This window comes from Cupriavidus sp. FW305-26 (assembly GCF_058787975.1).
On record NZ_JBYTAH010000047.1, the window covers coordinates 1 to 56,766 of the forward strand.

Below are 56,766 nucleotides of genomic sequence, written 5' to 3' on the forward strand. Positions count from 1 at the left end.
TGGCACGACCGTTCGATACCCCGTCATGCCGATGCGGCCACGATTATCGCCGATGTCAAGCGCTGGCAGCGTGGGGATACAGCGCCCTGTTTAGAATGCGCTTCGCTGTGTCAGCCTCGGACGCAGACGCTTCCCCTTCGTCGGTGCCGAGAGCGGAGATGAGCGAGCCCCCACAACGTTAAACCGCGTCTACTTCGCCCGGCGCACGACAGAGGTGCCATATCAAGCACATAGACGTGGCCGTGTAAGAGCACCCCTGCTGATGGAATTCAAGCGAATGTGCCGGAACGTGATCAAGGAAGCACGAATCGCCCGGCGTCGCTTTCGCGGAACGGCGCCGGCCGGTCCCCTTGAAATTTGGCTGCCCAATTACTATTTTATTTTCGCTCAGGCAGTCGCGACCATTGCGCGCTGCGTGTTTCTGTTTGTTTGCCAGCAGCTTGGCAGGTGGATGGGAGCGCGTATGCCCCTTCGCCTCCTTGCTGCATCGAAGGAGGATACGACCATGAGCGATCTTTTCTTTGGAACCGACCTCTTCAGCGAACTCGACCGCATGCAAAGGCAGATGGCGAGTTTGTTCGGCGGCTTCCCATCCAGCATCCGCTCCGGCCGCTTCGGGGCATTTCCGCCCGTCAATATCGGCGCCACGGACGATTCCATCGAGATTGTCGCGTTCGCACCCGGGCTCAAGCCAGACCAGTTCGAGGTGTCGATCGACAAGGGCTTGCTGACCATCAGCGGCCAGCGTGAAGCGGCGCAAGCTGCGGACGATCCCGAGGTCCGGCTGTATGCGCAAGAGCGATTCACCGGCACGTTCCGACGTGTGGTCGAATTGCCGCAGAGCGCTGACCCCGACAAAGTCCAGGCGCGTTATGCCAACGGCTGCTTGTCTATCAGTGTTGGCAAGCGCGCAGCCTCAAAGCCCCGGGCGATCACGGTCCAGTAACGCCAGGAGAAAGCCATGAACGACACTACCGAAATGGTGGAACGCAACCAGAACGCGGTGGCAAAGAGCCAGGAGGACAGGTCGTCGCCGACGATGACGCTGCTCCCCGCGGTTGACATTGTGGAGGACGCCAATGGCGTCACCCTCTGGGCCGACCTTCCGGGCGTGACCAAGGACAAGCTCGAGGTGAATGTCCACGACGGCAACCTCCATATCGAGGCGGAAGCGGTCGTGCCAACCCCCTCCGGATTGCGGGTCCAGCACGCGGAAATTCGCCAGCCGCACTTCGCACGCGCCTTCTCGTTGAGTGCCGATCTTGACGCGTCGAAGATCGAGGCGAACCTGCAGGACGGCGTGCTCAAGCTGACCATCCCGCGTCGCGACGAAGCGCGTCCGCGCCGCATTGCAGTCAACGTGGCGTGAGTTGCCGCCGCCGGGTACCGGTGTTGTCTGCAAGGGCGCCACCGCAGTACCCGCGGAAATGGGCTGGACATACGTCGGTGAGGACAAGATGAAAACAGACCTGGGCAAATGGAACCCATTCAAGTTCCTACGCAAATCGACAGAGGATAGGCAGCCGACGGGCGAGTCGTCGAACGTTCCCGCGCCAAGGCACTGGACACCGGACTGGCCCGACGTTTCACGGCTGTTTTCAAGCGATCCCCTGCGTGCGATGGGCGAGTTTCTGCATGAACCCTTCGCGGGCTTCGGCGGCCTGGATCGATGGTTCGGTGACTTCAGTTCGTCGCGCTTCCAACCTCGCATCGATGTAGTCGATGATGGCACGGCGCTGAGGATCACGGCGGAGCTGCCCGGCATGGATCGCGAGGACCTGCAGACCACCATCGAAGATGGCGCCCTGGTATTGCGAGGTGAGAAGAAGCAGGACATTCGGAGCGAGGAAAACGGCTGCTACCGCCTGGAGCGGGCATACGGCGCCTTCATGCGAAGTATCCCGCTGCCCGATGGCGTCGACCTCGATCACATCGATGCGAAGTTCGACAGAGGCGTATTGACGCTGCGTCTACCCAAGACCGGCTCGTCGCAATCTGCGGTGAAGAAGATCGAGGTGAAGTGAGCGGAAGATGGCGAGCTGCGTCAAGGGCATAGACTCGCGTGAGTCTGCTGCGCTCAGCTGGGAGATTCCAGCTGGCCATGCAAGGTAGCGCGTCCGAGGCCCTTTCTGGCATAGGCGGCGCTCGGAGCGCGCGGTGCTGGCTTGCAACTGCAGCGAATCCACGTGCGACGCTGAGGTCTTGAAATCGCCGGACTGGCCTCTATTTGCGCGGTGAACACTTCCAGAGATGGAGACTTCGATGGAATTCGATTCTGAGTGGGTGACGCTAGGCAGGCATCGGGTGCGGCTCAAGTGCACGCGCGGCTTTCCTACCGAGCGGACGCGGCGCGTAGCGGAGTTGGTCACAGTCGCGATCGATAACAACCTCAGCGCGCGGGCCCGTTTGGTCGACGTCACGGCGCAAGGCGATGCTTACGTGATCAGCATCGGCACGACGTTCGAAAAGGACAGAGTGGCGGCCCCCCACCTGGAAGTGGCACTGGCCACCATGTTCGGCTTGGCGCCCGAGCAGATCACGATTGACGTTGTCGTCGTCAGTCAGGCAGAGGTGGATGTGCATTTTGGCGTATATGAGCGGATGCTGGCAGAGAAGCTCGGCACCGTGCCGGCCATTCAGTGAAGCGCCAGGATCGGTTCCTGGCCAATAATGCTTGTGGTTTGAATCCAGACGCCGGCGTTGACACGTGAATGTCCTGAACGGCGGCCCGGACACGACCCGATCGGCCGGACAAACTCATGATCACAGTGATCGGACGAGGAGCAAGGCTATGAACATCCGTCCACTACACGATCGCGTCATCGTCAAACGCTTGGACGCAGAACACAAGACGGCCAGCGGTATTGTCATTCCCGATACCGCCGCCGAAAAGCCGGACCAGGGCGAAGTCCTGGCTGTCGGCCCCGGCAAGCGCCTGAGCGATGGCCATGTCAGCGCGCCGAGCGTGAAGATTGGCGAGCGCGTGCTATTTGGCAAGTATGCGGGCACCACCGTCAAGCTTGAAGGCGAGGAGGTGCTGGTTATGCGTGACGAGGATATTCTGTGCGTCGTCGAATAGAGGAAGGAACAGAAGGTTAGCGTCTCGCGAGGAGTCTCATCATGGCAGCCAAGGAGATCCAATTTCAGGAGTCCGCGCGCCGCCGCATCGTGGCGGGAGTCAACCTGCTGGCCAACGCGGTCAAGGTCACGCTCGGCCCCAAGGGGCGCAATGTGGTCCTCGAGCGATCGTTCGGGCCGCCGCTGATCACCAAGGATGGGATATCGGTCGCCAAGGAAATCGAGTTGCGCGACAAGTTCGAGAACATGGGGGCCCAGTTGGTCAAGCAGGTTGCGGCCAAGACATCCGACGTGGCCGGTGACGGCACCACGACCGCCACCGTGCTGGCCCAGGCGATGGTTCAGGAGGGCATGAAGGACGTGGTGGCGGGCCTGAATCCGATCGATCTGAAGCGCGGCATGGACCTGGCCGTGAGCGCGGTCGTCGAGGCGCTGCGTAAGCTGAGCCGGCCCTGCACTACGAGCAAGGAGATCGGCCAGATCGGCGCGATCTCCGCCAACGCTGATGAGACGATCGGCAAGATCATCGCTGACGCGATGGCCAAGGTCGGCAAGGACGGGGCCATCACGATTGAAGACGGCAAGTCGCTGGAGAGCGAGCTGGAGGTGGTCGAAGGCATGCAGTTCGATCGCGGTTATCTGGCCTCTTACTTCATCAACCAGCCCGAGAAGCAATCCGTCATGCTCGAAGAGCCGTATATCCTGCTGCATGACAAGAAGATATCGGCGATTCACGATCTGCTGCCGGTGCTCGAGGCCGTGGCCAAGACCGGCAAGCCGTTGCTCGTCGTGGCCGAAGACGTGGAAGGCGAGGCACTTGCGACCCTGGTCGTCAACTCGCTGCGCGGCACCTTCAAGGCCGCCGCGGTGAAGGCTCCGGGCTTCGGCGACCGGCGCAAGGCCATGCTGGAAGACATTGCCATCCTGACCGGTGGCACGCTGATCGAGGAACAGACGGGCAAGCAACTCAAGAATGTCGTGCTGGAGGATCTGGGGCATGCCAAACGCGTCGAAATTGAGAAGGAGAACACGACCCTCGTCGGCGGCGCGGGCGAACCCGCAGCAATCGAGGCCCGCATCAAGGCCATACGGCGGCAGATCGACGAGGCCACCAGCGACTACGACAAGGAGAAGTTGCAGGAGCGGGTCGCCAAGCTGGCCGGTGGCGTAGCGGTGATCCGGGTTGGCGCCGCCACTGAGGTGGAAATGAAGGAGAAGAAGGCGCGCGTCGAAGACGCTCTGCACGCCACGCGGGCCGCGATCGAGGAAGGCATCGTTGCGGGCGGCGGCGTCGCGCTGCTGCGCGCCCGCGCCCAGCTTGCGCCGCTCCAGGGCGCCAACGCCGATCAGGAAGCCGGCATCCGAATCGTGCTGCGTGCCCTGGACGAGCCGCTGCGGCAGATCGCCGCCAATGCCGGCGAGGAAGCATCGGTGGTGCTTAGCCGGGTACTCGGACATGACGGCAACTTCGGCTGGAATGCGGCCACCGGTGAATACGGCGACCTGTTCGAGATGGGCGTGATTGACCCAACCAAGGTGACCCGTACCGCACTACAGAACGCGGCATCAGTCGCCGGACTGATTCTGACCACGGACGCGACCGTGGCAGAGATGCCGAAAGACCACGGCAAAGCCGCCGCGGTGTCATCGGAGCTGGAGTATTGACGAGACACGCAAGGCGTGCGGCGAGTCCCATACGGCTGTGGATTTACAGGGAGTTTCCTACCAGGAAGCGCCAGGCGCTTGGACATCATGAGCAAGATCATCGGGATTGACCTCGGCACCACGAATTCGTGTGTGGCGCTGATGGAAGGCAACCAGGTCAAAGTGATTGAGAACGCCGAAGGCTCGCGCACGACCCCTTCGATCGTCGCCTATATGAATGACGGCGAAATCCTCGTCGGCGCACCCGCCAAGCGGCAGGCCGTCACGAATCCAAAGAACACGCTGTTTGCCGTCAAGCGGTTGATCGGCCGCCGCTACGAGGAAAAGGAAGTGCAGAAGGACATTGGCCTGATGCCCTTCACGATCTTGAAGGCCGACAACGGCGACGCATGGGTCGAAGCGCAAGGCCAGAAGCTCGCCCCGCCGCAGGTCTCGGCTGAGGTGCTGCGCAAGATGAAGAAGACCGCCGAAGACTATCTCGGCGAGCCCGTCACCGAAGCCGTCATCACGGTGCCCGCCTACTTCAACGACAGCCAGCGCCAGGCGACGAAGGATGCTGGCCGCATCGCCGGCCTCGACGTCAAGCGGATCATCAACGAGCCGACCGCGGCGGCGCTCGCGTTCGGCCTGGACAAGAGGGAAAGCCGCGACCGCAAGATCGCCGTGTTTGACCTGGGCGGCGGCACCTTCGACATTTCCATCATCGAGATCGCTGACGTGCAAGGCGAGAAGCAGTTCGAAGTGCTGTCGACGAACGGTGATACCTTCCTGGGCGGCGAAGACTTCGACCAGCGCATCATCGACTACATCATCGGCGAGTTCAAGAAAGACCAAGGGGTCGACTGCTGGCGCTGCAACGCCTGAAGGAAGCCGCGGAGAAGGCCAAGATCGAGCTCTCGTCGAGCCAGCAGACGGAAATCAGCCTGCCGTACATCACGGCCGACGCCAGCGGGCCGCGGCATTTGAACCTGAAGCTCACACGTGCCAAGCTCGAAGCTCTGGTCGAAGACCTGATCGAGCGCACGATGGAGCCGTGCCGCATCGCGATCAAGGATGCCGGTATCGCGGTCGAAAAGATCGACGACGTGATTCTGGTGGGCGGCATGACCCGCATGCCCAGGGTGCAGGAGAAGGTCAAAGCGTTCTTCGGCCGCGAGCCGCGCAAGGACGTCAACCCCGACGAGGCGGTGGCAGTGGGTGCGGCGATCCAGGGCGCGGTGCTCGCCGGTGATCGCAAGGACGTGCTGCTGCTTGACGTCACCCCGCTTTCGCTGGGGATCGAGACCCTAGGTGGCGTGATGAGCAAGATGATCACCAAAAACACCACCATCCCGACCAAGTTTTCTCAGATCTTTTCTACCGCCGACGACAACCAGGCGGCAGTGACCATCAAGGTCTACCAAGGCGAACGTGAGATTGTTACGGGCAATAAGATGCTGGGCGAGTTCAACTTGGAGGGCATTGCACCGGCGCCGCGCGGCATGCCGCAGATCGAGGTGACGTTCGACATCGACGCCAACGGCATCCTGCACGTGTCGGGGAAGGACAAGGCTACTGGCAAGGAGAACCGGATCACCATCAAAGCCAACTCCGGCCTGTCTGAAGGCGAGATCCAGCACATGGTGAAGGACGCCGAGGCTCATGCTGACGAAGACCGTCGACAGCGGGAGTTGGTCGATGCGCGCAACCACGGCGACGCGCTGGCACACAGTTCGCGCAAGGCTCTGACCGAATACGGCGAGAAGCTGGACGCGGACGAGAAGGAAAAGATCGAATCCGCAATCAAGGACCTTGAGGCGGCACTGAAGACCTCCGACAAGGCCGAAATCGAGGCCAGGGCGCAGACCCTGGCCACGGCCTCGCTGAAACTCGGTGAAAAGGTCTATGCGGACGTTCAGGCTCAGCCGGACACTGGCTCCGATCGCGCGGCGGACGCGAAAGAGGCGAGCGCTGAGAAGCCAGGGGCTTGTCAAACCGGTTAGCAACGACTGACGCCTTCGCATAGAACCGAAGACCAATCCCTACGGCTGTCATAACGTACCGAAAATATACCGGTCCTGCTTTCTGCAACTGCCATCTGTGAGATGTCTTCAGGGAGTTTTCCCCGTGCGCAATTTATGTACCGTCAGGAAACCGCACATCAGTGGTTTTCTACGGCCAACAGATCATCGACGATGCGGCTGACACCGACTTGTAATCCGGTTCTCCTGCCAGACCTCTTAGAGGAGGATATGATGAACACCGACCCGAAAAAGTGGAATCTCTTCAAGTTCCTTCGCGGGGCGGCCCGCAAGTCCGATGGGGACAGCCCGGAAAGCCCGCCGGCGAGCGAACAATGGCGTGCCTCTCGGCCTGACATTCCGCGACTGTTCTCACGCGAACCGTGGCGCGCAGTGGAGGAGTTCTTTCATGACCCGTTTGCGGGCCGTGGTGCACTCGAGCGATGGTTTGGCGACTTCAGTTCATCGCGCTTCCAGCCGCGCATCGACGTGGTCGACGAAGGCCAGGTGCTGCGCGTGACCGCCGAATTGCCAGGGATGGAGCGCGAGGACCTGAATGTGAGCGTCGAGGACGGGGCGATCGTGCTGCGCGGCGAGAAAAAGCAGGACGTGCGCAGCGAGGAGGATGGCTGCTACCGGCTAGAGCGCGCCTATGGAAGCTTCGTGCGCACGATTCCCATGCCGGAAAACGCCGACCCCGATCACACCCTGGCAAAGTTTGACAATGGTGTGCTCACGTTGACCGTGCCGAAATCGGAGCCGGCGCGATCCGCGCGTCGCACGATCGATATTGGCTAGGGCAAGCAGGCAAGAAATGTGTCTTGGTGGCGGGCGGATATCGTGCGGGCCGGCCATTAGCTCAACTGGTAGAGCAGTGGACTGTTGATCCGTTGGTCGCTGGTTCGACTCACGACCTACCGGATCAGGCCACTAGCGCCGCGGCCGGTCCAGTGGCGCCGGTCGGCGTGGTCGAGATTCCTGAGCCGCTGCTCACAACGATAGTGGCCGGCCACGAAGATTGTCGCAATCGCCCGCGCAAACAACCGCACCACCATTGCCCCCATCACGCAAGCTCCTTCGCCTCGGCCCCGGCGCAGCGCGTGACCCGACGAGACGCGAGGATTGCCTGATACCATGGTCAACGCCGTCAGAGCTGGAGCAGTCGAAGGACACGACGACCGGTCAGCATCGCGTAGAACAGTAACGCTCTCGTGCCCGCAAGTGACCTAATGCCTTTCATCAATCTCGCCGACAGGTGATCACCGGGCCGCATTCAGCCCCCGCCTGTCTCCGGCTCCCTGAGCCTCACCGGGAAATGGATTTCGAAGCTTGTGCCGCGCCCTTTATGCGATTCGAAAAGGATGACGCCCTCAAGCGTCCGGCAGAGTTCCTTCACGATTGCCAGTCCCAGTCCGGTGCCCGGGATGTCTCCCTCTGCCGCCCGCTCAAATTCGTTGAACACGCGTGCCTGGTCAGATGGCGCGATGCCCACGCCCGTATCCGACACCCGCAGATACCAGTGATCCGCGTCCACCCAGCCCACCGTCAGGCGAACCTCGCCCGCGGGCGTATACTTCAGGGCGTTCGACAGCAGATTCGTCGCCACCTGCTTAAGCCGGAGCCGGTGCGAGCGAACGGAACTCAACCCGGGATCACGCTCGGCTTCGAGCCGCAAGCCTTTGGCTTCAACCAGCGGACGTGAAGTCGCCAACAGTTCGTCGAATAGCTCGCCCAGGTCAACCGTCTCGGGGAGGACAGGTGAGACGTCGCCGAGGACGACTGAATACTCCACCATCTGGTCGACCAGTTGCTTCATGTCGGCAGCCTGCCGGCTCGCCAATGCAACGCCGGTTTCCGTTTTTGCCGGCGCTCGGGAGATCAGTTGCAGCACAATTGAGAACGCGTTCAGGAAATTGCGCAGGTCGTGGACGACGCTGCGCGTGATCTGCATGCGCGATTCGTGCAGCTCGCTTACCAGCCGCTGCCTGAGTTCGAGATCATGATTGGCGCGCTCGAGACGGGCGGTATATTGGTCGATCTTGCGCTCTCGCTCGGACACGACCTCCCGGATCGAAGTCAGCGTCACGAAACTGCGCGCCTCATCGATCAGGCGACGCGCGCGGGCTTCGTATTGCCGGCTGAAGCTCGGGACCGACTGCGCATATTCGTCGAGCGCGTCATCCAGCACCTGACCGAACAGGTCCAGCTCACGCACCAGTTCCACGATTTGGTATCCCTGGCGCCAGCGAACATTGCCGTGCTGACGCGCATCCCGTCCGATTGCCGGCTCGGCCTGGTCGAGATCTTCCGCCTCGAGCGCCACGCAGATGCCGTCGAAAATCTGGGGCAGATGGTCAGCGAGCTGTTCGTACGTCAGCCGGTCAGCCTCCGTCAGGATGTCGTCCGCAGATACCGCGCGCATCCACCGCTCAGTCAGGGCGGTTCGGCGCTGCTGGAGAAAGGCGGCAAAGCCGCGAAGCGGCGCCGGTTGCAGGTCGGGCATGATCAGATTGGGTCGGCAAATGGGAAACGAGGGTTGGCCCGGACGGATTGCCGCGAGACCAGAGAGGAGGCGGCATGACTTGATTATCCGTCAGACCGGCCCTCTGGAACGGGACTCACGTGATGCACGGCCAATCTACACAGTATCAAGCTCAGACTCGCCGTGGAACCTAGTGACCCCGAGCAATAGCGCCCCGGCCAGCATCAGACCCGGCGTACCCACGTCCAATCCCGACATGTGCTCAGGTGTCAGCAGTTGGTCCTCCGTTCGGTACCGCCACTTGCTCGCCTGTGTCGTTTCTGGCCAGTCCCACTCATGGGTTACAGCCCGACCTCTTCGAGCCTGGCTTTGAGAAAGGCATCGGCATGATCCAGCCAGCTTCGCACTTCGCCTTCCGGTGTGTTCAGCAAGCGCGCAATGTTGTTCACTGGAACGTCATCTACGCGTGCTAGCAGCACAGTTCGACGCCACTGGTTAGGCAGCTGCGATAGCAACTTGCCGACGATCTCGTGCAATTCGTTCCGGGCGGCTAGCGCGTCAGGGCTAATGGCAGCGTCAGGCACCACGTCTTCCATGCGCAGCAACTCATCCGGTTGCCAGTACTCGAACACCGCGTCATCAATCTCATCTTGAGGGCGTGCCGGCAGATCCGTGGCCTTGGCCTCGAGCGAGACCCAGCGGCCTTCTTCGCTGCGCCGCCGCGCAACCTCAGCTTCCAGCACGGCCAGCGCGAGCCCATGCAGTTCATGCTCGCTCAGTACCACCTGCGGGGCCTGGTTCAGTCGCTCGAGGGCGCGAGTGAGTGTCTCATCGACCACATCGTCCAAGGCCGGGTCTGCTTCTGCCAAGTCGCCGCGCGCCCGCAGATAGGACAGCTCGCGCTGCGCGAAGCGTCGGAGTGGCGACAGCAGTGCCCGAACCTGTTCGTCGAAACGTGCCGATTCCGCCGGGGTCGCCGCCGCGGTGGCGGCCTTCAGTCGTCGCAGCCCCTCACGGCGCTGCTTGCGCCGCCAAGTATCCTCCCGGCGCAGGCGTGCGAGGTGGCGCTCGATCTGGCGCTCAAGGTCGACAAACGACGCCCTCAGCGCGCTTCGGATCGACTTCCCGTCTTCTGTGCTAACTAACGTGCCACGCGGCAGCGCCAGCCGCAGCCTGACATGATAGGAGGGGTGGGCGGCGTCCATCGCTAGATCGGCGCGCAGCAGCACCCGTTCCGCCAAGAACCGTTTGAGATGACGCTTGAGATAGTGCGCAGCAGACTCAGTGAGCATCTGCTCGCACCGCGCGTGCGAGGCCTCGGCGATGTTTTGGTATCTCACCAGCAGTTTCACGACATCCCCGCAATGTGTTTGATCCACGTGGTCGTATGTCGGGTGCCCTGGCTGGCTAACGCGCCCTGAATTGAACGCAGTCGGCTGCAATAGCCAATCGCGCCGCGGGACGATTGCTGCCAACATCCAACTCCTCTTCACGAAGGGCCTCGCCAGCACGCTTGCGGCCGCATTCCCCGGGGGCCCAGTTGGTGTTGTGCTGAAGTTGCCCGCTTCGGCTGGCCTGAGCCAAAACACCAAGGACAAACTCTTGCATGCTCCACCTGGCACCACGCCGTTTAACCAAAACTCGCAAGTGGGTGTGCCGGTTCAGGCGCACGCAACCAATCCGATCCCCAATGCACGGCCGTTACAGGGCGAAACGGAAATGCCCACTGTGCAGCACGATATTGCGTGATCCAGTCAAGTCGAATAGGGTGCGTGCGACGCATTCAATATCATCGCGATGTCCCTGTAGGGCCTGTACCAGATCCTCTGGCCGATGCGAACGCGCCCCAACGTGATTCTCAAGCGCCTCCGCGGTAATGGCATAGCACGCGGGCGTTCCATCCACGCGAGCGGCGCATTCGAGGCTCAAGTCGGCAGCACGAAAACGCGGTTCGGTGCGAGGAAAGTCAATGTATTGCATCGCGATAACCAGGAGCGAAACCGAGGTTGCAAGCGAACACGGTCGCCGCGCCGATTTGTTGCCAGTGTAGGCAGATTCCGACGGACTACAAAGTCGCGAAGCACACGATTCGCGGCGCGGCTTTCTGGTTCATCAGCATTGCCGGCTATGCGGCCGGCGTCAGGCACCACGCACGGCCTATCGTTTGCGTTGATGGCCCCATGAGCTTGTCGGGCGCGCAATGCCCCCGACCGGCGGCTACCCTGAGCGGCCCGACGAATCGAAATCCGGCAGCTCGTCGTCCAGAATTTCGAACACCTCTTCCGCCTTGCGTCCCAAGCTGGACTCAGAGTTGCGCAACCTAGGTTCGTCGGCTCGCAACCATTGGTAGGCCCGCCGCACATCCTCAACGGTCGGCTCGATCTCCAGGATTCGTGCGATGACTTCGCCGTCAACGGGCCCCACAATCTCGCGGATCTCACTCGCGCTCGCCAATTGCGAATCGCTCTTGGTTGTAGGCATGGCAATATCTCCATGATGTGGCTGCGCGCCTTACCGAATCCACCCGTCCGCGGGTGTTGGTCACAGGAACGCTTGCGGCAAGCAATCGGAGGCCAAGCCTGGCTTCGCCTCCAACTCTTCCAGCTTAGCGCACCTGGCAAGCGGCGCCCGCCCACGCACGCTCCGTCGCAACGCCACTGGCCCGGCATGGGTATACGGTCAGGATTGCGCGATCCTGGCAGCGACTCCCTGGCGACCGTCTCCATACGAGGCCCGCGCTCACCCCGGCCATCACGGCCGGTAGCGTGGCGCGCGGCCACGCGCTTGCAGCGCGCCTGCGCTCTTGTAATATTAAGATAGGCGGTGCGCGCGAAGGCGGCCCGCCTCGCTTGCGCTTGGAGCCGGCATGATCCCCGTGCCGGCGGGCGTCGGTAGCATCGGATCGCCAAGAAGTGTCGCGTCGTGGCTGGATTTTCGCAGGCGTGGCAGTCGCCCTGTGCGGGGGTGGCTATGTCGCCTACGGCCTTGTTGCAAACGAAGTGCGCAATTCGCAATGGCAGGCGCACTATCTTGGTCGCTTCACCGGGCAGTTGAGCTTCGAGGTGCAGCCGGGCGCCAGCGACAGCATCCGCTTTCCCCATTCCGGCCCCTATGACGCGCGCCTGGGCTACGGCCGGATGCCGGGCTTCACCGAGCGGCTGACGCAACACGGCTACGTGCCAGCGGAGCAGGCGCGCATGTCGCCTGCGATGGTTCGGCTGATGGACTACGGCATCTTCCCCCCGTATCGAGAGAAGAGCCAGGCCGGCCTGGCGCTGCGCGACTGCAACGGCCTGACGATGGCGTTTGAACGCTATCCGCAGCGGCAGTATGACAACTTCGCGGCGGTGCCGCCGGTACTGGTCGGCGCGCTGCTGTTCGTGGAGAACCAGGGGCTGCTGAATCCGGAGTACCCGAACCTGAACCCGGCGCTCGACTGGAAACGCCTGTCACGGGCGGTGATGGACCAAGTGATCCGCCTGGCCGACAAGTCGCACGAATCGCCTGGCGGCAGCACGCTGGCCACGCAGACCGAGAAGTATCGGCATTCGCCGGAAGGTCGCACGCAGTCGATCGCGGAGAAGTTCCGGCAGATGGCCTCGGCCTCGCTCCGTGCCTACCTGGACGGGCCGGACACGCGTCGCGCGCGCGAACGCATCGTGGTCGACTATCTCAACACGGTGCCGCTGTCGGCACGAGTGGGCTTTGGCGAGGTCAACGGCATTGGCGATGCGCTGTGGGTCTGGTATGGCGAGGATTTCGCCGAGGCCAACCGGCTGATGACGCAGATGGACCCGAACGCGCCCACCGGCCGCGAGGCGCAGGCGTTCAAGCGCGCGCTGTCGCTGATCATCGCGCAGCGCCGGCCTTCCTACCACCTTGCGCCGCGACGACACCAACCTCGAGGCGCTGACTGGCAGCTACCTGCGCCTGCTGGCGACCAACCGCATCATCACGCCCACGTTGCGCGACGCCGCGCTGCGGCAGCCGCTGGCCAAGGCGGCGCCGCCACCCAAGCCTGAGCCGGAGCCCTTCGTCACGCGCAAGGCTGTCAACCGCGTGCGCGCGGACATCGGCTTGGTGACCGGCGTCGATAGCCGCTATGACATGGACCGGCTGGACCTGACCGCAGACAGCACCATCAATCGCGAGGCGCAGCGCATCGTCACCGATATCCTGCCGCGCATGCGCGACAAGGACGAGGCCCGCAAAATGGGCCTGTACGGCCAAAACCTGCTGCGCGATCAGGATGACCCGTCCAAGCTGACGGCCAGCTTCACGCTGTTCGAGCGCGTGGGCAATGCCAGTGTGGTGCGGGTGCAGGCCGACAATGTGGACCAGCCGTTCGACGTCAACAGCGGGGCGCGGTTCAACCTGGGGTCCACCGCCAAGCTGCGCACGCTGGTCACCTACCTGGAAATCATCACCGAGTTGCACGGCCGCTATGGCGGCATGAGCCGCGCCGAGCTGGCCGCCGTAAAGCTGGCGAAGCAGGATGCGCTCAGCCGCTGGGCGGTCGATTATCTGAGCCTGGCGCGTTCGCCGGCAGACCGCGAACTGACGCCGATGCTGGAAGCGGCCCTCGAGCGTAAGTATTCCGGCAACCCGGGCGAAGCCTTCTTTACCGGCGGGGGACGGCAGAGCTTCAGCAATTTCGAGCGCTGGGAAGGCGAGCGCATCATGACCGTGCGCGAAGGTTTCCAGCATTCGGTTAACCTGGTCTTCATCCGCCTGATGCGCGACATCGTCCGCCATGAGATGTTCCACGCCAAGCCCGACATGAGCGACATCTTCGAAGACCGGAACTCGCCCGAGCGCCGCGCTTACCTGGAGCGCTTTGCCGACCAGGAGGGCAGCGCTTACATGACCGGCTTCTACCAGCACTACCGCGGCAAGAATTCGGACCAGCGCCTGGCAACCCTGCTTGGCCGCGTGCGCATGAGCACGCCGCACTATTCCGCGGTGCGCCTGTCGGTGACGCTGCTGAGCGCGCGACCGGACCTGGATGAAGTGAGCTTTATCGGCATCATGCGCTCGCGGTTGACGGACAAGCAGCTCGCTGGCGAAGACCTGGCGGCGCTCTACCGCAAGTATGGCCACGACAAGTTCAACCTCAATGACCGCGGCTACCTGTCGCGCATCCATCCGCTGGAGTTGTGGATGGTGGAATACCTGGGCAACCATCCGGATGCGACGCTGGCGCAGATCCTGCGCGACAGCACCGCCGAGCGCCAGGAGGTGTACCGCTGGCTGTTCCGTTCGCACAGCAAGTCAGGCCAGGACAACCGCATCCGCACCCTACTGGAACAGGACGCCTTCCAGCGCATTGCGAAACGCTGGCAGCGCCTGGGCTACCCCTTCGATTCGCTGACCCCGTCGTATGCCACCGCCATCGGCGCCTCGGGCGACCGGCCCGCCGCGCTGGCGGAGTTGGCCGGCGTCCTCCTCAACGGCGGGGTGGCCACTCGGACGGCCACGGTGCGCAGCCCGGATTTTGCCGCCAACACGCCCTACGCCACGCGCTTTGTCCTGCAGCCGGCGCCGGGCAAGCGACTGCTGCCGACCGAAGTGGCATCCCTGGTGCGGCGCTCCATGCTGGAAGTGGTGGAGCGGGGCACGGCCAGGTCGATCCGGGGCGCGTTCGTGGTGCCCGGCAAGGGCGGCGCGCCGCTGCCGGTGGCCGGCAAGACCGGCACGGGCGACCAGCGCTTCCAAGTGTATGCCCCGGGCGGGCGGCTGATCGCGTCACGCTCCGTGACCCGCTCAGCCACCTTTGTTTTCGTCTTGGGTGAGCGCTTCTTCGGCACCGTCACCATCAGCGCGAGGGAGCCGTATGCGGCGAAGTACAGCTACACCAGCGCCCTGGCGGTGCGGCTGCTGCGCTACATGGCGCCGCAGGTGGCGGCCATGGTCGTGCCGGGCAGCGACCAGCCGCTGCTGCGTTGCCGCGACCGACTTCTAGAAGATCCGCTTGTCGGCGTTATGGCGCATTGACCGAAACGCGTACGAAATGTCACCGCTGCCTGGCCTTTCTGCCGGCTTGACGCGCCCGACAAGCCAAGAACCAGGATCCATCAACCCGGGCCGCTACGTGGCGCGCCCCATAATTCAAGGTACTCCGGACGGTAAGGCTTGGGGCAGAAATGATCGAAGCCCGCCTCACGGACTTCGCTTGGCATTTTGTCGCCGCGCCCGCCACTGAATGCGACGATCACGGCTCGCTGTGCCCAGGGTTGTGCACGCAGGCGCCGTGCAACCTCCAAACCAGTGATTCGTGGCATGTCCAAATCGAGCACAAGCAACTGCGGCTGAAAGAGCGCTGCAAGCCGCAGCATGGTCTCGCCGTCGTTGGACCACTGGGCGTCCCAGCCGGCTTGCCGCAACAGTTCACAGAGTGCGGAAGCACCGTTGGGATCGTCATCGAGAATCAGCGCACGTCGCAACACGAGTTCCAATTTCCAATTGGGCTTCTCATCTATTCATAGCGAACGGTTGCCGTGGATGCAACGGTGTCGTTGGGGCTTCCTGCGATGGACCCGATCTCGACCTAGATTTTCGATATGGCGTTCTGGCATGACTCTCAGCGCTCCGGCAGCCGTAACGGCCGGAACTTCCCTGACCCGTAGCCTGTTGCTTTGGCGCCACATATAATCGCCGGTCAGGTTAATGTGTTCCCATCCCAGCGGGGACAGGTGAGAAAACAAGGCTGGATCGATTGGCATGCCACGGCCCATCAGTGCCTGCACCGCACGTTCAAGATAGATGTATTCCAAGCCATGACTGAATTCGATAGCAAGGTCAAGGCCGATGACACGGCTGCCAGCGACGCGTCATGGCGCGCCAACTCGATCGGTATCTTGCCGGAATGGATCGCCCGCTGGAGAATGTGCACCGCTTCTCCGCGGTTCAGCACGTGCTGCATCTCATGGCGAAATGCGGTATTCGTAAAATAGTCGATCAGGAAGATCGTACGAAACAACCGTCCGAGATACATGCCAGCCTCATAGACTGGCTGTCCGCGCGCCGCCACCCCAAAGCGCGAAAGCGCCTGGACTGCAGTGCATTGCCCGCTTTGCACGGACGCCGCAATCCGCACCAACTCGTCCCAGGCATGCTCGATCAGAGCAAGCCGCACATCGGCATCCGTCACAGCGGAAAGTTCGGCCGGTACGTCATGATGCCGGGGCACGTGCAAACGACGGTCGCGAAGATGCGCAAGCCGTGGGCAAAGATCGAAGCCCAACATCCGTGACAGCCTCATCGCGAAATTGTAAAGCCGTGCGTGTCCACTGCAAGTTGCGCCACGTCTTCCGATCCGCTCTGGCGGATGACGCCCTCGATGGCCGCGCCGGCCTGCCGCTCATTGAGCAGGATCGGCTGGTCGTAGAAGATGCCCCAGCGGTCGCGGACATGCGTGTACATGCCTATCGATTTCGTGCGCCGGCGCGGATCGGCCCGTGCCCGCCAGACTGTGCGCGTGGTCTCCAGTGACATCATGTCCGACGACGCCAGATCGGCGCGCCCCCAGTGTTGGGCAATCGGATGCTGGTGCATGAAGGGGTGATCGTGCTTTCGGTGCAGATTGATACGCTGAGATGCGAATCTCCAATGCCACCAACGACCTACGGCCTAGGAAAAATGGCACTGCGGGACTTTCGCAAGTTATTGATATAGCGAAGCATTGTCCCGACAACCGTATCCATTTTCACGGAAAGGACTATTACCCCAGGATGCACTCAGCATTTGCGGTACCTCTTACTGGTTCTTCATCGCCTCGGCCAGCCGCGCAATGATCTCGCCCTCACTCTTGAAGGCCTTTTGCGCATAGGCAGCGTATTGCTCGGCATTCATGTAGTTGGTGACCATGCCGTACTGGCGCGTCACGTTCAGGAACTTTGGATCCTTGAGCGCTTTGTGGAAGGCCTCGTCAAGCCGCTTTACTACCGCGGGCTTCATGTTCGCCGGGCCGATGATGCCGAACGGCGAATTCGACCACACCGGATAGCCGATCTCCTTCAGCGTCGGCGCGTTAGGGAAATCCGCGGCGCGCTTTTCCGACAGCGTCGCCAGTACGCGCATCTGCCCGTTCTGCACATAGGGCAGCAACGTGTTCGACAACACGGCCACATCGGACGAGCCGCTCAGCAGCGCGGTAATGGCCTCGGCGTCGCCCTTGTATGGGACGTGGGTCCAGTTCGATTGCGATACCCGCGCCAGCTCTGAAATAGTCAGGTGCTGGCTGCCGTAGATGCCGGTGGTACCGTAGCTGATGCCTTTCTTGCTTGCCTTCGCATCGGCGATCAGCTCCTGCATGGTCTGCCACTTGGCGTCCTTTTTCACCGCCACGGCGAAGTTGTAGTCCGCGATCATCGAGATATACGTCAGATCCTTGAGCGGGTCATAGCGCATTTTCTGCACGTGCGGCAGGCGGAAGATCACCACGGGCGCCATGCTGAGCGTGTAGCCGTCCGGCTCGGCGGTCCCCATCTGCGTGGCGCCAAGCGTGCCACTGACACCGGGCTTGTTCTCCACAACGATCGCTTGGCCCAGTTCACGGCTGGCCGCGTCAGCCAATGCGCGCGTCACCTGGTCGGTAACGCCGCCCGCGCCATAAGGGACGATGAGCCGGATCGGGCGGGTCGGGAAGTCGTCGGCAGCCAGCGCTTGCGTACCAAGGGATGCAGTCAGCGACAGGCCGGTGGCGGCCAGCGCGACGCGGAAGAAGCGACGTCGTTGCATGAGGGTTGTCTCCTAATATGTCCGCCGGATCCGTCAGGTCCGGTCTGCGAGGTTGTCCGCGCAGTATGACAATGCCGTCAGGGGGCCGCTATCAGGGATCGGTGGATAACGCTGGCTTATCCACCGATTTCATCGCCCGCATGCGCAGGCTGCATGCTGAGGGCTGATGTGCCCTTCCGCCCTTCAGTTACATCTGAAGTTTCATGATAAACAGCACTCTTTTGGTGCTTGGATATCTAAACACATTGGGTGGGTAGCCACGCAAGCGCGAAGCTGGATTGGTCACCGCCGGGCCTAACATTGTCAGGCGATCCAGGAAGCGGTTCTGGCTCCAGGTCTGAAGGATGTGCGCGTGGCGATGGCGCGGTATTCGCGCGCGGCTTGTCCATGCGGGCACACAGCCGCCGGTAGAACGCGCCGAGCGCGGAGTAGCTTGTCGGGTAGCAAACCGGTCTCCCGGGCAAGGTGAGTAGCCCCGAGGAGTTGCACCCCGAGCCTCTCGTAGAACCGTACGTGACACTCGCGCCTCATACGGCTCCCGTTATCCAGCCGTACCTGCGGCCAATCCCCAGTGGATGAACCTCCATGGCTCGACCTCCTTCATCGTGCGTAGCCACTGCACGCTGCGTTGCTTTCGCCGCACGAGCGTCTTGTACTTGCGCCGGGCCCATCGCTGCAACCTACGGTCGATGTAACGGAACAAGCCGCGCATCGCCCGCCGATAGAAAGCGCCATAGTAGCTCCACCAACCTCGGATGACCGGATTGGCTTGCTCCGCAAACTCAGCCAACGTTGCTGGACTTCGGCACGACCACTGCCAGCCCCGCACCACTGCACGCATCCGCTTGAGCGCCTCGCTGCTTACCGCCGGCAGGAAACTTCTTCGGCACCGTCACCATCAGCGCGAGGGAGCCGTACGCGGCCAGGTACAGCGCTACCAGCGCGCTGGCGGTGCGGTTGCTGCGCTATATGGCACCATAGGTGGCGGCGATGGCCGCGCCCGGTAGCGAGCAGTCGCAACTGCGTTGTCGCCACTGACCGGAGGAAATCCGCGTGCCGCGTGCCACGCTGTCGGCACCGCCACCAGAAGCCGGTGGTGTCACGCACGTCGCCGGATAGCCATCGCCCAGCCCATCGGGTGGCCGTCGCCTCAAGCAACGATGAGGCCGACAAGCTTTGGTGGTCATTCCGGTGAATAAGCGCCTGCCAGCGCGGATAGCGTTGCGAAGGCCGCCCCGCGGGCGTCACTGGTGCGGTTTCTCAGCCACCCGGCTCAACCACCTTCCGCGGAGCGCAGGTCCGCTGCGCCGATCTCGACCAGCTCGGTGTGTCCGAATCCTCGCGTGTAATCGAGCAGGCTGGCGACAACTGGTACGATCATGACGAAGGCAGTTTGCATCGGCTCACCGGGTGGCGACATCCCATCCCGACGGGAGTTTCGAGCGCAGGCATTGCATCGCATGCGTGCTCTCGGGCGAATCGTCAGGCAGAACCCGTGCAACCCCGCCCATAGACAGCGCCCTGATTTCGCTCCAATCGTTGTAGGGCGCGCTAATGGTCAACGAGACCTTACCGCAATGCTGGATGTTTCTAACCTTCCTGCTTGCGCGCGCCGCGCCGACGTAAAGCGTCAGCCCATCGGACTATGGAGGGGAACGCTGACCGGCGAAGCGTGGCGCGTAGATGCCCATACCTCAACATAGCCGGTGCGCAAAGTGCTCACGAAGCAAAAGCGGCGCCGATTTGTCGCGCCCGTTTGACCTCGACGGTCGGCGTGGTTGGAGACGACCGGGGCATCGGCGCCGGAACCGTCCGCAAGGCCTTCGGCATGGCGGACGTCCTTGAGGATCAGGCTGCCGCCGCGCCGATTACTCGCACTGGCCTTACCTTGATGCAGATCAACCACGCGGCTCTACAAGAGAGGATGTTGAATATGAAGCGCGCTGGTCGATAGCGACTCCTATGTTCTCGCCCGACCAGGATTCACACGCGGCGGTCATAAGCGCCATTGCCGTTAAGGAGTCGCCGCCGCGGTGCCAGGAGTAGCACCATGGGAAAGCTTGACCCACCCACAGCACTCGTCCCTTGCGAGGTCTGCATGAAGGAAGTACCGAAGTCCGAGGCGATCGTCCCCGAGGCATGCGACTACGTCGCCTACTTCTGCGGGCTGGAGTGCTATGCGCAGTGGCGCCGCCAGCTCCCAGAGAAAGTCGCTCAGCAAGAGACTGCATCACCGCCCGTCGAGCCACCGGCATGAGAAAGTCCAGGGTGACTTCTGGACACTGTCCGCCCCCCTAGTCTAGCCGCAGGTAGGACTGCGTGCATGCCTCGGTTTCACCAAGACCCTCGAGGCTGACTATATGGCCTTCCGGTCGCTGGATTCAGACGGGTGCGCAAGCTGCACGCATCCACAAGATGTTGTGGAACGGATATAAGCACAGTGCGCTGGTTCTGGCGGAACCGCACCGTTGCTATTTCGACCGATCGCAGCCGTGCGGCCGGGAGCCATTGCAACACTGTTGTAGCGATTCACTCATAAGATCGTTCGCATAGCTGACGATGTTCGCCTGCGGGTAGCCGTCGTCGCGCAGAGTGGCCAAGGAGATATCTCGTCCACTCTCGGAGATCCAGTGCGGCTTTCGCGTTCGCCGGGGGAAATTCCCGAGGACATCGCCATTCGCACTGCGATCGCCGCCAGACGTCCTTCTTCTTAGGTAGTCATACCGAACTCCTTCGCGTCGCCGGGGTCAACGCCCCCACGGGCCAACGGCCCATTCACAGTACGGGCCTTTGCGCGCGCGGAATCGCTGATTGCAGCTGATTTGGGTAAGGTAAGCGTAAGTGACACCGCGTCAAGAATTTGCCGAAAAGTCGGTGTGGCGCCTGGACGGTCCCAAAATGGCGGATTGCCGAATTGCCCCCAAAGAAATCGAGGAGCGTGCCGAAGCCTAGTAAGAGTTGCCATTTGTGCTCTGGTCCCAAGCCTTTCTCCTTACGCCGCAGTGGTGGCACAAAGCACCCCGGGTCTCGCCGCACCACGAGAATGTCGCGGAGGTACCGACGTACGCCTCGGCATTGTCCTTGGCGCGCGAAGCGCGGGATGTCTCGAAAGGAAGTGGTACGGCTGCTCGTCTGGGCAACGCGCACGTTGGGCAAGCTGCTCTCCAGCCTCACGCGCGAGGATTTCCTGCTTTATGAGCAGTTTCTGGCCGCGCCGACGGCCGACTGGGCCGACCCGGCGCTGCCGCGCCGCGGGGGCGCGCGGCGGCTGTTCGAGGGGCCGCTGTCCGAGAGCAGCCGCCGTCAGGCGCTCGGTATCCTCTCAGGTCTGTTGGACTACCTTGTCGCGGCCGGCTACCTTGCGGCAATCCGCTTGCCCTGCGCCGCAGCCGCTCAAAGCGTGGCTCGCGCGCGCGACGCGTCGAGCGTTATCTCGATCATGCGCTGTGGCAGGTGGTGCTCGCGTCGATCGAGGGCTGGCCTCGAGGCACGCCGCGCGAGTGCCAGCATTACGAGCGCAGCCGCTGGGCGATGCGCTTTCTCTACCATACGGCGCTGCGCGCGAGCGAAGCCGCCCACGCGAAGGCAGCCGACTTCGTCCAGCGGCGGGGGCGCTGGTGGCTACACGTTGTCGGCAAGGGCGGCGCGGAGGGCGAGGTGCCCGTGAGCGACGCGTTGATGGCCGAGTTTGCTCGCTATCGCGCGTTCCACGGCCTGCTGCCGATGCCAGCGCCCGGTGAACTGAGCCCGGCCATCCTGAGCGTCGCCGGCGACGCTCAGCGGCACCTTACGCCGACGGCAGTCTATCTGATCGCGAAGGAAGTGTTCCGGCGGACGGCCGCCGTGTTGGAGGCGAGCGATCCGGTCGGCGCGGCGACGCTGGCGCGCGTGCCTCGACGCACTGGCTGCGCCATTCCGCGGCTTCGCACCAGGCCGACGCGGGTACCGATATCCGCTTTATTCAGAAGAACCCGCGGCATGCTTCGATTGAGACGACCGGCATCTACCTGCACGCCGAGGACGACCGGCGGCATGCGCACACCGTGGGCGAGCAACAAGCTCAACCACCCACCGCTCCCGCCCCGCCACAGTAGGCGCTTATTGGCCCTGGCCTTCGTGAAGCGCTCGGGCCATCGGCCTCGAATGGATCGACCCCCCCGGTTTCGGCGCGTAGACGCCGGCATACGCACCTACTAAAGCGCCTCGTTTGTGCGACTACCTACAGGCGTAGGCACCGGCGTTGCCCTAACGCGGCCTCATCGATCGCTCGCACCAAAGCTTGTGACGGAACCCATTGCCCCCCTTGCGCAATGAATCGCGCAGACGCGTCGACGACAGGTTGCTTGCTCTCATCCGCGGACGGGGCGAAGACGGGGGCAACGACCGACTCCGCGAGGGCAAATTGCTGCCTTTCGAATGCCCCTGGATCGAGGCGACCTTCGGCATCGAACGTGAGAATAGAAAACGTTGTTCGAACTACGCGCACTGGTTCTCTGGCCACGAGTTCGACGACCACATCGGCCATGCGTGCGCGTTGCCCGGCAAAAATGGATAAGCAGTGGTTGGCCGGCTCCCGCAGCATCCGCTGGAATTTGATGGTTGGCAGCTGCCAGAGAGTATCGTCACGGGCGATGAGAAAAACTTTCGGCCCCCCATGCGCGAATTTTGAGGTTCCACAATGTCCCGTCCCACTGGGAACGGCTCTCCCCGCACATCGTACACCGCGAGCATGACCGAGGACTTGTGTCGTCTCAGATCGATGGCGAGGGTCGGCCGGATTCGTGAAATTTTCGCCAATTATGGCTTAAGACATTGATCTGGAAGGGAAATTTTGTATCCGGTGTGCGCTCATCGAACGCTGCATCGCACTATCGAGCGCCACGGGCACTTCATGCTGATCGTCTCAACCGACCCTTCACTGTCTTTCGCTAACCAGAGGGCCAGATTCCGAATTACAGGCTACAGCGGTCATCCGAGTGTTCCTGCCGGCAGGTAACTGATCGGCCGCTCCATCATCGAAACGCTCCGGTCGACTAAGTAAAGCGGCGCCGCTGACCTCGTGGCTCATGCGCGCACTCTTTGGGCGCCGGGCTCTGCGAAAGATGCCGGTAACGCCCTCCACAGGGCCTTGACGGTGCGCTCGCGTACGTTCACCGAGGCGTTGCGGAGCACGCGTCGAAACGACTTCCCATCCTTGATAACTCTGCAGCGCCCCGCCGCGCGACCGCTGTGCGCTACCGGACACATCCGCAGTGACCCACTTTAGTCCCCCAAAAATCTTCTTGTCAGTATCTGATATGTCAGCTATTGTTAGGGCCAGCAAATAGCGGAGAGCCCCGATGGAACATTACAGGAAGGGAGACTTCCAGCTCACACACAGCGTTGGCTTCTACTTGAACCGCGCTCGCAACACGCTGCTGATGGAACTGGATGCGGCGTTGCAGGATCTGGAAATCAGCGGTCAGCAAATGGGAATCGTGCTATCCCTGGATCGTGGCGTAGCCGCCACCCCGTACGAACTGAGCAAGCTACTGGGCATCGATACCGGCCTGATGACCCGCATGCTCGACAAGCTCGAGGCCAAGGGTCTCTTGGCCCGCAGCCGCAGCACCAGCGACCGCCGCGTGGTTAATCTCACGCTGACCGAAAAAGGCCAGGCCGTGGCGGCGCAAATCCCGGAGATCGTGCCGCCGGTGCTGAATGTGCGGCTGAAGGATTTCACCCACGAGGAGTTCATCGAGTTCCGCCGACTCCTTATCAAATTCGCTGGCGCTTGACCGCGTCTTTTTTTCCTCATTTAACTGACAGGTCAGACAATGCAAAGTCAAAAGACCCTTCCGACGTTCCGCATATTCCGCCGCTTTGCTGGCCCGACCCTTTCGGTGCTGATGGCCGCCGTCCTGAGCGCCTGCGCGAACTACGCCGGCATCAAGAGCAACAAGCAGCTCAGCGAGCCCGCCAACTACGCCACGACACAGAGCATTCCCGCGGAGCAGGGCCACTGGCCGTCGGCGGACTGGGTCGACCAGTTCGGCGACGGCCAGCTCAAGGTACTGATTGCCGAAGCGCTGCAAGGCAGCCCGTCGCTAGAAAAGGCTCGTGCCCGTGTGGCCTCCGCGGTGGCGTTCAGCGAAGGCGCCAATGCCAACACGCTGCCACAGGTCGGCGCCGGCTATTCGTTCAACCGCCAGCGCTACACCGAAAACGCGATGGTACCGCCGCAGTTCGCCGGGTCGTGGCAGTCGGAGAACAAGGCGTTCATCAACGCCTCATATGACCTCGACCTGTGGGGCAAGAATCGTGAAGCACTGAAGTCCGCAGTATCTGGCGTGCACGCAAGCGAAGCCGAGGCCGAGCAGGTCAAGCTGACGCTGAGCAGCGCCATCGCGCGCTCCTACAACGGGTTGGCCCGCCTCTACACGCTGCTCGACATCGCGCAGGACGAAGTGAAACAGCGCCGCGAAGTGCTGCGCGTGACCAACGGCCGCATGACCATGGGCCTGGAGACCGAAGTCGAGAAGCGCACGGCCGAAGCCAATCTCGCCGCCAGTGAGGTCGCCGTCTCCGCGCTGGAAGGCGCCATCCAGCGCACCCGTTACCAGCTTGGCGCGCTGCTGGGCCGGGGCCCGGACCGCGGCCTGGCGATCGCCCGCCCGAGCCTTGGCGCCGGCGACGAGGTCCGCCTGCCCGACAACCTGCCGGCCGACCTGGTCGGGCGCCGCCCCGACATCGTTGCCGCGCGCTGGCGCGTGGATGCCACCCTGCACGACATCAAGGTGGCCAAGGCCGAGTTCTATCCGGACATCAACCTGACCGCGATGATCGGCCTGGATGCCTTAGGGTGGGGCCGCTTCCTGCGCGCCGCCAGCCGCACCGCCTCTGCCGGCGCCGCTATCCACCTGCCGATCTTTGACGGCGGCGCGTTGCGCGCCCAGCTTAAGGGCCGCTATGCGGATTTCGAGTTCGCGGTCGCGAACTACAACGAAACCCTGGTGAACGCTCTGACCGATGTGGCCACCGAGCTCTCTGACATCCGTGCCGTCGATGCACAACTCGACAACGCTGTGCGTACCGACACCGCCGCGCAACGCGCCCTGACCCTGGCGCTGGCGCAATACAAGGCTGGCCTGACTACGCAACTGACGGTGCTGAACGCGCAGACCAACGCCCTGCGCAGCAGCCAGGTGGTGGCCAACCTGCGCATGGATCGCCGCGACCGGCAGATTGCGCTGGCCGCCGCGCTGGGTGGCGGCTTCATCGATACCTCCGATTCGATCACGAAAGCGGCCCAGGTCCGCTGAATCTCTTCGCAACGCAATCAGACCCAGACACCGGTGACATCATGAACGACACGACCAAGACCACTCCAGCCGACGAGCAAACCGCAACGACAGCCGCCGCGCCCGCCAGGAAAAACACCCGCAAGCGCCTGCTGGCCCTGCTTGGCCTGACCACGGCGCTCGCCGCCGCCGGCTACGGCACCTACTACTACACGGTGGCCCGCTTCCACGAGGACACCGACGATGCCTACGTCAACGGCAACCTTGTCCAGCTCACGCCGCAGGTCGCCGGCACGGTGATCGCGGTGAACGCCGACGACACGCAGATCGTGAAGGCAGGCGAGCCCGTGGTGACGCTCGATGCGGCCGATGCAAAGGTGGCGCTGGCCAATGCCGAAGCCTCGCTCGGCCAGACCGTGCGCCAGATCAGCGCGCTCTACATTAACAACGACGTGCTCGGCGCTACCGTGCAGCAACGCCAGGCCGACCTGGCCCGCGCCCGCGATGACCTGCGCCGCCGTACCGGGGTGGCCGAGTCCGGCGCCGTTGCCGCGGAAGATGTGGCGCATGCCCGCGATGCCGTCAAGACTGCCGAAGCCGCGCTTGAGACCGCCCGCCAGCAACTCGCGTCGAACCACGCACTGACGGACAAGACGAACGTGGCCGAGCATCCCAGCGTGCAGGCCGCATCCGCCAAGGTGCGCGACGCCTACCTGGCCAACGCCCGCAACACGCTGCCGGCACCTGTCACCGGCTACGTGGCGCGGCGCTCGGTGCAGGTGGGCCAGCGTGTGGCCCCCGGCAACCCGCTGATGGCCATTGTGCCGCTCGACGGCGTGTGGGTGGATGCCAACTTCAAGGAAGTCCAGATCAAGCGCATCCGCATCGGCCAGCCGGTCGAGCTGCATGCCGACCTGTATGGCAGCAGCGTGACCTATCACGGCAAGACCGTCGGCTTCTCGGCCGGCACCGGCAGCGCGTTCTCGGCCCTGCCGGCGCAGAACGCCACCGGCAACTGGATCAAGGTGGTGCAGCGCCTGCCGGTGCGCATCCAGCTCGATCCGGCGGAACTGCGCGAGCACCCCCTCCAGATCGGCCTGTCGATGCAGGTCGACGTGCAAACGCGCCAGGCTTCCGGTTCGCACCTGAGCCCGGGCGCGGAAGCACCAGAACACACCACCTATCGCACGGCCTATCGCACCGAGGTGTTCCAGCGCTACGGCGACGAGGCCGACCGTGAGATCACGCGGATCATCGCGCAAAACACCAATGGCAAGTCCACCGTCGGGGAGACATCGCAAGCTTCGCAAGTTGCACACCATGCTCCGGCGACAAAGAGCGCAGCGCAAGCTGCCGGCGCCTCCGGGGCCTGAGCGGCTTGGCGCCGATCGTCAGCCCGCGTCCATTTAACTGACCCGTCAGCAAAGCATCATGCAACCCCAAGCCCAGACCTCACTCGTGCCAACCCCGCTCACCGGCGCCAAACTCGTGATGGGAAGCTTCGCCGTGGCCCTGGCCACCTTCATGAACGTGCTGGATTCATCGATCGCCAACGTGGCGATTCCGACGATCTCCGGCAACCTCGGTGTGTCGGTCGACGAAGGCACCTGGGTGATCACGCTGTTCGCCGCGGCCAACGCCGTGGCGATCCCGCTCACCGGCTGGCTCACGCAGCGCATCGGGCAGGTCCGCCTGTTCGTCGGCGCCATCCTGCTGTTCGTGCTGTCGTCGTGGCTGTGCGGTGTCGCGCCCAACCTGACCACGCTGCTTGCCGCGCGCATCCTGCAGGGCGCCGTGGCGGGTCCGCTGATTCCGCTGTCGCAGTCGATCCTGCTGTCGTCGTACCCCAGGGAAAAGAGCGCCACCGCGCTGGCACTGTGGGCCATGACCGCCACCGTCGGCCCCATCGCCGGCCCGGCGCTGGGCGGCTGGATGACCGACAGCTACTCGTGGTCGTGGATTTTCTACATCAACGTGCCGGTGGGCCTGTTCGCCGCCGCCGTCACCTGGGCGATTTACCGCGACCGGGAAACGCCGACGCGCAAGCTGTCGATCGACGTGGTGGGGCTGGCATCGCTGATCACCTGGGTCGCCTCGCTGCAGATCATGCTCGACAAGGGCAAGGACCTCGACTGGTTCAGCTCGCCGGTCATTATCGGGCTGGCAATTGTCGCGCTGCTGAGCTTCATCTTCTTCGTGATCTGGGAGCTGACCGAATCGAACCCGATCATTGACCTGCGCCTGTTCAAGGGCCGTAACTTCCTGGCCGGCACCGTCGCCATCTCGGTCGCCTATGCGGTGTTCTTCGCCAACCTGGTCGTGCTGCCGCAGTGGATGCAGCAGTACCTGGCTTATCCCGCCGTCAACGCCGGGCTGGTAACCGCGCCGCTGGGCATCTTCGCTGTGCTGCTGGCCCCGGTGTTAGGAAAGATCCTGCCCAAGTCCGAGTTGCGCGTGCTTGCCACCCTATCTTTCGTGGGTTTCGCGGTGGTGTTCTTCATGCGCTCGCACTACACCACGGGTGTGGATACCTGGACGCTGGTGCTGCCGACCCTGCTGCAAGGCATTCCGACTGCGCTCTTCTTCGTGCCGCTGACAGCCATCATCCTGTCCGGTCAGCCAGCCGAGAAGGTACCCGCTGCCGCAGGCCTGTCGAACTTCGTCCGTGTGTTCTGTGGTGCGGTGGGTACGTCGCTTGCCACCACCGGCTGGAACAACCGCGCCATCCTGCATCACGCGCAACTGGCGGAACAGGCCAGCGTGCACAACCCGCTGTATGCCAGGGCGCTTGAAACGCTGCAGTCGACGATGGGCTTCACGCCGGGCCAGGCCGCGGCGTACTTCGAGCGCAGCCTGAACACGCAAGCGATCATGCTGGGCCTGAACGACATCTTCTGGATCTCGGGCGTGATCTTCGTCGCGATCGTGCCGCTGATCTGGTTCACGAAGCCGGCGAAGGGCGGCTCCGCCGACGCCGCGGCGGCTGCGCACTGAGCGACACATGGAGGACTGAGTCTGGTGGCAGCAGCGGACGGCGTCAAACCGTCACCGGCCGTTAGAATTGACGCGTTCCGGATGGCCATTGGGAGACGGCCAGCCCGGCTCGGCATACCTGCCTGCGGAGATGGCCTGTCATGGATATCCACCTTGCACTTCATGGCCGCCACGACCTGGCGGGACAGATCTACCGGCAACTGCGCGCCGGCGTGATGGAGGGGCGCCTGGTGGCGGGCCAGCGGTTGCCGTCTACGCGCGAGCTGGCGATCAGTCTGGGCGTATCGCGCAAGACTACACTGGATGCGTTCGAGCGGTTGATCACGGAAGGCTACCTGCGCACGCGCGCGGGGGACGGCACCTTCGTGGCCGATGCGATGACGCGCCTCGCGCAGGCACCCGCACATCCGCTGGCGCAGCCCGTCTCGCCCGATACTGCGCGCCTTCCAGTCCGGCCGCTCACCGTCTGGGAGATGCTGTCCGGTGCCATGCCGATGACCCGGCCGGGCTCGCCACCACAGTTCGATTTTGTCGGCGGCGTCACGGACAAGGCCCGCTTTCCGTTCGAGGCATGGCGGCGTTGCGTGAACCATGCCTTGCGCGAACAGGCGCGCGGCCGTGGCGAATATCACGATCCTGTCGGTGAGCGGGCCTTGCGCGAGGCGGTATCGCGCTACCTCGCGTTCAATCGGGCCGTGCTCACGCCCTGGCAGCAGGTATTTGTCACGCAGGGCGCCCAGCAGGCATTGGACCTGCTCGCACGCGTGACCGTGCGCCCCGGCGATGTCATTGCAGCGGAAGACCCGGGCTATCCGCCGGCGCGCTTACTCTTTGCCGCTACCGGCGCGCAGGTGGTACCGGTGCCAGTCGACGCCAAGGGCATTGTCGTGGACGCGTTGCCCCCATACGCGCGCATGGTCTACGTGACGCCGTCGCACCAGTTCCCGCTGGGCATGCCGATGGAAATGGAGCGCCGCCTGGCCCTGCTTGCCTGGGCGAAACGGCACGGCGCACTGATCGTGGAAGACGACTACGACGGCGAATTCCGATTCGAAGGGCGGCCGATGGAATCCCTGAAGAGCCTGGACAAGGGCGATGTCGTCGCTTACGTCGGCACCTTCTCGAAGACCATTTTTCCGGAGCTGCGCATCGGCTACGTGGTGCCGCCGGCCGAGCTGACCGCCGCACTGCGCCACGCCAAGCAGGCGATCGACTGGCACAGCAGCACCATGACCCAGGTGGCGCTTGCCCGGTTCATGCACGACGGCGAATTTGCCCGGCACCTGCGCCGCATGCACAAGGTATATGCGGCGCGGCGGCAGGCGCTGCTGGCACATCTGCATGGCGGCTTATCTGCCTGGCTGAGGCCGCTGCCCAGTGCCGCCGGCATCCACCTGGTGGCGCTGCTCCGTCCCGGCCTTGCCGAAGACTCGCTGATTGCACGCGCCAATGCGGCCTCGGTAGGGCTCTATGGCATTTCCGGCATGTACACCGGCCAGGCGCCGCAAGCCGGCCTGCTGTTTGGCTACGGCGGCATCGGGGTGACCGAGATCAATGCCGGTCTGCAGCGGCTAGTGTCCTGTTCCGTTGTTAACTGATCTATGTTTGCGTAGGATGTTGGTATCAACGGAACGGGAGATACCAGCATGCCAATGGGCCGACCGAAGGTAGAACTGGTGTTGAGCCAAGACGAACAGTCCCAACTTACTTCGATGGCGCGTTCGCGCGCGATCCCGGCTGCGTTGGTGATGCGAGCGCGCATCGTTCTGGCGGCGGCTACAGGCGAGCCCAACAGCGAGATTGCCAAACGGCTGCAACTCACGCGTGCCACAGTGGGCAAATGGCGCGCTCGGTTCCTTGAACGGCGCATCAATGGCCTGTACGACGAACTGCGCCCGGGCAAGCCACGCACAATCGACGACGAGCGCGTGGCGGAACTCATCAAGACGACACTGCATACGAAGCCCGCCGACGGCTCGACACACTGGAGTGTGCGGGCGGTGGCTGCCGAGACATCCATTTCGCCTACCAGCGTGCATCGCTATTTCAAGCTGTTGGGGCTGCAACCCCATCGTAGCGAGACCTTCAAGTTGTCCACTGACGCGTTCTTCATCGAGAAGCTGCGCGACGTCGTGGGTCTGTATCTGAACCCGCCCGAGAATGCATTGGTGCTGTGCGTGGATGAGAAGAGCCAGTGCCAGGCACTGGAGCGCACTCAGCCGATGCTGCCCATGGGCCTGGGCTATGTCGAGGGTGTCACCCACGACTATGTCCGTCACGGCACGACGACTCTGTTTGCCGCGTTGAACGTGTTCAACGGTGCGGTGCTGGCCGAGTGTAAGCCGCGTCATCGGCACCAAGAGTTCCTCGCATTCTTGCGTTCGATCGACAAGGCCGTTCCCGCCGAACTCGATGTGCATTGCATCGTGGACAACTACAGCAGCCATAAGCACCCCAAGGTCAAGGCGTGGCTGGCAGCCCGTCCGCGCTGGCACATGCATTTCATCCCCACCTACAGTTCCTGGTTGAATCAGGTCGAACGCTTTTTCTCGATCATCACCGACAAGGCCATCCGTCGTGGCTCCTTCACCTCGGTCAAGGAACTCGTGCAAAAAATCGATCACTTCGTCGCCCACTACAACCAGAACTGCAAGCCATTCAACTGGACGGCCACCGCGGATTCGATTCTCGCCAAGCTAAATAGACTTTGCGAACGAATCAGCGGAACAGGACACTAGCTGAAGTGCTCGATGGTTTGCACATGTAGCGCTGGTACGTCACTGGTTACCTGGAAATATCATCAAAGTGGTAATTTTGAAATACCAGTCGCCCGCCTAATCTTGTCTCCAAGGCAGCGGCATCTCCGCCATGCCCACCGAAAAAAGGAGCAAGTCATGCAACAACGTCTCGATTTTTACAAGGCCAGCCCCGCCACCATCAAGGCTGTCCTCGGCCTGGAGGAGCGCATCGCCAAGAGCGAACTGGAAAAGCCGCTGGTGGAACTGATCCGCCTGCGCGCTTCGCAGATCAATGGCTGCGCCTACTGTATCGACCTGCACACCGCCGATGCACGCAAGGGCGGCGAGGACGACCGCCGGCTGGCCACCCTGCAGGTCTGGCGCGAGACCCCGTTCTTCACCGCGCGCGAGCAGGCCGCGCTGCTGGCCTGGACCGAAGCCGTGACGCTGATATCGCAGGACCATGTGCCCGACGCCGTGTGGGACGCCGTGCGGCCGCATTTCAGCGACGCCGAGCTGGTCGACCTGACGCTGCTGGTCGCCACCATCAACACGTGGAACCGGTTCGCGATTTCGTTCCGCAAGACGCCGGCATGAATGGGATGAACACAGTCATGATCCGACAGGGAATCCAGCACGCCTGCCTGGCAGCCGTGATGCTCGCCGCCGCAATCGTCCCGGCCACTCGCGCCAGCGCGCACGATGGTCACGCCGGCAAGGAAACCATCGTGCCGGTGATGAAGCAGGCCATCCCGGAGGCCCCGGGGCACACCGCGCAGATCATCACCGTGAACTACGGACCCGGCCAGGCTTCCGACGCGCACATGCACCCAGGCTCCATCTTCGCCTACGTGCTGGAAGGCGAGGTGGTCTCGCAACTCGACGGCCAGCCGCCACGCATTTACCGCTCTGGCGAGAGCTGGTATGAGCCGCCAGGCACTCGCCATCTCGTTTCACGCAACGCGAGCTCGGCAGCCTCGGCGAAACTGCTGGTCGTTGCCATCGTCAACGGCCAGGCGCCGGTCAAGCGGCCGCTATCCCAATAGCGCGCCCACCATGCAACCGAAGGAATTCAGCATGACAAACCTTGCAGGAAAAGTCGCTTTCGTCTCCGGGGGCGCGCGCGGCATCGGCGCAGCTATCGTCCGCCGCCTCGCGCGCGAGGGCGCAACCGTCGCCTTCACCTACCAGCAATCGGTGGCGCCTGCCGCTGCCCTGGTAGCAGAAGTGGAAGCCGCGGGTGGCCGTGCGCTGGCGCTACAGGCCGACGCCGCGGATCCCGCCGTGCTCACCGACGCCATCAACGGCGTCGCGCATCAGTTCGGCAAGATCGACATCCTCGTGAACAACGCGGGCGTGCTGCTGCTGGGCCCGGTCGAGAGCTTTTCGTTGGAAGACTTCGACAAGACGCATGCCGTCAACGTCCGCGCCGTCTTCGTCGCAGCGAAAGCTGCGCTCGCGCACATGGGGCAGGGCGGTCGCATCATCAATATCGGCAGCGCCAATGCCGAACGCATGCCGTTCCCCGGCGGCAGCGCGTATGCGATGAGCAAGTCCGCGCTGCAGGGCCTGGTGCAAGGCATGGCACGCGACCTGGGCCCGCGCGGCATTACGGTGAACAATGTGCAGCCGGGTCCGACCAACACCGACATGAATCCGGAAGCCGGCGAATTCGGCGTCGCGCTGCATGGCCTGATGGCACTGCAACGCCATGCGAAGCCGGAGGAAATTGCGGCTATGGTGGCCTACATCGCGGGTCCGGAAGCAGGCTTCGTGACGGGCGCCAGCCTGACCATCGACGGTGGCTTCAGCGCCTGACGATTTGGCCGCGCGCAACCGCCTCACGCGGCGGCTGCGTCCGATCGTCTCGCGGTAAAGCGCAGCAGGATCCGGCTGCCTTTGGCCAGCACTGGCTGGCTCGAGCTTGTGCAGCGTCGCGCCGCACACGCCGCGCGAACCTGCAGGATGGCCGGCATCCATGTGCCATTGCCAGCTAGCGCCACCGAACCGTCGTAATCGTCCGGGGCGGGTGTGCGGATTCCTTGCGGCAGCCGGACACGCCACGCAGCAGCGAAGTTAGCCCCTCTTACAGAAAACCGAGTTTTGATTCAGGAGCATGAAAGTTGTCCAAACGCATTCTTGTCATTGGCGCCGGCTTCGCCGGCATGTGGAGCGCGCTGAGTGCGGCCCGTCTGCTTGATCACGTGGGGCGCAACGACGTGGAAATCGCCCTTGTCGCACCGGAGCCAGAACTACACGTCCGTCCTCGTCTCTACGAGCAGAATCCGAACGGGATGAAAGCGCCGTTGCAAGAGATCTTCAAGGCTGTCGGCGTCAGGTTCGTCCAAGGCAGGGTAGAGCACATCGATGTGGCGAACCGGGAGGTAAGCATTGCCGGTGTTGGCGCGGATACATCGCGCCAACGCATTGGTTATGACCGTCTGGTTCTCGCTGCAGGAAGCCGGCTATTCCGTCCACAGATTTCCGGGCTGGACCAGCATGCGTTCAATGTCGACCAGGTCGCTGACGCTGCGCAACTCGAAGCGCATATGCATGGCCTGGCCTCTCGCCCGAAGAGTGCTGCGCGCAATACGGTGGTGGTTGCGGGTGCCGGCTTCACCGGTATCGAGACCGCTGCCGAATTGCCGGCACGCTTGCGCGAAGTCCTTGGTGAAGACGCCACTGTGAACGTGATCATGGTTGAACGCAATGCCGCGATTGGCCCGGACCTGGGCGAAGGCCCGCGGCCGGTGATCAAACAGGCGCTGACTGAGCTCGGGGTGACCTGGAAGCTCGGCTCGGGCGTGGCGGCCATTGATGCGAAAGGCGTCACGCTGGAGAGCGGCGAGCGCATCGAGGCAGACACTGTTGTCTGGACAGCGGGCGCCCGCGCCAGTGAACTCACCGCCCAGATTCCGGCTGAGCGAGACAATTTTGGCCGGCTTTATGTTGACCGCAACCTGAAGGTCAAAGGTGTCGAGGGGGTGTTCGCCACCGGCGACTGTGCCTATGCCGCTACCGATGATGACGGGAACTTCGCTATGATGTCTTGCCAGCACGCCATGAATCTCGGCCGCTCGGCAGGCCACAATGTGGCGGCAGACCTTGTCGGTGAGGCGCCGATTCCTTATAGCCAGCCGAAGTATGTAACGTGCCTGGACCTCGGGCCGTGGGGCGCTGTCTACACGGAAGGGTGGGATCGCAAGGTGAAGATGACGGGCGGTGTCGCCAAGGCGCTGAAGACACGGATAAACACCGAGTGGATCTATCCCCCGAGCGCGGATCGTGCCGAAGCATTTGCGTTGGCCGATCCCCAGCGTATCGTCGTGGCCTGATAGCGCGAGCTGGAGTGAAAGAGGGCGATCCGCCGGACCGCTCCTTGCATTCGAGCTTCATGCGCTCGCCGGCGCCGGGCTGAAGAAACGCACTGACACCGCACTGCCGGGTGTCGGCGCGAACTGCGCGTCGCTGAATACGTTCGCCATGCCGCTCGCGCCTGCCAGATGCACGAGCGCCGGGCGCCAGTGCCGGGTGCCAACCTGGGCTCGGACCGCGCCGGCATACTGCCCCACAGGCGGCAGGCAGATGCCCTCCGGAAGACGAATCTCCGCCGCGCTGCTGGCGCGGGAGGGCCTCCTGGCCACAACCATGGCGCGGATCTCGTGCGGACGCGCCAGCAATGCGGCAGCAGCGTGCACGTCGCCACTCTGGATCAGGCGGCGGGCCTCCGTGGATGAACAGCGCACGCCAGCCCCGGCGACATCGGTGGCCCGCAGCCGCACCGGCTCGACGGTATAGCCGTGCGCCTTACCGAGCAGGCCGAGGTAATCGACATCACCCTGCCGACCCCGTCCGCAGCGAAAATTCGCGCCAACCACGAGGCGCCGCATGCCCAGACGCGCCAGCAGCAATCCACGCACAAAATCATCCGCGCTCGCTTCGCTTAGGGCGCGGTCGAACGGCAGCACCAGGCAGTGGTCGACGGCGCCGCTTTCCGCCAGCAGCGCGATACGATCATCTACGGTGGAAATCATGCGGGGCGCACTCTGCGGCTGCAGGAACGCACGCGGATGCGGATCGAAAGTCAGCAACACGGTCGGCAGCCCGAGCGAACGCCCGGTGGCGCGCAGCTCAGCCAGGACGGCGCGGTGCCCGCGGTGCACGCCGTCGAACGTGCCGATCGAAACAACGGATGCCGCCAGACGGAGCGCGTCGGCTCGCCTTGTCACCTGCATGATGGTCTCCTCCTCTGGTGTCATGAACCGCATGCTAGGAGGCGACGGCGCAGGACGCCAATCCCTTACCGTCATGACGACTATAACCAGCGCTCATCCCTCCACGTCCGGCCCGGCAGCCGCGCCCACCACGGCATCGTGGCGGGCAAACAGCCTGTGCACCAGCGCTCGAATCCACTGGTTGCCCGGTTCCCGGTGCACGCGATCGTGCCAGTGCTGGGCGATATCCATGCCGGGTAGCGTCAGCGGTGGCGTCACCACCGCCAGATCCAGATCCTCGCATAGCGCGCGCGCCAGCGTCAGCGGCAGAATCGCCACGGCGTCCGAATGCCGCGCGATCAGGGCCGCAGTGGCGAAGCTCGGCACGCGGCAGACGATGTTGGTATGCGGGACGGCGGCTTCAATGGCGCGCTCGACGCTGAGGTGTTCGTGGCCGGTACCGACCGCGGAGACCAGCACATGCTTCTCGGCTACGAAGGCAGTCGGCACGCCAAGCTGTGCCAGCCGCGGATGATCCTTGCGTACGACGGCGCCGTAGGTCTCGTGCCATAGCAATTGGCGGCGGATGCTCTGTGTCAGGCTGGGGAACGAGCCGATCGCCAGGTCGACAAGACCGTTCTCGAGCCAGATATCGAGATGCGTGGCATCTGCGTTGACCGCCTGCACCAGGATGCCCGGCGCTTCCTCCGCCAGCCGGCTCAGCAGCAGCGGCAGCATCTGCGAGGCGCCGGCATCGAGCAGGAAGAAGCTGAAGCTGCGCTGGGTGGTGCGTGGATCAAAGCTGACATGGTCCGAGCGCAGCGCACGCACGCTTTGGAGAATGGCCCGCACCGGCTCGCCAAGCTCCAGTGCCTTGGGTGTCGGCTCCATGCGCAAGCCCACCCGGACGAACAGCGGATCACCGAAAAAGAGGCGTAGCCGCGCCAGCGTCTTGCTCAGCGCTGGCTGGGTCAGATTGAGCACGCGCGCCGCCTTGGTGAGGCTGCGCTCGCTTAGCAGCACTTCAAGCACCAGCAGGTGATTCAGGCTGAGTTCGTCTTCATGACGCTGGGGAATAGTGTCCATGACGCGAGGTGATTAGCAAACGGGCCGGCTCGGCAGTAGTCTAGTTTCACACAGCTGACACAGATCAGAAAGCAGGTTTCCAGAGACGCAACTTCGTCCACGCCCTGTCGCAGCGCGAGGACAAAGGCCCCCAAGAGGAGGAGATCGCCATGTCGTCCGCAGCATCCATCGAAGCCGTCGCGAGTCGTATTACCGATACCGACGTCGATGCCGCCAGCTTTCGCGACGCCTTGTCGCGTGCCGTCACCGCCGTGACCGTCATCGCTACCGACGGCGCGGGCGGCCGCGCCGGGGTCACGTGCTCGGCGGTCTGTTCGGTCAGCGACTCGCCGCCCACTGTGCTGTTCTGCATCAACCGGCGCAGCGCCGCCAACAGCGTGATCAAGTCCAACGGCGTGGTCAGCATCAACTGGCTGCACGCCAGCCAGACCGCGGTGTCCCAGCTGTTCGCCGGGGCCGGTGCGGTACCGATGGCGCAGCGCTTCGACGGTGACAGCTGGGACGTTTTTCCAACCGGTGCTCCCTACAGCAGATCGGCCATGGTCGCCCTCGACTGCAAGGTAGTCGACCAGATCGAGATCGGTACCCACAGCGTCTTTGTCGCGCGGGTGTTCGGCAGCGCCGGCGTCGAAACCGGCAACGAAACGCCGCTGGTCTACTGCCGCCGCAGTTACGCCACCACGCAACCAGTCGCGGCCTGACGCGCGCCCCGGCAGCACCCGAATTTCGTTCCCGTGTCCGTATGCCCTTCTCCGGGGCAGGGACTGTCACACCCCGAAAACTCAACCGAGGAGAACTCGCGATGATTCGCACTGGCAAGCAGTACCTGGAATCGCTCAACGACGGCCGCAATGTATGGGTCGGCAATGAGAAGATCGACAACGTCGCGACGCACCCCAAGACGCGGGACTACGCGCAGCGTCACGCCGACTTCTACGACCTGCACCATCGGTCCGACCTGCAGGACGTGATGACCTTCGTCGACACCGACGGCGAACGCCGCACCATGCAATGGTTCGGCCACTTCGACAAGGAGCAGTTGCGCCGCAAGCGCAAGTACCACGAGACGATCATGCGCGAGATGGCCGGTGCTTCGTTCCCGCGCACGCCGGACGTCAACAACTACGTACTCCAGACCTACATAGACGATCCGTCGCCGTGGGAAACGCAGACGATCGGCGCCGAGGGCAAGGTCAAGGCGAAGAATATTGTCGACTTCGTCAACTTCGCCAAGAAGCACGACCTGAACTGCGCGCCGCAGTTCGTCGACCCGCAGATGGACCGGTCGAGCCCGGATGCCCAGCAGCGCTCGCCCGGCCTGCGCGTCATCGAAAAGAACGACAAGGGCATCATCGTTTCAGGTGTCAAGGCTATCGGTACCGGCGTTGCCTTTGCCGACTGGATCCACATCGGGGTGTTCTTCCGCCCGGGCATCCCGGGCGACCAGATCATCTTCGCCGCCACACCGGTCAACACCCCGGGCGTGACCATCGTCTGCCGTGAGAGCGTGGTCAAGGACGATCCCATCGAGCACCCGCTGGCCTCGCAGGGCGACGAGCTGGACGGCATGACTGTTTTCGAGAATGTCTTCATCCCATGGTCGCACGTGTTCCACCTGGGCAATCCCGAGCACGCCAAGCTCTATCCGCAGCGTGTGTTCGACTGGCTGCACTATCACGCCCTCATCCGCCAGTCGGTGCGCGCCGAGCTGATGGCCGGCCTGGCGATCCTGATCACCGAGCATATCGGCACCAACAAGATTCCCGCCGTGCAGACTCGCGTGGCCAAGCTGATCGGCTTCCACCAGGCCATGCTGGCGCATATCGTCGCCAGCGAAGAGCTGGGCTTCCATACGCCGGGCGGCGCCTACAAGCCGAACATCCTGATCTACGACTTCGGCCGTGCCCTGTACCTCGAGAACTTCTCGGAAATGATCTATGAGCTGGTCGATCTCTCCGGGCGCAGCGCGCTGATCTTCGCCAGCGAGGACCAGTGGAACGACAAGGCCCTCAATGGCTGGTTCGAGCGCATGAACAATGGCCCGGTCGGCAAGCCGCACGACCGCGTGAAGATCGGCCGGGTGATCCGCGATCTGTTCCTGACTGACTGGGGCAACCGTCTGTTTGTCTTCGAGAACTTCAACGGCACCCCGCTGCAGGCCATCCGCATGCTGACCATGCAACGCGCCGAGTTTTCGGGCGCGGGTCCCTACGGCACGCTGGCTCGCAAGGTTTGTGGCATCGAGCTCGGCGATGGCCATGAGAGCGAATACAAGGCCACCGCGGGCTACGCCCAGGCGCTGGATTCCGCGCGCCACCAGGAAAAGCTGGCCCTGAGCGGCACGATGACCGTGTGACCGCCTGAACTACCGGCCGGAGCGGTCCGGCCGGAACACCTGAACCATGCAAGGAGTGCAAGATGCAAAGCAATGAACTTCTGGACAAGATCTTCCGCGGCGCGCGCAGCCAGAACGGCTGGCTGCCCACGCCGGTGCCCGACAGCAAGCTGCGGGAACTGTATGACCTGATGAAGTTCGGCCCGACCTCGGTCAACTGTTCGCCGGCCCGGCTGGTGTTCGTGCGCACCGAGGAAGGCAGAGCCAAACTGCGTCCGGCACTGGCGCCGGGCAACGTCGAGAAGACCATGGCCGCGCCGGTAGTCGCTATCGTGGGCTACGACACCCGCTTCTATGAGCACCTGCCGGAGCTGTTTCCGCATAACCCGGCGGTCCAGGCATGGTTCGAGGGCGACGAAAAGGTGGAATTTGCCAACACCACCGCGTTTCGCAACGGCACGCTGCAAGGCGGCTATCTCATCGCCGCGGCGCGCGCGCTGGGGCTCGATTGCGGCCCCATGTCCGGCTTCAACAACCAGGCCGTCGACCAGGCCTTCTTCGCCGGCACCAGCATCCGCTCGAACTTCATCTGCGGCCTTGGCCATGGCGACCCCGAAAAAGTGTTCACCCGCAGTCCACGCCTGTCGTTCGACCAGGCCTGCAAACTCGCCTAGCCGGGAGTCTCGTCATGCAAGAGTACGACCAGCATAACCTGACCCAGGCCGTGATTGCACGCCTGGCCGATACGCCTAATGTACGCACCAGGGAGATCATGACCAGCCTGGTGCGGCACCTGCACGACTTCGCGCGCGAAGTCAGGCTCACTGAGGCCGAATGGGAGCAGGGTATCCGGTTCCTGACCGCCACCGGGCACAAGTGCGACGACAAGCGCCAGGAGTTCATCCTGCTCAGCGATGTGCTGGGCCTGTCGATGCTGACGGTGGCGATGAACCACGAAAAACCGGAAGGCTGCACCGAGTCTACCGTGTTCGGCCCCTTCCACGTCGAGGACGCGCCGCACTACGAGCATGGTGCGGATCTGGCGAACGGCGCCAAGGGGGAGCCCTGCGTGGTCCACGGACGGGTCACAGGGGCGGACGGCCGGCCGATTGCCGATGCGGTTGTGGAAACCTGGCAGGCAGATGCGGACGGCCGCTATGACGTGCAGTACGAAGGGCTGGAAGTGGCGCAGGGCCGCGGCGTGCTGACATCTGGCGATGATGGCCGCTTCCACTTCCGCACCGTCGTGGCGCAGGCCTATCCGATTCCTGACGACGGCCCCGTCGGCGAGCTGCTTCGCGCCACCGGCCGCCATCCATGGCGGCCTGCGCACCTGCACTTCATGATCAAGGCGCCGGGCTACGAAACGCTCGTGACGCACGTCTTCAGGCGCGGCGACAGGTATCTCGATTCCGACGCCGTATTCGGCGTGCGCAAGTCCCTGATCGGCGACTGGGTGCGCCAGCCCGATAGCACATACCGGCTCGACTTCGACTTCGTGCTGAATCCGGCCCGCTAGCACCGGAACCCTGCGCGCCGCCCTGGCGGGCGGTGCGGCTGCAACCACGCACCGCGCCAGCCGGCCCGGTGTTTCACGCGGTCTTTCGGAGGTGGCAAATGGGTTCGATAGATGGCACGAAGGTCCGGCGGGCACGCACGCCGATGCCAGTCCAGTTCGGGCGGCTGGCGCTCGTCGCCGCGTGCGCGGCGGGGGGCACCGTACCGGCACGCGCGACCGAGGGCGGCGGTAACTCCTACCCCATCGGGGTCGACAACCTGTATTCCGGCCTGATGCTGCCCGAGGGCGCCAACTGGCTGTTGTTCTACCAGCACTACGATGCGGGCAGTTCCAAGGACAATACCGGCCACGACTACCCCAAGCTGGCTGGCTTTCATCTGCGCCTTGATGCACTGGCGCCGCGGCTGTCGTATGTCTGGCCCGGCGTCAGGGTGTTCGGCGCAAATCTCGAGACGCGCGTAGTAGTGCCCATCGTCTCGGCGAATCTCGACATGTCGGTTGCCAGGGCATCACCGCTGCCGCCGCTCGACAAAGGCGGCAACAAGACCGGCCTGGCCGACATGACGCTGGCGCCGGTGATCCTCGGCTGGCACGGCGGCGCATTTCACCAGATGGCGGGCGTCGAATTCCACCTCAAGACCGGCGCCTACGATGTCCATGACCCGGTCAATATCGGCCGTAACTACTACCAGATCGCGCCGAGCTACGCCTTCACCTGGCTCCCGACGCCCAATGTCGACATCAGCGCCAAGTTCCGGTATGGCTTCAACACCCGCAACGACGCCACCAACTATCAATCGGGCGACGAAGCCACCATCGAATTCAGTGCGGGCTACCGCGTCACACCGAGGCTGACGCTGGGCCTGAACGGCTACTACTACGTCCAGACCACTGATGACACGCAGAACGGCGCGCGCGTCAACGGCAACGGCAACCGTGGCCGCGTCACGGCGCTGGGGCCGGATATCTGCTTCCAGCTCACCGACAAGGTCAGCTTCGCGCTCAAGGGGCAGTTCGAGTTCGGCGCGCGCAATCGCCCTGAGGGCAACCGGATCTGGGCCATGGCCCGCATATCGCTGTGACTGGCCTGAACCATACCGAGCAACATTGGAGACCATACGATGAACGCATTCCAGTACTCCACCCGCGCCCAGCGCATTGTCTTCGGCGCCGGCACGATACGGCAGGCCGGCAAGGAAATCGACACGCTGGGTGCGTCCAGCGTCCTGGTGCTCAGTACACCCGAGCAGCGCCCGCTGGCTGAGCACGTGGTGGAGCTGCTCGGCGCTCGCGCTGTCGGCATCTTCGACCGTGCCGTGATGCACGTGCCGGTCGAGACGGCGCGCGCGGCCTGCACGATGGCATTCGAGCTGGGCGCCGACAGCGTGGTGGCGATCGGGGGCGGCTCGACTACGGGGCTCGCCAAGGCCATCGCGCTCGAGATGGGCCTGCCGGTGCTGGCGATTCCTACCACATATGCCGGTTCGGAGATGACAGCAATCTACGGCCTCACCGATGCGGGCCTGAAGCGCACAGGCACCGACGTGAAAGTGCTGCCGCGCACCGTCATCTATGACCCTGAGCTCACTTACTCGCTGCCGGTTTCGGTCAGCGTCACCAGTGGCATCAACGCGCTCGCGCACGCTGCCGAGGGCTTGTACGCGCATGACCGCAACCCGATATCGGACCTGATGGCAAGGGAGGGGATACGGGCCATCGCTGCGGCGCTGCCGGTGCTCGTCAACGATCGGGATACGGCCGCGTTGCACCAGGCACGCGCGCAAGCGCTGTACGGCGCGTGGTTGTGCGGGGCAGTGCTCGGCAGCGTGGGCGTGGCGTTGCATCACAAGCTCTGCCACACGCTCGGCGGCAGCTTCAACCTGCCGCATGCCGAGACGCACGCCATCATCCTGCCGCACGCGCTTGCCTACAACGCGAAGGCGGCGCCGGGCGCCATGGCTGACATCGCACAGGCGCTGGGCGCAGCCAATGCGGCACAAGGTGCTTTCGATCTGGCACGTACGACTGGCGCTCCGCTCGGCCTGCATCAAATCGGCATGCGGGAGGATGAACTGGACAAGGCGTGCGAAATCGCTTTGCAGAACCAATACCCGAATCCGCGTCCGCTCGAAGCCGGCGCGATCCGGGAGTTACTGCAGAACGCCTGGGAGGGCCGCCGGCCGGTCTGACGCCGGCGTAACGCTTGACCGTCACCTGCGCAATCCGCGGCAGCGCCGCAGGTTTTCGCCCAGCTCACCCAAATATTAAAAGGTACGAGATGTGGAAGCTCCCAAAGGAATACAACCACTTTGCGTTTGGCGCGATACAGGCTGGCGTCACGTGTGCGGTCGCATCAGCGATCGCAAGCATGCAGTTCGTGGCGGAGGGAACCTTTGTTTCGCACTGGCTGCGTGCGTACTTGTATTCGTGGGTGGCGATGCTGCCCGTCGTCGTGGCCGCGGCACCGTTCATTCGCTGGCTTGCGAACCGAATCGCGCGTTGAACGCTGACCGAGGTTCTGGCGGCTGCAATGCGGCTCGTCTCAACGGTACAAATCCATTGGGTGGATAACGATGATCAAACATATTGTGATGTGGAAGGTGAAGGGTTCGACGCCGGAAGAAAAATGCGAGGGTGTGCGTCGCATACAGTCGGCATTCCACAGACTGGTTGGCGTCATCCCGGGTCTGACGGTTCTGGAGGTGGGCGCCGACGTCAGTCGCATCGACTACGCGTGCGATGTGGTCCTCTACACGGAGTTCGAATCCCAGGAGGCATTAGACTCGTATGCCAGCCATCCTGACCACCTGAGGATCAAGCGCGAACTGGGCGATGTCAGGATCTCCCGTCACCAGGTGGACTATCTCATTGGCTAGCCGGCGGGTATGTGCGACGCCTCCGTGCGCGGAAGACGCCCGAGCAGCTACATGGCGCGCAGGTCAGCCATCAAGGCATGCCCGTAGCGTACGCGCGAGACGGCCCGCTTCGTACGCATCGGCGATGTTCGCGAAACCTATCACCAGGCCACGCGGCGTGTCGCGCATACGGCCGTGCGCATACCAGATCGAAAGCGGCAGCACTGCAAGTCCCACCTGGCGGGCACGCGAGGCGACGGCGACATCGTCGATCGGACCATGGGCGACCTCGGCGAATTGCACGGCGAACTGGATGCCGCCGGACGGCAATTCAACGGTTAGCTGTTCGCCGAACGTCTGCTTCAAGGCTTGCGCAATCAACAGGCGCCGCTGTCCATACAACGTGCGCATCCGCTTCACATGCCGCGCAAAATGCCCCTGTTCAATGAAATCTGCCAGCGCCGCCTGAAACAGCGTTGGCGCGCCGGCATTCATGCTGCACGCCACCCGTGCAACGCGCTCGACCGCGCGCTCCGGCACCACCGTGTAGGCGAGCCGCAGACCGGGGAACATCACTTTGCTGAACGTGCCGCAATAAAGCACGCGATCATGCCGGTCGAGGCTCTTCAAGGCCGGCAAGGGTCGGCCGAGGTAGCGGAACTCGCTGTCGTAATCGTCTTCGATAATCCAGCGAGATGCCGCCTCTGCCCAAGCCAGCAACGCCATGCGCCTTGCAAGCGACAGTGTGTTCCCCAAGGGGCTCTGATGCGATGGCGTGACGATCGCGAAGCGCGCCTCCGGGTCCCGTTCGATGCCGCGCTCGACATCGATGCCTTCTTCGTCGACGGGCACCGGGACGAGTTGCACGCCGGTCTCAGCCAGGAAGCTGCGCGCAAGCAGATAACCGGGGTCCTCGAACCACATGCGATCACCGGGGCTCGCAAGGCTGCGCAATACCAGTTCGAGCGTCGCACGGTAGCCACTGGTAATGAAAACCTGATCGGGCAGACAGGTGACACCACGCGACAGGCCAAGATAGGTCGCGATATGTTCGCGCAGCGGCAGATAACCCACCGGATTCGGGTAGGCAAGCAGCATGCGTTCGCCGCCGCGCGCACGCCGCGAAACGAGCCGGCTCCATATCTTGCGCGGAAATGCGTCAAGCGCCGGCAGTCCTGGCTGCAAGGGTCGCGGCTCGCCGCTCAGGGCGACCGCGATCGCGGGCTGGCGGGTCGTCGGCGGGCCGCTGGGTGATGCTGGCGTCTTCGCTGCGCCCGCGCCCTCGGCGCCCGGCGCATCAGCTGCATCCTGGCGGCCTGCAGGTGCCGCTTGCTTCAGGGATTCCGATAGCGAAGGCGATACAAAGGTGCCGGCAGCGCCACGCATCTGCAGGTAGCCCTCGTCGACAAGGATCGTGTAGGCCAGCTCGACGGTGCCTCGCGCCGTATTCAACTGCGTCGCGAGGCCGCGTAACGCCGGGACCCGGTCACCCGGACGAAGATGTCCCGCGGCGATCGCCGTCCTGAAACGCTCGCAAATCTGCAGATAGATCGGCAACCGCTTCTGGCGGTCGATCTCAATGGCCAACGTGGGGTTGCGTAACGTCATGACATTCTCACCGGCAAACAGGGTGCAAAACAAACTTGGACTAGTCGAATGGTCAATTCTTGGCTCTTATCCATAGGGCATGATTGTTCCACAATGACTTCAAGCAATGCGACGGTGACAGGCACTTTTGTGATGCCCCCCACACCAGGTGCGCAGCGCGTTCCTTTACCCTGATATGGAGAATCTGCCATGAAGATCGTTGTAATCGGTGGTTCTGGGCTGATCGGCTCACGTCTTGTCGCGCTGCTCAATGAGGCAAGCCATACGGCTGTCGCCGCATCGCCGCGTACCGGTGTCAACACGGTGACGGGCGAAGGCCTGAGCCATGCGCTGGTGAATGCGGATGTCGTCGTGGATGTGACGAATGCGCCGTCTTGGGAGCCACAAGCGGTGCTCGACTTCTTCCGCAGCTCGGCACGCAATCTCGGCAAGGCCGAGGTGGCCGCGGGCGTGCGCCATCACGTCGCGCTGTCGATCGTCGGCACCGACCGCATGCCGGAGAACGCGTATTTCACTGCCAAAGTCGCGCAGGAAGAGGCGATAGAAGCGGCCGGCGTGCCATACACGATCGTGCGCGCCACGCAGTTCATGGAATTCATTGGCGGCATCGCGGATTACGGCACGGACGGCGGCACTGTGCGCGTTGGTGATGGGATGTTCCAGCCGATCGCTGCGGATGACGTCGCGGCGGCGCTTGCACAGGTCGCGCTCGCGGCGCCGCTAAACGGCACCATCGACATCGCCGGACCGGACCGCGCGTCCTTCGCGGAGATCGTTTCGCGCTATCTGAAGTCAGCGGGCGACGCGCGCACCGTCGTGACCGATCGCGACGCGCGATATTACGGCGGCTATGTCGAGGAACTATCGCTCGTGCCGCTGGGCGACGCGCGGATAGGCCGCATCAGTCTCGATCAGTGGCTCGCGCGCGCTCATGTGGGGTAAGCCATAAATTTGGCAGGTAGCTCGCGACTTGATATCGACTCAGAGCGATATAACTACATCCACCCGAGACACAACATGAAGCTCCTTCTCGCCTCGTTGGTCCTTGCGGCCCTGCCCTTGCCGGCAGCCCTCGCCCAAGACCATTCCGGCCATCAGGCAACTGTGCCAGTGCAAGGATTGGCAACCACCTCCACGGGCGTCAAAGTCACGCTCGTGTACCAGCAGGAAATCCCTAGCATGCCGGGCAAGAGTGTCAAGGGCGTACTGGTGGAGTATGAGCCGGGCGCCGTCAACGCCGCGCATACACACGCCAGGTCAGCAATGATTTACGCAACGGTGCTGGAAGGCGCCGTGCTGAACCAACTCAACGGCGGACCACTTCGCACCTTCACGAAGGGGCAGAATTTCACCGAAATGCCTGGCGACCGGCACGACGTCAGCGCCAACGCGAGCAAGACCGAGCCCGCCAAGCTGCTTGCGATGTTCGTCGTGGACACGAATGAGACCGTGCTGACCACGCCACTGAAGCGTTAACAGTTGTCCATCGGGCACGCCCGACCCCGAAGGATGAAGCGGGCTTTGGGCCGGTGAATTGCGCTTAGACAGGGATAAGATCGTAGCTGGTGTCGGTAACGAGGTCGGCTTGCGCTTGGTGCTCCGAGCCCGTTTGGCCATGGAAGCCACCGGCGTGTACTGGAAGCCGGTGTGGCACATCCTCGAGGGCGACTTTGAGTTGGTGCTGGCCAACGCCCAGCACATTCGCAACGTGCCCGGGCGCAAGACCGACGTCAATGACGCGATGTGGATTGCCGATCTGCTCGCCCATGGCTTGATCCGAGCGAGCTTTGTGCCACCGGCCGCCACCCAGGAGTTGCGCGATCTCACGCGCACCCGCAAGCAACTCGTACGCGAGATCTCCCAACACAGCCTGCGTATCCAGAAAGTCCTCGAAGACGCCAACCTTAAGCTGGGCAGCGTGCTCTCGGATGTACTCGGACGCAGCGGCCGTGCCATGCTCAAGGCCATCGTCGATGGCGAGGCCGACCCCGAGCGACTTGCCGCGCTCGCCCAAGGCAACGCCCGAAAAAAACACGCGGAGTTGCGCGAGGCCCTGAACGGACGCGAACACCATCGCACGATGCTCAAGCTGCACCTGGATATCATCGGCGCACTGGAGCACACGCTCGCCGAGCTCGACGCAGTCGTGGGAAAAGCGCTAGCGCCGATCCAACAGCGCGCCCGCCTGCTGACCACGATCCCCGGGGTTGACACCCTCGCCCTCATAGAAGGTCCTGTTGGCGGAGATCGGCGTCGACATGACGCGCTTTCCCGATGCCGGCCATCTGGTGTCCTGGGCGGGCCTGTGCCCGTGCAATGACGAGAGCGCCGGCAAGCGGCGCAGCACGCGGGTGCGCAAGAGCGGCACCTGGCTCAAAACCGCTTTGGTGACCGCTGCCTGGGCCGCGGTGCGCGTCAAGACCAGCTATCTGCGCTCCCCAGTTCCTGCGCATCAAAGCCCGGCGCGGCGCCAAGAAGGCCATCCTCGCGGTTGCTGCTTCCATGCTCACCGCCGCTTACCACATGCTCCGGGACGGCGTTGAGTACGCCGACCTCGGCCCTGATTACTTCGACCGCCATCACGCCGAGAAGACCATCCGCCGCCTGCTCAAACGCCTCGCCGACCTCGGGTGCCACGTGGATCCCATCGCTCATGCTGTCTAACGCTTCCTAGCCGCTCGGCCGTCTTAGAACTGAAATTAGCTGGACTGCTCCGCAGGCGCCATTTTGCGCACTTCTCGTTGCAAGGCTTCTCACCGGCTGCTCAGTGGCTCTTGCCGCAGGGTGAAGCGGTCGTCTGAATGGCACGGTCAGGGCGACGTCGCACGTCGCTCCCTGGCCGGCTACGGCCTATCCGATTTCCAGTTAGCTGTACGGCATGCAAGCGTGCAGTACCGCAGAACTGCACAAGGCCGCCGCTGGCAGGCTTTCTCACAAATCCCTGGTCCCGGCGCTTTGGCCGGGACCCAGGGACCACGTGTTTCCTATTTACGCCTTGGCGAAAGTGTCAGCGGACATCACCTCAAGTGCGACAAAGGGTTGGTCACCTTCAACCCAGGCTTCGTGTCCCGGTGGGATAGTGTATGAATCGCCGGCCTTTATTGTCTTTTCGGTGCCGTCCTTCATGCGAACAGTGAGACGTCCGGATACCGCATAGCCCACATGGGAGGCTTGGCACTGGTCGGTGTGCACGACAGGTTTGATGCACTCTGACCACCGCCATCCGGGTTCAAAATTGAATCGTCCGACCGTGAAACCTTCGAGTTGGACGACTTCGATCCGAGTTTTCGCAGGGGCGCGAACCTCGTCGGGTGACTCGTGGGATTTCACTTCAAACTTTGTTACGGCAACTGGGGCTCCCATGTCTTTTGCTCCTTTATACGAAATGTTCAGTGGTCACCGACCGGAATAACGCCGCCAAAGAAACCGCAATTCGACTGGCACCGCCAGAATCGATGCTGATCCTCACCGAAGCCTGCGCGAAGGCCGCCGAACTTGGAGAGATGCGGCACCCTAATAGTAGATGCGGATCTGAGTTACCGAGTCGCTATGGCCGAAGACATGGGCGATAGCGCACAGAGGAACGCGGATTTCCGCCATCCAACGTTTGTCTTCTCACCGATGTGTGTTGAGCACCCGGTATTGCCAATGCACTTCTGCCATCCGTTTTAAGAACGGTTGCTGTGCATGCCCGGGGGAAGAAGGTGACGCCAGCGTTGCTGACCGCGGCGATAAGACACGATAACGTTGTGCTTATCGAAGACAATAACGTCCTTCTCATACCGGAACGGAGGTTCCGTTCCCCGGTTAGCATTTGTTTCGGTATTGCGCGTCTCGAATGCTCCGATGTTGCTGCTTCAGATTGTCCAGCCACTGTGGGCTATTCGGTTGCCGCATCGCGGATTCCAAAGATCTCGCCCGGCTCGCCAATGACGAACACAGGGTCGCGTTACTCGTTTGCTGCTGCGCTTCCACGGCCTGTGAATGAGCGATCTGCACCTGATATTGGTTGTTTTCGGTCGCGCGACGCTGGAGGAACTCGCTTTCTTGTTGCACGACCGGCGCACTCTTTCCGACGACCGAAACTGTTCCGCCAGGCGCTGTCGCATCGGCAGTGTAGCCCGCTGGGCAGTAGCGATCCTGCATGTACAGGATGCTCTTTGCGTTCCGGCACTTTATCGCATGCGCCGAGGTCGCCATTAGAATCATGGGGAAAGCAATGAGAAGTCGCAGCATGCTTGACGTCGTGTTGTTTCGGCAAAAAACTACCACCTCGCCTCGAGGAGCGCGCCGCGACCAGGGGATATACCGTGCAGGAGGTCGTGCCAGACGCATCACAACGTAATGAGTATATCGATTTCCATTGTGTAGCCCACTCGTGAGGTTATACTCCGCACTCCACAATACTATGAATAACCAACATGGTCGCAGCAAATAAATCACTAATTCGGGTCAAGCCTGCCGCAAAGAAGCTTGCCGTGCCGACGAAGAAGGCCAGCGTGCTCGCGCGCGAGGCGCAGGCTGCTAAGAAGCGTTTGCTGAAGCTGCGTGCCGACACGAAGAAGGCGATCGAAGCAGCAAAGCGTGAGGTCGCCAAGGCAACGGAGGCCGCAAAGGCTGCAGCTCGCTTTGAAAAGCAGGCTGCAAAGGACAAGGCAGCTGCAAAGAAGGCTAAGGCCTCCGGTGCGAAGACGGCAACGGCTGGTAAGGTGGCCGCCAAGAAGCCGCCTACAAAGAAGGCGGTGGCCGGCAATAAGGTCACAGTGAAGAAAGCGGCTCCGAAAACGGCCGCAGTGAAAGCCGTGACGAAAAAGCGGGCCCCGGCAAAGAAGGCGGTTGCGCCGGCGGCATCGTCTGCAGTGGCCGCCTGATTGATTGCCTCGGCTGGGGGTACGCGATGTTGCCAGCCAGCCGATCGCCCGAAGATGTGGAGTCGTCTTGTGTCGTGTTCGACTCATGGGAGGCCCACCATTCCAGAATCCCAGGTGATCAATCTCCCGGCGGACTGAACTTTACCCTTGATGGGGTGTGCTGATAGGGCAGGCCTGATCAGGCGTAATCAGACCGTAACTGTAAAAGCTGGATGCCTCTTTGCCTCATTCAGCAACCAAGCGTACCCGTTTCTGCGAAGTGTCCAACGTAAGTAGTCGGCCTCGATTTCGACAGATTTTGTATTTTTCAAGCCAGCGCAAAACACGTTTGAAGCGGGGTTGTCGGTCCGTGGTCCGGAATCGCTCGAATGACGCCGCCGATGTTGTCGAGTACGCATAACTTATGCGGGGAGTGGGTGAAATTGACAATGAGGCCCATTAAGCGATCTGCTGGTCTGGTTGTGCTCCGACCTATTGCTGGTCAATGGCACTGCCTGGTCCTACGCGCATATCGGAATTGGGACATGCCCAAAGGCATGCCAGAGCACGACGAAGAGCCATTACCGGCCGCGATGCGTGAAACCAGGGAGGAAACCGGTTTGTCAACGCTTAAGCTTCGTTGGGGGGAGGATTATCGCGAAACGGAACCCTATGCGAACGGCAAGACTGTGCGATTCTATCTTGCGGTGTCACCAAGCGGTGACGTGAGCTTGCCGATTAGCGCTGAGCTAGGACGCCCAGAGCACCACGAGTTTCGCTGGGTTACATTTGCGGAGGCCCAGCAACTGCTGCCATCTCGGTTCGAGCCGATACTTGAATGGGCTCAGAGCATGGCCGGGGCGCCGAGTTAAGGTCAGCGGAAGCCCTTGGTGCCTGCATCTCGAGAGGGTGATGCCTGGAGTCCAACACACTCCGCCCTTGGCTACCCAGCCGCGAAGCGGTGCAGGAATCGCAGTGCTGCGATTCCGCGGCCTATCGCACCACCAACGCTCACCGCATGCGGCGCACCACCTCAAGCATCGAATGCCCCTGACCCGTCAGGCGAGGGCAGGTACCGTACTCCATCGTGACCAGCTTGTTCACCAGCAAGCCCTCCAGCTGCTCGGGTTCAAGGTCATCGATCTCTTGCGTGTCGCCAAGCAACAGTAGCGCGGCAATTTCATGAGGACTAAGCATGTCGGCCTCCTTTGTTGATTCAAAAGGGAACTACGACTGCTATCCGTGGACGGTGTTCCACGGAGGAAAAGAGAAATGGCGGGGATAGGGCGGTGCGAAGACGCGCTGAGAGCGCTCACCAGAATCTAAGCTAAACGGTCTTGTCGTAAAGATCAAGCAACTCACGTGTTGCGACGCGGCGAGCAGTGCTCTGAGCGTGCGGCGGCGCGTGCCAGTGGCGGCTGTTGAGGGCGCCCGGTGCTTCATTAAGCCCTTGATCGTTAGGCTTTTGGATCACGAAGCATACCGGTTCGGTCACCCGCACCGTCCGCGTTCCAGCAGGCTCGGGCGTGACGCCGACGTTTCGATTCGACGTCACTGTCGGGACGCTCAAACCGCGGAGCGATCTGCATGCGGAACTCGTATGGCAACGTTCTTACCTTGACGTCCCACGGGTCTCTCTTTTTCTGATAACCAACGACGTTCTGAGCTTGCCCTCGAAAAACGAATCCCTTGCTGAGCGTTTAAACTCAAGCAAGGAGAGTCAAGAAGATGAGCAAGACGAAGCGGGCGCGCTACACGCTCGAATTCAAGCTGGAAGCGGTTCGGCTGGTCAGGGCCGGCCAGAGCGTTGCGGCGGCGGCCGCGGCGCTGGGCGTGCCAGGGCAGTCGATTTCCAACTGGGTCAAGGCTGAGCAGGAAGGAAAGCTCGGCGGAGCCGGTACAAAGCCGGTGAGTCCGGAGCAGATGGAATTGTCGAGACTTCGTGCCGAAGTGGCGCGCCTGAAGATGGAGCGTGACATCCTAAAAAACCGCTCCACACGGTTGCCCGTGGCCCTTATGAGTAGAAACTCCAGGCGAGTACACTGCATGCACGCAGAGACTGTGGCCGTTTGCTTCTTGGAGGTACGAAACCCCGTCAAAAAACCTGGCCCAGGGGAGGTTGCGGACTCATCTGTGGCGGCGCCTCCGGGCGACCCCGTTTAGGAAATTGATCAAATCCGACTCCCCGTCCTGCGCGTGACTCTTCAGGAGGTGGAGCATGCCCAAAGAGCGTTTGAGGTCCAAGCCCACTGGGCTTCCGATCATTCATCCATTCGCTGCCGGTATTGATATCGGCTCACGATTCCATGTCGTTGCCGTCAGCCCGGATCTTTGCGACGAACCGGTGCAGACATTTCAGGCATTCACCGGCGATCTGGAACGCATGGCCAACTGGCTCGTTGCGATCGGGGTGAAAACGGTCGTGATGGAATCCACCGGCGTGTACTGGGTTGCCGCCTACGAGGTTCTTGAGACACATGGACTTGAGGTCATTCTGGCGAATGCCCGAGAGGCACGCGCCGTCCCGGGTCGCAAGAGCGACGTCAACGACGCGCAGTGGCTACAGCGTTTGCATGCTTGCGGGCTATTGCGTGCCAGTTTCCGTCCTGGCCGCGATATCGCGGAATTACGGGCCTATCTGCGCGCACGCGAGAAGCATGCCGACTACGCGGCTGCGCACATCCAGCACATGCAGAAGGCGCTGACGTTCATGAACATTCAGCTTCATCATGTCATCGCCTCGATCACCGGCGTCACCGGCTTGAGGATCATCCGCGCCATCGTCGGAGGCGAACGCGACCCCGACAAGCTGGCGGCAATGCGCGACGTCCGCTGCAAGGAAAGCCTCGAAACAATTCGCAGCGCACTGGTTGGAAATTACCAGCCCGAGCATGTGTTCGCCCTGAGGCAGGCGCTTGCCCTATATGATTTCTACCAACAGTGCATCGACGAATGCGATCTCGAAATCGAACGCGCTGTGGCGGGCCTGAATATTGACAAGTCGATGCCGGAGGCGCCGCTCCCGAAAGCCAAGCTTCGGGGCAGACAGCCCAGCGATCCGAACTTCGACGTGCGCTCGGCCCTGTACCAGCTCACGGGCACGGATTTGACCCAAATCCACGGCATCGGCCCGTTCCTGGCGCTACGCCTGATTGGTGAGTGCGGCACGGACCTGAGCCGATGGCGCACGGCCAAACACTTTACGTCCTGGCTGACGTTGTCGCCCGGCTGCAAAATCAGCGGCGGCAAGGTTCTGTCAGCGCATACGCGCAAGACAAGCAGCAGACTCACCGTCGCGCTCCGGCTTGCAGCCGTTGCCGTAGGGCGGAGCAACACTGCACTCGGCGCGTTCTACCGCCGCCTTGCCGGCCGTATCGGCAACGCCAAGGCCGTGACAGCGACAGCGCGCAAAATTGCCGTCCTGTTCTACAACGCAATGCGATATGGCATGGACTACCGGGACCCCGGCGCGGACCATTACGAGCAACAATACCGCGACCGAGTCATCAAACAGCTTCACCGGCGTGCGGCCCAGTTCGGATTTGCGCTTCAGCCGCAGGATACGCTGGGTCGCGGGGGAGTTTCTTAGGAAGGCGTGCGCGTACTTCGCGAAGGACTCGACGTGAAGTACGCGTTCATCGAACGCAATCGTCACCACTGGCCGATTTCGGTGTTATGCGAGGTGCTGGAGGTCAGCCCCAGCGGCTTTCATCAGCGGCGACAACGCGCCACTCAGGACAAGCCGCAGCGCAGCCGCGTGAGCGACGACGCGCTGCTGGCGCACATCAAGGCGATTCACGCGGAGGTCAAGGGCGAATACGGCTGGCCGCGCATGTGGAAGGAGCTGGTTGCGCGCGGCGTACGCGTGGGAAAGGAGCGCGTGCGCAAGCTGATGGCGCAACACGGCGTGCGTGCCCGGCACAAGCGCAAGTACATCGCGACGACGAACTCGAAGCATGGCCTGCCCGTCGCACCGAATCTGCTGGAACGCAACTTCACGGCGGCAGCGCCGAATCAGGTCTGGACGAGCGACATCACCTATGTAGCGACGGCCGAGGGCTGGCTGTACCTGGCCGTCATCATCGACCTGTTCAGCCGGCAGGTGGTGGGCTGGTCGATGCAGCCGCATATGAAGGCCGAGTTGGTCACCGATGCGCTGCGCATGGCATGGTTCCGGCGTCGCCCCGATGCCGGCGTGATTGTGCATAGCGACCGTGGCAGCCAGTACTGCGGCGGGCTCTTCCAGGACACGCTCAAGGCGTACGGCATGCGTTCGTCGATGAGCCGGCGCGGCGATTGTTGGGATAATGCGCCAACCGAAAGCCTATGGGGTTCGCTGAAGGTCGCACGACTGCACAGTCGGCACTTCGCGACACGGCGTGCGGCGATGGATGAAATCGTCGATTGGCTCGGCTTCTACAATGCTCGCCGGCTACATTCGACATTGAACTACGTCAGCCCCATGACGTTCGAGAAGAATTGGGCCGCTGCTCAGCAAGGGAAAGCGGCCTGATGGCCTCGGCTATGGGATTCGTGAAACAGGGGCAAGCTCATTCCGCTGGCGACCAGCTGCCCTCGCTTGATCGCGACATAGGTAGTTTTACACGAAAGCTTTTGGAGAGATTACGCACTCATGTGATAAGGTGAGCGCCGTTTGGCATTCCAGTTTGAATGGTTTTAAACTATCTTCTCTCAGACCTCGACTAGAAAGGAAGAATCGTATGGCTACATATAAGGAGTTGATCGCACAGAAGCGAGCGCTCGAAGCCCACCTGGAAGAAGTGCGTGCCAATGAAGTAGCAGGTGTCATCGAGAAGATCCAGACTTGGATGGCAGAGTATGACCTGACAGTCGAGGACGTTACCAAGCGCCGGCGCGGACGCCCGGCGGCCAGCGGTGTAAGCAAGCCGAAGTCCGAGCTACCTCCGAAGTATCGCGACCCCAAGACGGGAAAAACCTGGTCCGGTCGGGGCCGCGCGCCCGCCTGGCTGGGTAAGAACCCGAACCGGTTTCTGATTGCAGAAGAAGCTTAAATTTCGGTCGACGCACGACTCGACAACCCCTGCACAGATGCAGGGGTTCCGTTTTTCGAGAACAGCGCCATGTCGTTGGAAGCGTGCGAGTTCGAGTCTCGCCGTCAGCACCAAATAACTGAGAAGCAGGATGCAGACGGTTGCGGTTCTGGATTTTGAAACGACGGGATTGTCGCCAAGTCTAGGTGACCGAGCCACGGAAATTGCTGTCATCTTGCTGCGTGACGGCGAGATCGTCGACCGTTATCAAAGCTTGATGAACGCTGGAAGGCGTATCCCCTCGCAGGTTGTAAGCCTGACCGGGATCACCAATGACATGATTGCAGATGCGCCTGCTGCATCGAAGGTCATGAGTGAAGCGGCCCGGTTTGTCGGCAGACATCCGGTGGTAGCCCACAATGCTGGTTTTGACCGAAGGTTTTGGCAAGCCGAGCTTGGGCTTCTGGACATCGCAGCCAATCAGCACTTCGCGTGTACGATGCTCACTGCCAGACGTATCTACCCACACGCTCAAAATCACAGGTTATCGACACTCGTCGATATGCTGCAACTGCCCAAGATCGGGCGTGCGCACAGAGCGATGGCCGACGCTGAAATGACCTGTCATCTGTGGCATCGACTCCAACACGATATCGCTCAGACGTACGGAGTGAGCCAAGTCGATTACGCGCTCATCGCCCGCGTTCAGGCCACCAGCCGCGCTAAGGTTCCGACGTTCCTTCGTTCGCTGGGCGAGTAGGGCGGCAATTATCATACACCGCGTGCCGATAATCTTCCCGTGGACTGAACCTTGATCCGATTGATATCGCGGAAAGCGGCTGATCAGGCGTAATCAGACCTGAAGTTCTGCACCGCCTATAAAAACTGGACGCTTTCATGGCCTAATTAAGCAACTAAGCGTACCCATTTCTGCGAGATGTGCGACGTAAGCGATGGAAGGGAATTCGGCAGTTTTGAAGTTTGCAGGCCATTCACTTTGCAGCATAGATTTTCAGACAACCGGGACAATAGAGGCCCAGAACTCACCCGGCAATGGAACCAATTGAAGTTCGCTGTTCTGACGGCTTGCTGACTATCTTTGAAATGCGTATAAATCATGCGTAGCTCACTTTAGGAGTCAAAGATGGCAACGTATGAAGAACTGATGGCGCAGAAGCAAGCACTGGAGGCCCAGATTGAAGAGGCGCGCGCGAATGAGGTACCGGGCGTCATCGAACAAATTAGGGAACTGATGCTTCGATATGAGCTTTCGCCGGAAGACATAGCCCCACGGCGCCATCGGGGCCGGCCGGCCGGAAGTTCGACTGCAGCGGTGGAGAAGGCGCCGCTGCCGCCGAAGTACATGGATCCCAAGACCGGGAAAACCTGGTCGGGACGGGGCCGGACCCCTGCGTGGTTGGGCAAGCGACCGGCGCGTTTCCTGATTCCGCAGGAATGACGGCATCGCCCGATGCGTCAGCTATGAGGCTGGCTGACAGGTTTCATGAAGGAAGTCTGGCGCCGCATAAAATCGACGGGTGCTGGCAACCGATGGGAAGCTAGCCACGTTGCAAATGCGCCGGACCACCGATTTCTTAAGCTGTAGAAAAAGACCCGCGCCGTCGAGACAAGCGGCGCCGGGGAACGTCCATGAAGAAGTTGAGTCACCGACTCGGTTACCCTCGGTCAGTATCGGCCTAGTCGCCTGCCCAGGCAAATGGTTCGCTAGGAGTCCGTCGGACTTGAACCCGAGCGAATCCGATGGATCGGTGCGACGCGGCTTTTGAGACTGTGTCGTGCTGATCGAGCGTTCTCAGCGGTTGGCGAGTCTCCACGAGGGCGTATCGAGCCGCCTGAGGACTCGTTTTCGGCGTGACCGGGGCACACTTTTCCCCTCATGCGGTGCGCAGCACATGCATGCGCTTGATGTTCCAGGCCATGGTCACCAGGCTCCATTCGCCTTGGGCCTGGGCCAGCCCGCGCATGCTCATCTGGCGCCAACCCATCACCCGCTTGATGATGCCGAACACCGGCTCCACCGTCTGCTTGCGCAAGCTGTAGAGGGCACGCCCGGCTTGTGTGCCCAGACGATGCGCCATCTGCACAACCGGATCCGTCGTCTGGGGTTCGGGAGCATCGGGTGCGAAGCGCTCCAGCATGGGGGCATGATGCGACTCCCTCTTGAGCGCCAGCAGCAGCTCGACCCCCGCGTCGAGGCAAGCGATCACGTTGGCCTGACTGAAGAAGCCGTTGTCCGTGATCAGCGTGTGCACTTCGCCCAGCACCGCGGGCAACGCGACGATCTGCTCCA

Annotated in this window: 50 protein-coding genes, 1 tRNA gene and 7 pseudogenes (1 of these 58 only partly in view); 42 read left to right on the forward strand and 16 right to left on the reverse strand. The window is 62.6% G+C overall.

Going from position 1 to position 56,766, the window contains the following annotated elements; translation table 11 throughout:
* Positions 1-505 precede the first annotated feature (505 nt).
* The 8 genes and pseudogenes from AC3WQZ_RS23125 (at position 506) to AC3WQZ_RS23160 (ending at position 7,541) form a co-directional block, all read left to right on the forward strand.
* Positions 506-946 carry an Hsp20/alpha crystallin family protein gene (locus AC3WQZ_RS23125; protein WP_492301352.1) on the forward strand — a complete coding sequence of 147 codons (441 nt, stop codon included), beginning with the start codon at positions 506-508 and terminating at the stop codon, positions 944-946.
* A 15-nt stretch (positions 947-961) separates the two neighbouring features.
* Positions 962-1,369 carry an Hsp20/alpha crystallin family protein gene (locus tag AC3WQZ_RS23130; RefSeq protein WP_454749421.1) on the forward strand — a complete coding sequence of 136 codons (408 nt, stop codon included), beginning with the start codon at positions 962-964 and terminating at the stop codon, positions 1,367-1,369.
* A gap of 88 nt (positions 1,370-1,457) precedes the next feature.
* Positions 1,458-2,024: an Hsp20/alpha crystallin family protein gene (locus AC3WQZ_RS23135; RefSeq protein WP_376992162.1), complete on the forward strand. Its 567-nt coding sequence runs from the start codon at positions 1,458-1,460 to the stop codon at positions 2,022-2,024.
* Positions 2,025-2,262: 238 nt separating this feature from the next.
* A complete protein-coding gene (locus AC3WQZ_RS23140) occupies positions 2,263-2,643 on the forward strand; it encodes a hypothetical protein (protein WP_133092923.1) in 381 nt (126 codons plus the stop codon).
* A 148-nt stretch (positions 2,644-2,791) separates the two neighbouring features.
* Positions 2,792-3,079, forward strand: coding sequence for a co-chaperone GroES (locus tag AC3WQZ_RS23145; RefSeq protein WP_454749422.1), 288 nt, complete (start codon positions 2,792-2,794; stop codon positions 3,077-3,079).
* 41 nt (positions 3,080-3,120) lie between these two features.
* Positions 3,121-4,743 (forward strand): chaperonin GroEL, encoded by a 1,623-nt coding sequence (groL, locus tag AC3WQZ_RS23150; protein WP_454749423.1) that lies wholly within the window; start codon positions 3,121-3,123, stop codon positions 4,741-4,743.
* Positions 4,744-4,830: 87 nt separating this feature from the next.
* Positions 4,831-6,725 (forward strand): annotated as a pseudogene (dnaK, locus tag AC3WQZ_RS23155) (molecular chaperone DnaK).
* Between the two features lie 252 nt (positions 6,726-6,977).
* Positions 6,978-7,541 (forward strand): Hsp20/alpha crystallin family protein, encoded by a 564-nt coding sequence (locus AC3WQZ_RS23160; protein ID WP_454749434.1) that lies wholly within the window; start codon positions 6,978-6,980, stop codon positions 7,539-7,541.
* A gap of 475 nt (positions 7,542-8,016) precedes the next feature.
* On the opposite strand, the gene AC3WQZ_RS23165 is transcribed toward AC3WQZ_RS23160, so the two are convergent.
* Both AC3WQZ_RS23165 and AC3WQZ_RS23170 read right to left on the reverse strand, forming a co-directional pair.
* Entirely contained in the window at positions 8,017-9,246 is a 1,230-nt protein-coding gene (locus AC3WQZ_RS23165) for a sensor histidine kinase (protein ID WP_454749424.1), read from the reverse strand.
* A 320-nt stretch (positions 9,247-9,566) separates the two neighbouring features.
* Complete coding sequence (locus tag AC3WQZ_RS23170) at positions 9,567-10,577, reverse strand: sigma factor-like helix-turn-helix DNA-binding protein (protein ID WP_454749425.1); 1,011 nt, start codon at positions 10,575-10,577, stop codon at positions 9,567-9,569.
* Between the two features lie 70 nt (positions 10,578-10,647).
* On the opposite strand from AC3WQZ_RS23170, the gene AC3WQZ_RS23175 reads away from it, so the two are divergent.
* Complete coding sequence (locus AC3WQZ_RS23175; protein ID WP_454749436.1) at positions 10,648-10,974, forward strand: hypothetical protein; 327 nt, start codon at positions 10,648-10,650, stop codon at positions 10,972-10,974.
* On the opposite strand, the gene AC3WQZ_RS23180 is transcribed toward AC3WQZ_RS23175, so the two are convergent.
* Both AC3WQZ_RS23180 and AC3WQZ_RS23185 read right to left on the reverse strand, forming a co-directional pair.
* The gene (locus tag AC3WQZ_RS23180; protein ID WP_454749426.1) at positions 10,927-11,205 is read right to left on the reverse strand and encodes a DUF1488 family protein; all 279 of its coding nucleotides are present in this window, start codon (positions 11,203-11,205) and stop codon (positions 10,927-10,929) included. The two genes, AC3WQZ_RS23175 and AC3WQZ_RS23180, sit on opposite strands and share 48 nt — an antisense overlap.
* 237 nt (positions 11,206-11,442) lie before the next feature.
* On the reverse strand, positions 11,443-11,706 hold the full coding sequence (locus AC3WQZ_RS23185; protein ID WP_454749427.1) for a hypothetical protein: 264 nt from the start codon (positions 11,704-11,706) through the stop codon (positions 11,443-11,445).
* Positions 11,707-12,137: 431 nt separating this feature from the next.
* On the opposite strand from AC3WQZ_RS23185, the pseudogene AC3WQZ_RS23190 reads away from it, so the two are divergent.
* Positions 12,138-15,219: pseudogene (locus AC3WQZ_RS23190) on the forward strand (transglycosylase domain-containing protein).
* Positions 15,220-15,299: 80 nt separating this feature from the next.
* Here AC3WQZ_RS23190 and AC3WQZ_RS23195 read toward each other — a convergent pair.
* The 5 genes and pseudogenes from AC3WQZ_RS23195 to AC3WQZ_RS23215 all read right to left on the reverse strand — a co-directional run bounded on the left by AC3WQZ_RS23195 (position 15,300) and on the right by AC3WQZ_RS23215 (position 19,363).
* Positions 15,300-15,671, reverse strand: coding sequence for a response regulator (locus tag AC3WQZ_RS23195; protein ID WP_454749435.1), 372 nt, complete (start codon positions 15,669-15,671; stop codon positions 15,300-15,302).
* 147 nt (positions 15,672-15,818) lie between these two features.
* Positions 15,819-16,782, reverse strand: a pseudogene (locus AC3WQZ_RS23200) (Tn3 family transposase); the annotation flags it as partial.
* 198 nt (positions 16,783-16,980) lie between these two features.
* Positions 16,981-17,964 (reverse strand): tripartite tricarboxylate transporter substrate binding protein, encoded by a 984-nt coding sequence (locus AC3WQZ_RS23205; RefSeq protein WP_153956826.1) that lies wholly within the window; start codon positions 17,962-17,964, stop codon positions 16,981-16,983.
* A 541-nt stretch (positions 17,965-18,505) separates the two neighbouring features.
* The gene (locus tag AC3WQZ_RS23210) at positions 18,506-18,805 is read right to left on the reverse strand and encodes a group II intron maturase-specific domain-containing protein (RefSeq protein ID WP_454749428.1); all 300 of its coding nucleotides are present in this window, start codon (positions 18,803-18,805) and stop codon (positions 18,506-18,508) included.
* 432 nt (positions 18,806-19,237) lie between these two features.
* Positions 19,238-19,363 carry a hypothetical protein gene (locus AC3WQZ_RS23215; RefSeq protein WP_454749429.1) on the reverse strand — a complete coding sequence of 42 codons (126 nt, stop codon included), beginning with the start codon at positions 19,361-19,363 and terminating at the stop codon, positions 19,238-19,240.
* 651 nt (positions 19,364-20,014) lie between these two features.
* On the opposite strand from AC3WQZ_RS23215, the gene AC3WQZ_RS23220 reads away from it, so the two are divergent.
* The 12 genes and pseudogenes from AC3WQZ_RS23220 (at position 20,015) to AC3WQZ_RS23275 (ending at position 34,311) form a co-directional block, all read left to right on the forward strand.
* Entirely contained in the window at positions 20,015-20,221 is a 207-nt protein-coding gene (locus tag AC3WQZ_RS23220) for a DUF3330 domain-containing protein (protein ID WP_454749430.1), read from the forward strand.
* Between the two features lie 849 nt (positions 20,222-21,070).
* Positions 21,071-22,058 (forward strand): annotated as a pseudogene (locus tag AC3WQZ_RS23225) (tyrosine-type recombinase/integrase); the annotation flags it as partial.
* Between the two features lie 1,245 nt (positions 22,059-23,303).
* Positions 23,304-23,741: a MarR family winged helix-turn-helix transcriptional regulator gene (locus AC3WQZ_RS23230; RefSeq protein WP_454749431.1), complete on the forward strand. Its 438-nt coding sequence runs from the start codon at positions 23,304-23,306 to the stop codon at positions 23,739-23,741.
* Between the two features lie 39 nt (positions 23,742-23,780).
* Positions 23,781-25,265: an efflux transporter outer membrane subunit gene (locus AC3WQZ_RS23235; RefSeq protein ID WP_454749432.1), complete on the forward strand. Its 1,485-nt coding sequence runs from the start codon at positions 23,781-23,783 to the stop codon at positions 25,263-25,265.
* A gap of 41 nt (positions 25,266-25,306) precedes the next feature.
* Positions 25,307-26,617 (forward strand): HlyD family secretion protein, encoded by a 1,311-nt coding sequence (locus AC3WQZ_RS23240; RefSeq protein ID WP_492301345.1) that lies wholly within the window; start codon positions 25,307-25,309, stop codon positions 26,615-26,617.
* Positions 26,618-26,675: 58 nt separating this feature from the next.
* Positions 26,676-28,238, forward strand: coding sequence for a DHA2 family efflux MFS transporter permease subunit (locus AC3WQZ_RS23245; protein WP_454749187.1), 1,563 nt, complete (start codon positions 26,676-26,678; stop codon positions 28,236-28,238).
* 140 nt (positions 28,239-28,378) lie between these two features.
* Positions 28,379-29,836: a MocR-like pyridoxine biosynthesis transcription factor PdxR gene (gene pdxR / locus AC3WQZ_RS23250; protein ID WP_454749186.1), complete on the forward strand. Its 1,458-nt coding sequence runs from the start codon at positions 28,379-28,381 to the stop codon at positions 29,834-29,836.
* A 48-nt stretch (positions 29,837-29,884) separates the two neighbouring features.
* On the forward strand, positions 29,885-30,976 hold the full coding sequence (locus tag AC3WQZ_RS23255; protein WP_454749185.1) for an IS630 family transposase: 1,092 nt from the start codon (positions 29,885-29,887) through the stop codon (positions 30,974-30,976).
* A gap of 156 nt (positions 30,977-31,132) precedes the next feature.
* Entirely contained in the window at positions 31,133-31,573 is a 441-nt protein-coding gene (locus AC3WQZ_RS23260) for a carboxymuconolactone decarboxylase family protein (protein ID WP_454749184.1), read from the forward strand.
* A gap of 17 nt (positions 31,574-31,590) precedes the next feature.
* Complete coding sequence (locus AC3WQZ_RS23265; protein ID WP_454749183.1) at positions 31,591-32,022, forward strand: cupin domain-containing protein; 432 nt, start codon at positions 31,591-31,593, stop codon at positions 32,020-32,022.
* Between the two features lie 31 nt (positions 32,023-32,053).
* Positions 32,054-32,794, forward strand: coding sequence for an SDR family oxidoreductase (locus AC3WQZ_RS23270; RefSeq protein WP_454749182.1), 741 nt, complete (start codon positions 32,054-32,056; stop codon positions 32,792-32,794).
* Positions 32,795-33,099: 305 nt separating this feature from the next.
* On the forward strand, positions 33,100-34,311 hold the full coding sequence (locus AC3WQZ_RS23275) for an NAD(P)/FAD-dependent oxidoreductase (RefSeq protein ID WP_454749181.1): 1,212 nt from the start codon (positions 33,100-33,102) through the stop codon (positions 34,309-34,311).
* A gap of 57 nt (positions 34,312-34,368) precedes the next feature.
* Here the strand turns inward: AC3WQZ_RS23275 and AC3WQZ_RS23280 are convergent, their stop codons facing one another.
* Together AC3WQZ_RS23280 and AC3WQZ_RS23285 are read right to left on the reverse strand one after the other, a co-directional pair.
* Positions 34,369-35,211 (reverse strand): FAD synthetase family protein, encoded by an 843-nt coding sequence (locus tag AC3WQZ_RS23280; protein WP_454749180.1) that lies wholly within the window; start codon positions 35,209-35,211, stop codon positions 34,369-34,371.
* Between the two features lie 93 nt (positions 35,212-35,304).
* A complete protein-coding gene (locus AC3WQZ_RS23285) occupies positions 35,305-36,276 on the reverse strand; it encodes a LysR family transcriptional regulator (protein ID WP_454749179.1) in 972 nt (323 codons plus the stop codon).
* A gap of 149 nt (positions 36,277-36,425) precedes the next feature.
* On the opposite strand from AC3WQZ_RS23285, the gene AC3WQZ_RS23290 reads away from it, so the two are divergent.
* The 8 genes from AC3WQZ_RS23290 (at position 36,426) to AC3WQZ_RS23325 (ending at position 43,006) form a co-directional block, all read left to right on the forward strand.
* Complete coding sequence (locus AC3WQZ_RS23290; protein WP_454749178.1) at positions 36,426-36,977, forward strand: flavin reductase; 552 nt, start codon at positions 36,426-36,428, stop codon at positions 36,975-36,977.
* 101 nt (positions 36,978-37,078) lie between these two features.
* Positions 37,079-38,632, forward strand: a complete 1,554-nt coding sequence (tcpA, locus tag AC3WQZ_RS23295) for a 3,5,6-trichloro-2-pyridinol monooxygenase TcpA (protein ID WP_454749177.1) — start codon at positions 37,079-37,081, stop codon at positions 38,630-38,632.
* 62 nt (positions 38,633-38,694) lie between these two features.
* Entirely contained in the window at positions 38,695-39,285 is a 591-nt protein-coding gene (locus AC3WQZ_RS23300) for a malonic semialdehyde reductase (protein WP_454749176.1), read from the forward strand.
* Between the two features lie 14 nt (positions 39,286-39,299).
* Positions 39,300-40,130, forward strand: coding sequence for an intradiol ring-cleavage dioxygenase (locus AC3WQZ_RS23305; RefSeq protein ID WP_454749175.1), 831 nt, complete (start codon positions 39,300-39,302; stop codon positions 40,128-40,130).
* Positions 40,131-40,228: 98 nt separating this feature from the next.
* Positions 40,229-41,212, forward strand: coding sequence for a SphA family protein (locus AC3WQZ_RS23310; RefSeq protein ID WP_454749174.1), 984 nt, complete (start codon positions 40,229-40,231; stop codon positions 41,210-41,212).
* 39 nt (positions 41,213-41,251) lie between these two features.
* On the forward strand, positions 41,252-42,319 hold the full coding sequence (locus AC3WQZ_RS23315) for a maleylacetate reductase (protein WP_454749173.1): 1,068 nt from the start codon (positions 41,252-41,254) through the stop codon (positions 42,317-42,319).
* A 14-nt stretch (positions 42,320-42,333) separates the two neighbouring features.
* Positions 42,334-42,633: a DUF2798 domain-containing protein gene (locus tag AC3WQZ_RS23320; protein WP_454749172.1), complete on the forward strand. Its 300-nt coding sequence runs from the start codon at positions 42,334-42,336 to the stop codon at positions 42,631-42,633.
* 70 nt (positions 42,634-42,703) lie between these two features.
* Positions 42,704-43,006: a Dabb family protein gene (locus AC3WQZ_RS23325; RefSeq protein ID WP_454749171.1), complete on the forward strand. Its 303-nt coding sequence runs from the start codon at positions 42,704-42,706 to the stop codon at positions 43,004-43,006.
* Between the two features lie 63 nt (positions 43,007-43,069).
* Here the strand turns inward: AC3WQZ_RS23325 and pdxR (AC3WQZ_RS23330) are convergent, their stop codons facing one another.
* The gene (pdxR, locus tag AC3WQZ_RS23330; protein WP_454749170.1) at positions 43,070-44,593 is read right to left on the reverse strand and encodes a MocR-like pyridoxine biosynthesis transcription factor PdxR; all 1,524 of its coding nucleotides are present in this window, start codon (positions 44,591-44,593) and stop codon (positions 43,070-43,072) included.
* A 189-nt stretch (positions 44,594-44,782) separates the two neighbouring features.
* Between pdxR (AC3WQZ_RS23330) and AC3WQZ_RS23335 the strand changes: the two genes are divergently transcribed.
* The 3 genes and pseudogenes from AC3WQZ_RS23335 to AC3WQZ_RS23345 form a co-directional block, all read left to right on the forward strand.
* Positions 44,783-45,535: an SDR family oxidoreductase gene (locus AC3WQZ_RS23335; RefSeq protein WP_454749169.1), complete on the forward strand. Its 753-nt coding sequence runs from the start codon at positions 44,783-44,785 to the stop codon at positions 45,533-45,535.
* Positions 45,536-45,610: 75 nt separating this feature from the next.
* Positions 45,611-46,069, forward strand: coding sequence for a cupin domain-containing protein (locus AC3WQZ_RS23340; RefSeq protein ID WP_454749168.1), 459 nt, complete (start codon positions 45,611-45,613; stop codon positions 46,067-46,069).
* Between the two features lie 130 nt (positions 46,070-46,199).
* Positions 46,200-47,257, forward strand: a pseudogene (locus tag AC3WQZ_RS23345) (IS110 family RNA-guided transposase); the annotation flags it as partial.
* A 324-nt stretch (positions 47,258-47,581) separates the two neighbouring features.
* On the opposite strand, the gene AC3WQZ_RS23350 reads toward AC3WQZ_RS23345, so the two are convergent.
* Complete coding sequence (locus tag AC3WQZ_RS23350; RefSeq protein ID WP_454749131.1) at positions 47,582-47,956, reverse strand: cupin domain-containing protein; 375 nt, start codon at positions 47,954-47,956, stop codon at positions 47,582-47,584.
* 444 nt (positions 47,957-48,400) lie between these two features.
* On the reverse strand, positions 48,401-48,829 hold the full coding sequence (locus AC3WQZ_RS23355; RefSeq protein ID WP_454749130.1) for a hypothetical protein: 429 nt from the start codon (positions 48,827-48,829) through the stop codon (positions 48,401-48,403).
* 185 nt (positions 48,830-49,014) lie between these two features.
* On the opposite strand from AC3WQZ_RS23355, the gene AC3WQZ_RS23360 reads away from it, so the two are divergent.
* On the forward strand, positions 49,015-49,464 hold the full coding sequence (locus tag AC3WQZ_RS23360; protein WP_454749129.1) for a fumarate hydratase: 450 nt from the start codon (positions 49,015-49,017) through the stop codon (positions 49,462-49,464).
* Positions 49,465-49,892: 428 nt separating this feature from the next.
* On the forward strand, positions 49,893-50,315 hold the full coding sequence (locus AC3WQZ_RS23365) for an NUDIX domain-containing protein (protein ID WP_492301354.1): 423 nt from the start codon (positions 49,893-49,895) through the stop codon (positions 50,313-50,315).
* A 139-nt stretch (positions 50,316-50,454) separates the two neighbouring features.
* On the opposite strand, the gene AC3WQZ_RS23370 is transcribed toward AC3WQZ_RS23365, so the two are convergent.
* Entirely contained in the window at positions 50,455-50,640 is a 186-nt protein-coding gene (locus tag AC3WQZ_RS23370; RefSeq protein WP_454749127.1) for a hypothetical protein, read from the reverse strand.
* Positions 50,641-51,171: 531 nt separating this feature from the next.
* On the opposite strand from AC3WQZ_RS23370, the pseudogene AC3WQZ_RS23375 reads away from it, so the two are divergent.
* The 7 genes and pseudogenes from AC3WQZ_RS23375 to AC3WQZ_RS23405 form a co-directional block, all read left to right on the forward strand.
* A pseudogene (locus tag AC3WQZ_RS23375) lies at positions 51,172-51,429 on the forward strand (transposase); the annotation flags it as partial.
* Positions 51,430-51,661: 232 nt separating this feature from the next.
* On the forward strand, positions 51,662-53,032 hold the full coding sequence (locus AC3WQZ_RS23380; RefSeq protein ID WP_454749126.1) for an IS110 family RNA-guided transposase: 1,371 nt from the start codon (positions 51,662-51,664) through the stop codon (positions 53,030-53,032).
* Between the two features lie 12 nt (positions 53,033-53,044).
* Positions 53,045-53,956, forward strand: a pseudogene (locus AC3WQZ_RS23385) (IS3 family transposase); the annotation flags it as partial.
* Between the two features lie 208 nt (positions 53,957-54,164).
* A complete protein-coding gene (locus AC3WQZ_RS23390) occupies positions 54,165-54,476 on the forward strand; it encodes an H-NS histone family protein (protein WP_454749125.1) in 312 nt (103 codons plus the stop codon).
* Between the two features lie 44 nt (positions 54,477-54,520).
* A tRNA-OTHER gene (locus AC3WQZ_RS23395) sits at positions 54,521-54,589 on the forward strand.
* Between the two features lie 17 nt (positions 54,590-54,606).
* Positions 54,607-55,215, forward strand: coding sequence for a 3'-5' exonuclease (locus tag AC3WQZ_RS23400; RefSeq protein WP_454749124.1), 609 nt, complete (start codon positions 54,607-54,609; stop codon positions 55,213-55,215).
* A gap of 384 nt (positions 55,216-55,599) precedes the next feature.
* The gene (locus tag AC3WQZ_RS23405; protein ID WP_454749123.1) at positions 55,600-55,914 is read left to right on the forward strand and encodes an H-NS histone family protein; all 315 of its coding nucleotides are present in this window, start codon (positions 55,600-55,602) and stop codon (positions 55,912-55,914) included.
* A 436-nt stretch (positions 55,915-56,350) separates the two neighbouring features.
* Here the strand turns inward: AC3WQZ_RS23405 and AC3WQZ_RS23410 are convergent, their stop codons facing one another.
* Positions 56,351-56,766, reverse strand: the 3' end of a protein-coding gene (locus tag AC3WQZ_RS23410; RefSeq protein WP_454749122.1) for an IS1182 family transposase. 946 nt of this gene lie beyond the right edge of the window; 416 of the gene's 1,362 nt are visible here — the last part of the coding sequence; its start codon lies off the right edge, out of view; its stop codon occupies positions 56,351-56,353.

Bases quoted from the DNA above. Each gene is read 5' to 3' on its own strand.
- AC3WQZ_RS23125 (WP_492301352.1), top strand. From the start codon at position 506: ATGAGCGATCTTTTCTTTGGAACCGACCTCTTCAGCGAACTCGACCGC.
- AC3WQZ_RS23130 (WP_454749421.1), top strand. From the start codon at position 962: ATGAACGACACTACCGAAATGGTGGAACGCAACCAGAACGCGGTGGCA.
- AC3WQZ_RS23135 (WP_376992162.1), top strand. From the start codon at position 1,458: ATGAAAACAGACCTGGGCAAATGGAACCCATTCAAGTTCCTACGCAAA.
- AC3WQZ_RS23140 (WP_133092923.1), top strand. From the start codon at position 2,263: ATGGAATTCGATTCTGAGTGGGTGACGCTAGGCAGGCATCGGGTGCGG.
- AC3WQZ_RS23145 (WP_454749422.1), top strand. From the start codon at position 2,792: ATGAACATCCGTCCACTACACGATCGCGTCATCGTCAAACGCTTGGAC.
- groL (WP_454749423.1), top strand. From the start codon at position 3,121: ATGGCAGCCAAGGAGATCCAATTTCAGGAGTCCGCGCGCCGCCGCATC.
- AC3WQZ_RS23160 (WP_454749434.1), top strand. From the start codon at position 6,978: ATGAACACCGACCCGAAAAAGTGGAATCTCTTCAAGTTCCTTCGCGGG.
- AC3WQZ_RS23165 (WP_454749424.1), bottom strand. From the start codon at position 9,246: ATGCCCGACCTGCAACCGGCGCCGCTTCGCGGCTTTGCCGCCTTTCTC.
- AC3WQZ_RS23180 (WP_454749426.1), bottom strand. From the start codon at position 11,205: ATGCAATACATTGACTTTCCTCGCACCGAACCGCGTTTTCGTGCTGCC.
- AC3WQZ_RS23185 (WP_454749427.1), bottom strand. From the start codon at position 11,706: ATGCCTACAACCAAGAGCGATTCGCAATTGGCGAGCGCGAGTGAGATC.
- AC3WQZ_RS23205 (WP_153956826.1), bottom strand. From the start codon at position 17,964: ATGCAACGACGTCGCTTCTTCCGCGTCGCGCTGGCCGCCACCGGCCTG.
- AC3WQZ_RS23210 (WP_454749428.1), bottom strand. From the start codon at position 18,805: ATGCGTGCAGTGGTGCGGGGCTGGCAGTGGTCGTGCCGAAGTCCAGCA.
- AC3WQZ_RS23215 (WP_454749429.1), bottom strand. From the start codon at position 19,363: ATGCAAACTGCCTTCGTCATGATCGTACCAGTTGTCGCCAGCCTGCTC.
- AC3WQZ_RS23220 (WP_454749430.1), top strand. From the start codon at position 20,015: ATGGGAAAGCTTGACCCACCCACAGCACTCGTCCCTTGCGAGGTCTGC.
- AC3WQZ_RS23230 (WP_454749431.1), top strand. From the start codon at position 23,304: ATGGAACATTACAGGAAGGGAGACTTCCAGCTCACACACAGCGTTGGC.
- AC3WQZ_RS23235 (WP_454749432.1), top strand. From the start codon at position 23,781: ATGCAAAGTCAAAAGACCCTTCCGACGTTCCGCATATTCCGCCGCTTT.
- AC3WQZ_RS23240 (WP_492301345.1), top strand. From the start codon at position 25,307: ATGAACGACACGACCAAGACCACTCCAGCCGACGAGCAAACCGCAACG.
- AC3WQZ_RS23245 (WP_454749187.1), top strand. From the start codon at position 26,676: ATGCAACCCCAAGCCCAGACCTCACTCGTGCCAACCCCGCTCACCGGC.
- pdxR (WP_454749186.1), top strand. From the start codon at position 28,379: ATGGATATCCACCTTGCACTTCATGGCCGCCACGACCTGGCGGGACAG.
- AC3WQZ_RS23255 (WP_454749185.1), top strand. From the start codon at position 29,885: ATGCCAATGGGCCGACCGAAGGTAGAACTGGTGTTGAGCCAAGACGAA.
- AC3WQZ_RS23260 (WP_454749184.1), top strand. From the start codon at position 31,133: ATGCAACAACGTCTCGATTTTTACAAGGCCAGCCCCGCCACCATCAAG.
- AC3WQZ_RS23265 (WP_454749183.1), top strand. From the start codon at position 31,591: ATGATCCGACAGGGAATCCAGCACGCCTGCCTGGCAGCCGTGATGCTC.
- AC3WQZ_RS23270 (WP_454749182.1), top strand. From the start codon at position 32,054: ATGACAAACCTTGCAGGAAAAGTCGCTTTCGTCTCCGGGGGCGCGCGC.
- AC3WQZ_RS23280 (WP_454749180.1), bottom strand. From the start codon at position 35,211: ATGCAGGTGACAAGGCGAGCCGACGCGCTCCGTCTGGCGGCATCCGTT.
- AC3WQZ_RS23285 (WP_454749179.1), bottom strand. From the start codon at position 36,276: ATGGACACTATTCCCCAGCGTCATGAAGACGAACTCAGCCTGAATCAC.
- AC3WQZ_RS23290 (WP_454749178.1), top strand. From the start codon at position 36,426: ATGTCGTCCGCAGCATCCATCGAAGCCGTCGCGAGTCGTATTACCGAT.
- tcpA (WP_454749177.1), top strand. From the start codon at position 37,079: ATGATTCGCACTGGCAAGCAGTACCTGGAATCGCTCAACGACGGCCGC.
- AC3WQZ_RS23300 (WP_454749176.1), top strand. From the start codon at position 38,695: ATGCAAAGCAATGAACTTCTGGACAAGATCTTCCGCGGCGCGCGCAGC.
- AC3WQZ_RS23305 (WP_454749175.1), top strand. From the start codon at position 39,300: ATGCAAGAGTACGACCAGCATAACCTGACCCAGGCCGTGATTGCACGC.
- AC3WQZ_RS23310 (WP_454749174.1), top strand. From the start codon at position 40,229: ATGGGTTCGATAGATGGCACGAAGGTCCGGCGGGCACGCACGCCGATG.
- AC3WQZ_RS23315 (WP_454749173.1), top strand. From the start codon at position 41,252: ATGAACGCATTCCAGTACTCCACCCGCGCCCAGCGCATTGTCTTCGGC.
- AC3WQZ_RS23325 (WP_454749171.1), top strand. From the start codon at position 42,704: ATGATCAAACATATTGTGATGTGGAAGGTGAAGGGTTCGACGCCGGAA.
- pdxR (WP_454749170.1), bottom strand. From the start codon at position 44,593: ATGACGTTACGCAACCCCACGTTGGCCATTGAGATCGACCGCCAGAAG.
- AC3WQZ_RS23335 (WP_454749169.1), top strand. From the start codon at position 44,783: ATGAAGATCGTTGTAATCGGTGGTTCTGGGCTGATCGGCTCACGTCTT.
- AC3WQZ_RS23340 (WP_454749168.1), top strand. From the start codon at position 45,611: ATGAAGCTCCTTCTCGCCTCGTTGGTCCTTGCGGCCCTGCCCTTGCCG.
- AC3WQZ_RS23350 (WP_454749131.1), bottom strand. From the start codon at position 47,956: ATGGGAGCCCCAGTTGCCGTAACAAAGTTTGAAGTGAAATCCCACGAG.
- AC3WQZ_RS23355 (WP_454749130.1), bottom strand. From the start codon at position 48,829: ATGCTGCGACTTCTCATTGCTTTCCCCATGATTCTAATGGCGACCTCG.
- AC3WQZ_RS23360 (WP_454749129.1), top strand. From the start codon at position 49,015: ATGGTCGCAGCAAATAAATCACTAATTCGGGTCAAGCCTGCCGCAAAG.
- AC3WQZ_RS23365 (WP_492301354.1), top strand. From the start codon at position 49,893: ATGAGGCCCATTAAGCGATCTGCTGGTCTGGTTGTGCTCCGACCTATT.
- AC3WQZ_RS23370 (WP_454749127.1), bottom strand. From the start codon at position 50,640: ATGCTTAGTCCTCATGAAATTGCCGCGCTACTGTTGCTTGGCGACACG.
- AC3WQZ_RS23380 (WP_454749126.1), top strand. From the start codon at position 51,662: ATGCCCAAAGAGCGTTTGAGGTCCAAGCCCACTGGGCTTCCGATCATT.
- AC3WQZ_RS23390 (WP_454749125.1), top strand. From the start codon at position 54,165: ATGGCTACATATAAGGAGTTGATCGCACAGAAGCGAGCGCTCGAAGCC.
- AC3WQZ_RS23400 (WP_454749124.1), top strand. From the start codon at position 54,607: ATGCAGACGGTTGCGGTTCTGGATTTTGAAACGACGGGATTGTCGCCA.
- AC3WQZ_RS23405 (WP_454749123.1), top strand. From the start codon at position 55,600: ATGGCAACGTATGAAGAACTGATGGCGCAGAAGCAAGCACTGGAGGCC.